Origin of the sequence: Corynebacterium glyciniphilum AJ 3170 (assembly GCF_007673095.1) — a bacterium.
Taxonomy (GTDB): domain Bacteria; phylum Actinomycetota; class Actinomycetes; order Mycobacteriales; family Mycobacteriaceae; genus Corynebacterium.
Window position 1 is genome coordinate 173,015 of record NZ_VDYZ01000003.1, and the last position, 56,307, is coordinate 229,321.

Consider the following 56,307-nt stretch of genomic DNA (forward strand, 5'->3'; position numbering starts at 1 on the left):
GGTTACTCAGCGCCCGCAGGAGACTCCGAACAGCACAGATACCACCACCAGCGCGGCCGGTCGCGCCAGGTTCCGTCGCACCGGGACTGTGGGAGCTGTAGGGGCGTCAGTGGTTCTGGCGATGTCGGTTCTCAGCGCGTGTTCCGACGGAGACAGTTCGACGGACGCGGGCACGACACCGATCGAGGACGCCGGGTCCACCAGTGACTCTGCCGCGGAACCCGCCGACACTGCTGCCGGCACTCCTGCCGACAGTGGTGACAACGCCGGGGACAACGGTAGTAACGGTAGTTCGGGCGGTGAAGACCGCTGTACGACCGACGGTCTCGACATCACACTGGGCCAGAGCCAGGGTGCGGCTGGCAGCCTGCTCCTGGACGTCGACTTCACCAACTCCGCGTCCGAGGACTGCACCCTGTCCGGGTTCCCCGGGATCGCACTCGTCGACGACGCCGGCGATCCGATCGGCGCCCCTGCAGTCCGCGAGGACAACGCCCCCGGCGGAGTTGTGGACCTCCGCCCCGGCGACTCGGCTACCGCAGCCCTCAAGATCAGTCGGGCAGAGAACTACGATGACCAGACCTGTGGCCCGACTCCCGCGGACGGACTGCAGGTCATCGTGCCCGAGGAAACCGACACCACAGTCCTGAACTTCACCGACGGTTCCGGCGACCTCACCCAGGTCACCGCGTGCAGCGACGACTCGGTGGAGCTGCTGTCCGTCCAGCCCCTCACTGCTGGCGCGTGATCCGGGCACTTACTCCCGTCGTCATCACAGTCGCCGTCCTGGTGCTGCGGGGGTGGCAGCTGAGCCAACGAAGCTTCTACTGGGATGACCTGGTCATTCCTGCCCGCTTCCGGGACACCGGTCTGTGGGTCCCCTACGACGGTCATCTCATGCCCGGCTCCGCAGCCGTGCAGATCCTCGCAGACTCCGTGGCCCCCTTGCAGTGGTGGCTACCTGCGGTCGTCACTGTTGCTGCGACCGCTCTGGCAGCGTTCCTCTGGTGGCGTCTGCTCGGTCACCTCACAGACAGGCGGCTGGTCCGCACCGTCGCCTTCACCGCGATAATGTTCTCGCCGTTTCTGGGAACCGCCTCCGGCTGGTGGTCAGCAGGCATCAATGCCCTCGCCTGGCAGGTCACGGCCGCAGGAGTCGGCATCATCGTGCTGTCCACCCCGGCGCGTTCGGGGCTGGGTACGACGACGGTCCGTTCCCTGGCCGCGAGCATCGTGCTGTTCGCTGGTCTGTCCATGACGGAGAAGTCGCTGTCAGTGGTTCCTGCGTTGTTCGTGGTGGCGCTGGTGCTGCGTGCGGGTGGACGACGGAACTCGCTGCCCGTGTTCAGCCTGCCGGGTGTGTTGACCGGTGGATGGGTCGTTGTCTACCTGCTTCTTGTCGACCGGTCTTCGGGGGCGTTCGCTCCTGCTCTCGACGGGATCACCACGGCGCTCGGTTCCTCGGTTCTGCCGGGGGTCCTCGGTGGTCCCTGGAGTTGGGACCGGTGGAACCCGTCTCCCGCGTTCTCGACGACTCCTGGCGCACTCCGGGTCGCGGCCGCACTGGTGGTGGTCGGACTTGTTACGGCCTACCTTGTCCACCTGCGGGGCCGGTTCCTCACCGGCCTTGCCGCCCTGGCGGGTTCTGCGGGCTACCTTGTGGTCATCCTGCTGCTGCTTCGCGAGGGGCGCACCGGTGAAGGATCGACAGACCTGTTGGCCCGTGGCATGCACTACTACGCCGACTGGTGGGCAGTCACCGTCCTCCTTCTTGTTGCGGCGGTGGCCGGGGCTCCGCGCCCGGAGGCCCGCCGTGCTGGCCCCGCGGGGTCCGCTGCCCGGGCGAAACCGCAGACGGCAGCTGCGGGGGTGGTCTGCCTCCTGTTCATCGTGAGCTCGACCGTGTCCACCGTCACATGGGTTTCCGCGTGGTCCGGGGATGAGACCGGCAATTATCTTGCCGGAGTACGCCAGGCGGTGGGTGACGCTGAGTCTTCCGGTGTTCCCTTTCCGGACCAGAACACCCCGCTTGAGGTACTCACCCCGCTGATGTCGCCGTACAACACGGTCGGTGCGGTGGCGGGTCGGCTGCACGGCGGTGGCGGCATCGGCGCAGTCACCACGAATCCGCGGGTCGTGACACCCGACGGCCGGGTCGTGGATGCCGCGGTGCTCGACATCGCCAGAAGCGCTGCGGGAGACGCCCCTGACTGCGGCGTCCGGGTAGAAGCCGGCCAGCCCCAGATCATCACCGTTGATCCCGCGCTCCCCTTCGGGGACTGGACTTGGGAGTTCACCGCGACGGCCGACGAGCCTGTCACCGTGGGGCTGTCCACCCCGAACGGGCTCGAGGAAGAGTCGCAGTGGCGTGCACGGACCGTGGATGTCGAGGTGGGCACTGATCTCGTGACCAGGTGGGTCAATCTGTCCGGCGGCGGCGGGACGATCCTGGCAGAGATCGACGGTCCGCCCGGTTCCCACGTCTGTGTCGGTGCCGGTGCGGTGGGCCCGCTTCTGGCCCGCTAGGCTGGGGGCGAGATCCAGGACACAAACGACCTCGACGAAAGGCACCCACACCATGTACGACATCGTCATCATCGGCGGCCACGGGAAGGTGGCCTTGCTGACGGCACCGATGCTCGTCGAGTCGGGCAGCACCGTGACGTCGGTGATCCGCTCCCGTGACCAGTTCAACGAGGTCAGGGAGACCGGTGCGACCCCGACTGTGGCGGATATCGAATCCATGAGCACCGACGCCATCGCCGAACTCCTTGAGGGGCATGACACCGTCATCTGGGCGGCAGGCGCCGGCGGAGGGGATCCCGAGCGCACCTGGGCGGTGGACCGTGACGCGGCGATCCGCACCATCAACGCCGCCGAAGAGGTGGGTATCAGTCGCTTCATCATGGTGTCGTGGTCGGGTTCCTATCTCGACCACTGCATTCCCGAGGACAGCGACTTCTACCCGTACGCAGAGTCGAAGGCGGCTGCCGACCAGCATCTCCGCGATTCCGAACTCGACTGGACGATCATCGCGCCGAGCAAACTGACCGATGACCGGGATCGCGGTGGGATCGAGATCCTTCCGGAGGGCGACGGACGGACCGACGCCACCGAGGTACCGCGGGAGACCGTGGCCCAGACCATTGTCGCTGCACTGGAGTGCCCGCAGACCTCAGCACGGACGATCAGGTTCAACGAGGGCAATGAAGATCCCCACGAGGCGTTGCGGAGGATCGAGTGGTGACCCCCTCCGACTCAGCACACCTGGAAGCTCCCGATGTCGCCCTCCTTTTCGAGGGCGGGGGAATGCGCAACAGTTACACTGCGGCCTGCGTGTCCGAGCTCATCGAGCGGCAGATCCGTTTCGGCTGGGTCGGCGGAATCTCCGCCGGCGCATCACACACGGTGAACTTCCTGTCCCACGACGCAGAGCGTGCCAGGCAGAGTTTCGTGGAATTCGGCGCGGCCCCGGGCACAGGCGGTATCAGCTCTTTCCTCCGTGGCGACGGCTACTTCAACGCCGAATTCATCTATGAGACTTCAGGGCTGCCGGGCAACGAGTTTCCTTTCGACTGGGAGGAGTTCTCCGCTGACCCGACACCGTTCCGCATCGGCGCCATGCATGCCCGGACCGGTGAAACGGTCTACTGGGGCCGGGACGACATCCCGGACCTGCAGTCGTTGATGAAGAGAGTCAGGGCGTCGTCGACGATGCCCGTACTGATGAAGACGCCTGAGGTCGACGGCGAGCCCTATGTCGACGGAGCCCTGGGGTCCTCCGGCGGAATTCTGCTGGAGGCGGCCGAGGACGATGGCTTCGAGAAATTCCTGGTCATCTGTACCCGCCCACGCGATTACGTTAAACCCGAGGTCAAGTACCCCGGGGCGGTGCGCCGGGTGCTCAGGGACACTCCTGCTGTCGCCGAGGCCGTCATCACCCGCCCTGCCCGCTACAACGCCACCAAGCGCCGTCTCCTCGAGTTGGAGGCCCAGGGCCGTGCACTGCTGTTCTTCCCTGACCATATGCGTATCGCGAACACCGAGCGCAAGATCGACAAGTTGCGGGCGTCCTACGAGGACGGAGCGGCACAGACCAGTGCCGACTGGTCCCGGTGGATGGAGTTCCTCACGGCGTAGTCCGTAGTCGCTGACCGGCGGCCGGCTTCCCTGTACAGTTCGATCCATGGACGCCAGGCCCCGCGGAGACGGGCTCCTCCGCCCCTCCGATCTGCCCGAGGTCATCGCGCACCGACGCGCTCTCCTCCGGCGCAGCCGTGTCTCCCCTGCTGAGTTCGCCGCCTCCACGGACGATCTCCGGCGCATCGACAGGATGATCACCGCGAATGAGGACAAGGCACAGTCCCCGGCGTCCGCCGTGGCATGGACCGTGGTGGTCACAGCCATTGCGGGGCTGCTCATATTCGGTGGGTTCCGACTCATCACCGCTGTCACTGAACCGCAGGTCTGGAACGTCGCTGTGACGGCCGGAGGCCTGCTTATGGTCCTCGGCGGTTCCTTCAGCGGCGTACTGTGCCTGGTCTATCTGTGGGCAGGGGTCGCACTGCGCCGTCGGTGCATCCGGCAGGACCGCGCATTCCGGTCCTCCGTGAGCGCATTGTTGTCCGAGGTCGACGAAGGGGCTGCAGTCACCGGTTCCAGTCGTGCCTGGTTGGTTGATCAGCTCAACGCTGTCGGGGAAGAAGAGAGGCGGTAGCGGGTAACGTTCCCGCAGCGTAGTCGATTGTTTCTTTGAGTGAACCACTATCGGACTTTCTCACCATCCTGGAAGTGATGCACCATGTCATCCTCACGCTCTTTCCCTCGGCGACTCCTCGCCGGGGTCGCCGCTCTGGCCGCCTCCACAGCGCTGGCGGTCGGGATCGCCAGCCCCGCACAGGGCCAGGAGGGCCGACCGTTGGCCGTCTACCAGATCCCGGCGCTCGGGCTCCACGTCAGCGGGCTTGTCGTTCCCGGCCCTTACTTCGCCTCCGTCGTGGCCCGAACCACCGGGGCTCCTGGTGAGGTGAACATTTCTGCCCCGGCGGACCCGACCATCTGTTCCGGAAGCGCAGCCAGCTCACACGTCACCGTCAACTACCTGAACCTCTCGACGGGAAAAGCCGGTGAAGTCACAGTGAAACCATGCCCGACCTATCTCGACCCGACTCCGCTGAACGTCGCTGAGAGAACCGGCAGCGGACAGGTCGCGGTGTCCATCCGGGTGACGAACTCCCCGATGTTCCCGGATTCCGGTCAGCCGTCGTTGCCCGGGGCAGGGACATTCCGCGTTCCGTGACGGTCCACACACCGGCCGGGCCCACGATGTCCTAGGATGGGGAACCTCTCCCCCATTCTCTGACCTCTACGGAGTACACCATGGCCGGTGGCCTGATCGCACTGCTCGACGATGTCACCCTCATCGCCAGGAAAGCCGCCGCCAGCAGTCGTGATATCGCGCAGGCGGCCGCGACCACCAGCACGAAAGCCGCCGCGGTCGTTGTCGATGACGCCGCCGTGACCCCCAGCTTCGTTCAGGGTGTCAGTCCTGCCCGTGAGCTTCCGATCATCTGGAGGATCACGAAAGGCTCACTGGTCAACAAGATCGTCATCATCCTGCCGGTGATACTTCTTCTCAGCTGGCTGGCACCGTGGGCGCTGACGCCCATCCTCATGGTCGGCGGCACCTATCTGGCGTTCGAGGGGGCGGAGAAGATCTGGCACGCTGTAACCCACGGCGGCCCCGACGACAGCACCACCGATACCCCGGATGACGAGGATTCACTGGTGAAAGGGGCAGTGCGGACCGACTTCATCCTGTCCGCCGAGATCATGGTCCTGTCACTCAACGAGCTGACAGGACGGGGGTTGCCCGAGCGCGCGGCGATCCTCGTCGGCGTCGCGCTTTTGATCACCTTCGTCGTCTACGGGGTGGTCGGGCTGTTGGTCAAGATGGATGATGTCGGGCTGGCCCTCGCCGATCCCGGCCGGGAACGGACAGAGACCGTCCGTCGTCTGGGGCGTGGACTGGTGGCACTGATGCCCCGCATCTTGACCACACTGTCGGTGGTCGGCACGGCTGCGATGCTCTGGGTCGGCGGGCATATTCTCCTGGTGGGTACCGACGACCTGGGCTGGCATGCGCCGTACGCCGCCGTCCATCACCTTGAGGAGCAGGTCGCTTCCGCCGGTGGCGCCGTGCAGTGGCTGGTGGAGACCGGCTGCTCGGCGTTGATCGGGCTCCTCGTCGGTTCTGTTGTCGTCGCAGTTGTCACGGCTGTCCGTCGCGTGGTCGTTCGCTCGCGGTGATGTACTCGCCACGCTCGTAGTCGTAGTCCACGGGGTTCCCGTCCTCGTCCGTCCGCGTGTACCAGTCCGTGACTTCGGCCGCGCGGGAATTGAAGTCACCACCGGTGGCGTAGTCACTGTCGGCGTCGGTCTCTTCGACGGCAATCGCGAAGTTGTCGCCGTGGTCACGGACACCGTGCACCACCGCATTCGACAAGGCCTGCTCCTGGAAGTCGTCCCGGATCGTGTACGGGTCGGTACGGAGTTCCCGGAGCAGCGCTACCGCCATCAGCACCAGGACGACGGCGAACGGCAACGCGGTGACCGTGATGAAGTTCTGCAGCCCCTGGAGGGCGTTCTCACCTCCAGCGAGAAGAATGACCACGGCGATACCTGACATGCACAGCGCCCAGAACACGGTCACTCCCTTCCGGGGGTCCGGGTTGCCGCGCTGCGACAGCTGGGAGTTCACCAGTGATGCAGAGTCCGCCGTGGTGATGAAGAACACGGCGAGCATCACGATAACCACCGGTGCCACGATGCCGGCACCGGGCAGATGGTCCAGCACCGAGAAGAAGATCTCCTCGGCGGCGGGCATACCGGACGGGTCATCACCCGGCGCGATGTCCCCGGACTGTCGCTGAATCCAGATCGAGGTGCCCCCGAGGATCGTGAAGGCCAGCACGATGATCGTCGACGGAATGAAAAGGACACCGAGGATGAACTGGCGGATCGTGCGTCCCCGGGAGATCTTGGCCACGAAGACCCCGACGAACGGTGACCAGGAGACCCACCATGCCCAGTAGAATGTGGTCCACCCGGAGAGGAACGCCTGCATCTCCTCACCTTCGCCCATGTTCGCCGACAGCATCTCCGGCATCGACCCGACGTAGTCGACGATCACCGCAGGGATCATGTTGGCGAGAAACGCCGTGGGCCCGACGATGAAGAAGAACAGTGCCAGTCCGATGGCGAGCACCATGTTGATGTTCGACAGCCACCGGATGCCCTTGGCCACACCTGAGACCGCAGACAGGATGGTTCCGATGGTCAGGACCATGATGATCACGAGTGCGAAGGTGTTTCCCGCCGGCGACCAGCCGGACACCACTTCCACGCCCTTGGCGATCTGCAGTGCACCGATCCCTAGCGATGCCGCGGTACCGAAGAGCGTCGCGACGATGGCCATTCCGTCGATGAGACGCGCGGGGAGGGTGTCGGTGGATTTCACCGAGAACAGCGGCATCAGGATCGAACTCATCAGAGGGACCCTGCCTCTGCGGTAGGACACGTAGGCGACGGCGAGTCCGACGACTGCGTAGATGGCCCAGGCGTTGATGCCCCAGTGCATGGCCGACTGGGACATCGCACCCTTGACCGCTTCCTGGGTGGCTGCGTCATATCCGCCGGGGCGTGGGTCGAGGTAGTGGCTCATCGGTTCATACGGGCCGAAGAAGATGATGCCGATACCGATACCTGCGGCGAACAGCATGGCCGTCCACGACACCGTGGAGTACTCGGCCTTCTCGCCGTCCAGGCCCAGCGGTATCTTCCCGTACCTGCTGAAGGCCAGGATGAGCAGGAAGAACATCAGCCCGGTCGCGAGAGCGGTGAACACCCAACCCATGTTCTCCATGACCCAGGCCAGTGCTGCCGACGAGGTGTCAAACACCTGTTGGGGGTCAACCACGCCCCACGCGATGAAAGCGACGATCAGGCCACCGACCACGCTCACGATGCGCCAGTCGACGGAGTACCTGATGCGTTGGTCCTCCACAGAAACCCCCGGCACCAGGGCCGGATGGATACTGTGCGGGTAGGTCACTTCCCGGATGAAGCTCTTCGCGGATTCCTTGCGGGTGGGTCTGCTCTGCTCGCGTTTCTCTCCAGGTTCTGAGGGGTCCACGATTGTTTTCTCCGTTATCTTCTCTTGTGGTTCGTCACTGCCAACCCTTACAACGGTAGAGAAAAACTTCCTGCGCTGCAGGAACCGTCACGCTGGTCCCCCGAGAACCCGTCCACGACATGTGGAGAACCGGGTACGGGCGCCCTGCATCGTCCAGGTCGTCCCGGCCGATGACGGTGAAACCGCGTCGACGGTAGAAGGCCACCGCCTGCACGTTCTGCTCATTGACGTCACCCCGGCGTGCGCCTCAGGAGCCGATGATCCAATGGAGTACCCCAGACACTAGGAGTCCCACGAGGAGTGCATTTGCTGCGCTGACGAGTACGGCAGACACGAGTACCACCGACCGGCGGATCCCCGAGGCGCGCATGATGAACGCAGTGATCGGGACACTGAACAGAAGTCCGCTGACGAGCATGGCGACGGGAGACCCCCAGTCCCCGACACGGCGCATCACCCGGTGATGTTTCCACCTGCCCTCCTGACGACGGCCTACAGTGCCCGCTACCCCTACCGCACACACGGTGACCACGACGGTCCCTGCAGTCCCGAACAAGACTGTCGGAAGCCAGTGCATACCTGAGAGGACACCGACGAGCGCAGCCACATCGCCCTCGAGAAGCGGCACCACCCCGATCACGAAGACCGCTGTCAGCTGCAGCGGGCCAGGAAGGGTGTCGACATACTGCTGCAGTGAGATGATCCAGTCCTGAATCTGTTCCACGTGGGGTTCCTCCCTCGAGTACATGCGTCTGATTCGCCGTCGACCATCCTGCCCGGACCGGGATCAGCTCCGGCACCGGCGCACGGTCAGGCGATGTCGTGACACAGCGTCACTGGCGGACGCCCCGTCGAGCTGATGCAATGGACCCGTGACTTATCAGCCGTTCCAACACGCTCCAGGCATCCAGGAGATGGTACGGACTCGACGTGCACGGTCAGTACTGCTCTCTGTCGGGGTCACCGTCGTCCTGGGAATCGCGAATGCCACGAGCTGGAGCGACCTCGTCGCTGTTGGCCCGAGTCTGGTGCTCACTGCGATCCTGATGTTACGTCTGGGCGACGAACCCAACCGTGCACTCCTGGCCGTCGCCACCTGTGTCGGTGCCTTGACGCTGCTGTGGTCTGCCCTGTCCGAGTCGAACCCGGTCGGTTCTGCGGGCGTCGCCGCAGCGTTGGCAGTCGTCATCGACGCCAGGTCATCCCGCCCCGGGATCTGGGGAGTAGTCGGATTCTGCACGATCGTGGCGGTCAACGCGCTGGTGTTCACCACCGGATCCCCGAACGCGTTGGGGATGTTCCTCAAGCTTACGGTCGTCGCGGGTGTGTGGATGGTGGCCATCATCGACAACGGCGCCGAAGCTCGACTGCTCACCTTGTTCGAACAGGCCAAGGACAATGAACGCGAGCTCTCCGTCCTCGATGAGAGACGGCGCTTCGCTGCAGACCTGCATGATATCCAAGGGCACTCGCTGCACGTCATCAAGTTGAAGGCAGCTGTGGCTGCCCGGGTTCGGACCACTGATCCGGACCGGACTGACCGGGAACTCGAAGCCATCCAGGGCCTCGCGGCCGATTCCATCAGAACGGCCCGGGAGCTGGCTGAAGACACCCACCTGATGAACTTCACCAGTGAGTTGTCGTCGGTCACAGGCCTGATGACTGCCGCCGGCATTGAAACGACAGTCGACCGTCCCGCCGGCACGCCTAGTGCGTTGCACGATGCTCTTCTGGCCCGCGTGCTGCGCGAGGCCACCACGAACATTCTCCGACACTCCCGGGCCGAACAGGTATCGGTCTCCGTCATGCGATCCACCCTCACCGTGACCAATGACGGGGCCACCGGACTCCCTTCCCCCGAGGACTTCCGGGGACTGGCAGCACTCCGACAGGCACTCCACGCCCGGGGCGGCGACGTGACGTTGAAGTACCATGACGGGGCAGTCGTCCTCACGGCACATGCGGGAGCAGGAAACCAATGACGAGGGAACAACCGGTACAGGTCATGCTCGCTGACGATGAGCGGCTCATCCGTACGGCGTTGGCGACGTTGCTTCCGTTAGACGGAACGATCGTCATTTCCAGCGAGGTAAGCGATGGCCTCTCCGCCGTCGACGAGTTCACCCGTCTACGCCCCGACGTCGTCGTCCTCGACCTTGATATGCCTGGGCTCGACGGTCTACATGCTGCCATGCAGATGCTTCAGATCGTTCCTGATCAGGCACTTCTCCTTCTCACCCGCCACGCGCGCCCCGGAGTGCTACGGACCGCCCTGGAGAACGGCATCCGCGGATTCCTCGGCAAAGATGCTGATCCTGACGAGATCACCGCCGCGGTACTCAGACTCGCCAACGGCGGCCGCGTCATCGACCCGTCCGTGGCAGCGAAAGCCGTCACCGATGAATCGCCACTGACGGAGAGGGAGAAGGACGTGCTCCGTGTCACCGGCGAAGGCTACAGTGTCCGTGACATCGCGAAGATCCTGCACCTGTCCCCTGGGACGGTACGCAACTACATCTCCTTCGCGATACAGAAGACCGGCCACACCACCCGACATGACGCGGCCCGTCACGCGAGGAACAACGACTGGCTCTGACCCCTCGCCCCGGGATCTCACATCCATTTGCTGCGACGGAAGAAGACGTAGAGCAGGACGGCCACCCCGAGCATCATGCTCAGCGCCATGGGATACCCGAAGGCCCAGTGCAGTTCCGGCATGTCGTCGAAGTTCATCCCGTAGATCGCGCCGACCAACGTCGGGGCGAAGAGGATGGCGGCCCAGCCGGAGATCTTCTTCATGTCCTCATTCTGGCGCTGTGCGACGAGGGTGGCGTTCACGTTGAGGATCTGGGCCAGGGCCTCCCGATGGTCCGCAGCCAGGGTGCCTGCGCGTGTCAGGTGATCGGCGACGTCATCGAGGTAGGAGCGGAGTTCCTCGGGGATGTCGTACTTCACGAACCCCGCCCGGAGCGCGTCGAGCACCTCTGTCATCGACGCTATGGCCTGCTGGACGTCGATGACCTCCTGGCTCAACCGGTAGATACGTTCCGCAACCGCCGCATCACCGCTGAACACCTGCCGCTCGATCTGTTCCTTGTCGATCGCAATGCCCCGGAGGACGGGAGGGTACCCGTCGACGATCGCATCCAGGATGCGGTAGACCACGGCCTCCGGCCCCAACCGCAGGACGTCCCGATCCGCCAACAGCGTCCGTTCGCGGGGGTCGCTTCCGCCCGACGCGGCAAACCCGGCGCTGTCCGTCCCGTCGACCCACCGTCCGTCCTGGCACAGCACGGCAACGGAACCGTCGCGGACGAGGATGTGGAACTCGGAGAACGCGACATCCTCGGCCGCGTCATTGTACCGGGCAGACCTGGCGACGATGAACAGCACGTCACCGTACCGTTCGAGCTTCGGGCGTTGGTGGGCATTCACCAGATCCTCGACGAGCAAGGGGTGCAGGTCCCATGCGTCAGCGAGTTCCCCGATGCCCTCTCTGCCCGACGTCGGGTACAGCAGCACCACCATGCGTTCCGGACGATCGACGGCGGACGCTGTCGCCTCTGCCACCGTGGTGTCGTCCGGGACCGGTTGTGCGCTGCCGTCGTCAACATAGGTCAGGACGGGCGGCGTCTCGGTCGAGGTCGGCTCCTGCCCTCCGACCCGCTGCTTCCCCCGGGTGAACCTACTTGCCCTGCCGTCGTTGATCCTGCGGTTGCCCATACGTGTTCCCTCTCGGCCCGAGGTCTGCTCTGTTGTCCGTGAGTTACCCTAGCCCCCGACAGGCCGGGCAGGTAACTCCGGACGTGTCTCAGGCGGTCGCGACGGGTTGCAGGCCGCGGCGGGCGGCGACGAAGCCGTCCCGGCGCTGATCCCCCGAGGTCTGGACGAGAATCGGCAGGTGGTCGGAGCGGCCCTGGGGCAGGACGTCGACCTGAGACTGCCTGAAACCACGCGAGAGTGCGAAATCGTAGTTGCCCCGCAGTACGCCGTAGCGGGAATACGTCGCTCCGGCGCTCCTGGCCATCTCGAAGCCGTGAGCGTCGACGTGCCGCCGCAGACCACTCTGGAACAACGGGTAGTTGAAGTCTCCGACCATGACGGACGGCACCCCGGCGCCGATCTGGCCGAGCGCCTCGAAAGAGGTACGGATCTGCTGACGACGGAGCGCGTTCGTCGCTGTCAAAGGGGCAGCGTGGAAAGACGCGATGACGACGTCGCGGTCATGCTTGACGTCATGGGCCCTGACCATCACCAGCCGCTCGGACGCAGGCTTCATGACACGGTCATGAAAAGACTTCTCCAGCGCGGTCACCTGCAGATCCTTCACATCGAACCGGTCGGCGCGCAGGTAGACGGCCAGTCCGAGACGGTTCTCCGTGGTCGCGTGGACGAGTTCCAGGCTACCGAGACGGCTCGGCAACCGGCGGGTGTCCGCCTCCTGGACGCAGACGGCATCCGGGACATGGGTACCCGCGAGCGGGAGAAGCTCGGTGACAGCGTTATGTTTATGCAGGTTATAGCTAATCAGCTTCATTGGTGCACAAGCATAGTCCATCCGGGGCCTCAGTAGATGAGTGAATCCAGTGAGGTCAGTACCGTATTCCACAGGAAACCAGGTGAGCGGGACTTTCTTCCACGGCACGCGCGCCGCCCTGACGGTCGGCGACCTGCTGTGTGCCCGGTATTCTCACTCCACCTCGCCATCAAGGTAGAACCACTGTCCGTGCTCGCGGACGAACCGGGAGCGTTCCTGCATCACCCCGATACCGCCGGTGTCGGCGATATAGGTGGCCCGGAACTCCACGACACCGGTGTCGTCGTCCACTCCCCCGGCGACCGTGTCGATGATCTGCACCCCGCGCCAGACAGGGTTGTCCGACAGGTCCACCTGGGCTGGTCTCGTCGTCGGATGCCAAGTCTGCAGCAGCCAGTCCTCATCCGCCCGTCGAAAGGCGTCGAACCGCGACCTCATCAGCGCCTCGGCGGTGGTTGGCTCCTGCGAAGCATCACCGCCGCGCTCCACTACTGCAGCTCCTCGCCCGCCCAGGCGGCACTGTAGAAGTCCTGCGAACGCGATTCGAGCAACTGCTTGTAGATGTCCGGGTCCAGGTCCTGCGCAGAGTCGGTGGGGATCTTGTTCGAGAATGCTGACACACCGAGCCCTGCCTGCCGGTCCTCCATCTCGATGCCGGCGGCTTCCAGGATCGTCGGCATCATGCTCAGTTGATCGACACCCCCACGCATCGTCGAGGTCCTCTTCTCGTCGCCGGGAACCCAGACGCGGTTGAAGATGGTGCGGTTCGGGTGGTCACCGAGTTCTTCAGCGAAGGCGTTGCTGGACCCCATGTGCTTGAGGTGGTCACCCATGAGCACGACGGCGGTGTCCTCCAGGTACCCCTGCTTCTCCATATAGCTCACGAAGTCCGCGACCTGGGTCATGGAGCACGCGAACATGGAGGTGACTTCACTTTCGGTGTCCACATCGCAGTAGTCGTAGATATGCACCGGTTCGTGGGTGTCCACCGTCAGCATCGAGAGGTTGAACGGCGTGCCTGTCTTCGTCGACTCCTCGTGCAGGGCGTCGACGTGTTCCTTCGCATTCGCCATGAGCCGCTTGTCACTCAGGCCCCAGTCGTCACGGAACTGGTCGCTCGGCTCACCTTTCGCCCGCCAGTCATCCAGGTCGTACTGCTCGTCGTAACCGTGGGTGGTGAGGAACTGGTCTTTCGCGGCGAACGAACCGTTCGCGCCACCCATGAAGACGTTCCGGTACCCCTTGTCCTTGAGGATGTCGCCGACACAGGTCAGGCCACCGAGGTAGTTTCCGACGTCACCACCGAGCGAGTTGAGCCCGGATTGCCCCGTGATCAGGCCATTGCCCTTCAGCGGCACACCGCACTGTGTTCCGGTGATGCCCGACATGGTCCAGCCGCCGCCTTCGTACTGCTGGAAGTTGTCGACGCTGTTCCAGCCGTCCTCCTCCCGGGTGACGTCCTTGAGCGGCACGAACGGATCTTTCTCGAACAGCGTGGTGTCAGACAGCGTCTCCTCACCCGACTCGAGGTAGATCATCACGACGTTGCGCGCGTTCTCGGCCGAGTCGACCTCGGGTTCCCTGTAGTACTGGTCGATGGTGTAGTCGGAATTCGCTGCCTTGATGTAGGCACCGACATGGACCGACGTCCCGAACATCGCCGTGCCGCTGACGACCACAGCGGCAACCAACACGATGGAGACCGTACGCTTCACCCATGTCCGACCGACCGGTCGTTCCTCGTCCTGGTTGGCCTGGTTGGCACGGTGCTTACGAACGCGCCGGTGGTGCCAGAAAGCGATGCCGAGGGTCAGCACTACCGGCAGGACACCGAAGGCGAGGATACCCAGCCAGACGAGATCACCGCCGCCACCGTCAGCCTGCATGGAGACCAGGTTCATCATCATCTGGTCAACCGTGATCGAGCCCCAGAACATGTGGATCCCGATACCGACGATGAACAATGTGAGGGCCAGCCAGATCAGCAGGTATACAGCCAGGTGCCCTACAATGGAACCGACCCGTTTGGCCGAGATTTTGACGGGTCCAGACACTGGGACATCTCACCTTTCCGACGCAATGCGCATGACGCGCGGGTCGCTCCGTCCTGCCGTCATACACGAGGTCGGCAGAAGATTCATCCGATTAATATCTGGGATTCAACCACAGTTCACCGCCTCAACGCGAGAACCGGCGTGTACCCGGAGCGCACCAGGCACCGGTGAATCTGATGAACTTCTCCCCGTATTGCCTGTTCAGAAATGATACATAACGTGGTTTTGCTTGATGCCGACAGGGACACGTCCCTGCCCGCTCCCGCAGGACTGGTCGGCTATCGCCTGCAGAACCGTAAGCATCGCAGAGCGCTCAGACGTTGAACTTGAACTCCACCGAGTTACGTAGCTCCGTAACCTCACTGAACAGTGAACTCTCCCTTGCACCTCTCTCGGGAGGGTGATATCGTGAGTACTATCACGATCACCGTGATGAGTAGCCCCCTCGGCCGGACGTCCTGCTCCGACCAAGGGTTTTCTGCAGCAGGACAGCCTCGCCGGGACCCGGGCTCCACGACGAGGTGCTCGATCCAATGGCGGTACCCGGGGACCTCGCTCACGGCCGTAGTCACCGGCACCGTGAGGGGACAACGGCCGACGGTGACCACCAGGAGTGAGGTCAGCTACCTGGATTACGGGCACTGAGCACCGACCCGGGATCACGACGCGCGTGGACGTCCCCGGTGATGAGGTCACCGCGCACCGGCCCCGGACCGGCAACCCGGGTGACGAGATCCGGATGACCGACATTGTGCCGCTACTCCTTATTCAGGCTTATGCCTGGTGAGGAGCAGTTTCTGATGTCCGCATCACTGACACTGCGGCAGGCGGCCGATACCGCCGGCATGTCCCCCGTGACCATCCGCCGCCACCTCCGGGACGGCGACCTTCCCTCGACACGCGACCGTCGTGGACACTACCGGGTTGACTCGGACGACCTGGCCCTGTGGCTGGCGGGGCGATCGATCGACGAGGCTATCGCGCAGGTCGTGGCTGCAGCCCCGGCCCTGTCCGATGTACAGCGGTCACGTCTGACTGGCATCCTGCAGGGGGTGGCCTGAGATGAGCACAGCAAAAAACCCCGAGGCGGGCAACCTCGAGGCCAATTCCAACACCACCACTGATGAGGACAATGTCCAGGTTACAGGCTTGTCTGACACGGTGTCAAGCCCCGATGTCGATATCAATATCGATTTCAGTGATGGCGTGGTGTACGAGGAAGACCTCCCCGACGAGTTCTACAGCGATGACCTGGCCGGTTTCCCTGATGAGCCGCAGATCGATCCGCCGGACGACGTCGACGCTGTCTACGAGGTGCAGCAGCTTGAAGAAGCTGAAGCCGCTGAGGAGCAGGCACAGGCCGCCGTGGAGCGTGTGGTCGAGGGTCACTTCCCCACCGTGGACGTCCGTGACCTGGTGGACATCGATGTTCACAGGTGGGAGCCGATCCAGACGCTGGGTGCGACTGCCATGACCAGCTGGGTTGCCCGTATGCGTGCGACCGGGTTCTCCGACGCGCGGTTGATGGACGTGACGGCGGTCAGGCGTGAGGTGCCTCGCATTCTCACGGACATCGCTTCGCGGTTCAATGCTGCGGTCAAGGCTGCAGGCAGTGACGCCGACTTCGTTGCACCGCCGAAGATGGTGGCACCGAAGACCATCCCCACGGAGGTCGCCGTAGCCTCGTTTATCGCCATCTACCAGCCGGTTTACGCGGATGGTGTGGTCGTAGCCCACTACGATCCTGATCCGATGTCGGCCAGCTACGGGTGCCACGTCGTGACAGCCACTCACCTGCAGGGATGGGTGATCGGCATGACCGGTCACCCCCTGACACGTAACGAGACAGACGGCTACCTCGAGGGCATCGCACGGACGACACCGAAGGTCGCCAGTGAGGTGGGTGGTCGGATGATTGCCCTGAACAACGGCATCTTCGACTACCAGGAGAAGGTGTTCACGCCGTTCAGCCGGGACATCGTGGTCATGTCCAAGTCCAGTGTGAACTGGAACGCCAACGCCGTGTCCCCGGTCATTGATCTGGGACAGGGTCGTGAAGAGGTTGAGGGTATCGGGCCTGAGGCCGGCACCTGGGAGGTCATGCACTGGCTGCGTGACCTGGCCGATGATCAGAGGGACATCTTCGAGCTGCTGTGCCAGGTCATCCATGCGGTCCTGCGACCGACGCATAAGTGGGCGAAAATGCTGGTCTTGTATTCACCCACAGGCAACAACGGAAAGGGAACGTTTCTCAGTCTCTTGCGCGGCATTGTGGGTCAGGAGAATGCTGTCACCATTCCCCTGGAGAATCTCGGTGGTACCCACGATCTGGAGCAGTTGCTGCCGGTCGGAGGACGTGTTCCTCAGCTGATTGCGTCGGACGAGAGTGATGCCACGTACCTCGACAAGATGGCGACGCTGAACGCCCTGGTGACGCAGAACGAAGTGCTGGTCAACCCCAAGAACAGGAGCACCACCACGCTGCGGTGGCGTGGCCTGATCGTGCAGTGTATGAATACGCTGCCCAAGGTCAAGGCCGTCGGCGGCCCGACTGAGCGTCGCTGGCTCATCGTTCCGTTCGTGAAGAATTTCGGCGCTGGTAACGATAAGATTCCTGAGATTCCCGAGATCGCGGAGGATTTCATTAGTCGTACGGAGGTGCTGGAGTTCCTGGTCCGGTTTGCACTGGTCGACCTGCCTGAGTTCGGGCGCTTCACTGTCCCGGAGGCATCGGTGGAGCTGAGCCATGAGCAGCAGCTGGACAGTAACGCAGCCCTCGCGTTCTGGGAGGAGTTCTCCGAACAGTTCAGGTGGTTCCACCTCCCCAGCCAGTGGCTGTACGACCTGTACAAGAAGTGGACGGTCTCTGTAAATCCGTCTGGCTCGGCGCTGTCGATGCGGAAGTTCCTTGACCAGCTGGAACCCGTCGCCGCAGCGGACGGGTGGGTTACTGGACGGTTTAGTGGTACCTCCCTGTGCGAACGTGAGCCGCTGACTTTGCAGTACGGCCTCATGTTTGACTGGGGTAGTCCAGAGGCCCACAGCGATAACGGCAGGGCAAAAGTCCCCGAGGCAGTGAAGCAGGCGCGGTTCAGGGGGTTCGTCTGGAAGGGACTCTCGAGTGCTTCGCAGCCCAGTGATGCAGACCATCGCGATCGTTAGTGCAAGGGGTCGCAGGGAATAGAGGGGGGGGCTCGACCCACAGTGCTGGCCACATGGCCACAGTGCTGCCCACAGTGGCCAGCACTGTGGCCATCACGTTTCCGCAGGTCACAGTGCGAAAAGTTACTCTTTTGCCCACATGGCCACAGTAAAGTGAAACTATATCGAGGAAGTTGCTACCCCCGTTATGGGGTAGTGTTACCCCCCTGTTGAGGGTAACCTCCCTACCCCCTTTTCATCTTGTCCCTAGAGATAAAAGTGCAATCACTGTGGCCATGTGGGCAATAACGTCCAAAAACCTGTTCTGACCAGCAATAATGCCATGGCCACAGTGCCGGCCACTGTGGCCCACTGTGGCCAGTACTGTGGCCAGCACTGTATCTAGAGGTCTCGTTACAGCAGAAAACGTAGCTTGAGCTGCAATAACGCCATGGCCACAGTGTTACAGCGTCACAACTCCCCTGTTGCACCCTCCATCACCTTTTCTCTTTGACCCCCGTATCTGGCGGGCGTCAGCCCGTGCGGCGGCAGCCGCCCCACCCTGCCGTGGGAGCCGACCGGCGTCAGCCGGACGGTGACCGGCACACATCACCCTTCACCCGTTGCCCATGCGGCGCAGCCGCTGGGGCTTGCTCCGATGCCAGTGGACACGGGTCTATACAACCGGGCGTATACAACGTATACATCGTTGTATACGTTGTATACGTTGTATAGAACACGGTTGTTCGAAGCTGGTTTCTAGTAGCGAAACCTTGCGCTACCAGCTCCGATGATATATAATAGAGGTGTACAAACGTTCGAACTTTTAGCGATTGGAGGGACCAGATGCCCTACGACAAAGACAGGTGCTGGATCTGTGGAGCTGTTTCAACGGCGATCATCGACACTTACACTGACGACACTCCTACGTGCGATGCGTGCGAGGGCCCGACCTTGACGCAGTTCCAGCGCTCCGGCGTCACCGTCTGGGGTGTGCGCCGTCTCACCGATCCGGCCTTCCGAGGCATTACACCACGTAAGCGAGGACTCTTCTGATGGCTACATCACCGATCGACAACGAGCAGGAACACCTCGACCATGACAGGGTCGACAAGATGCGGCAGGCATTGTCTGCCGGTGGAATGGATGAGGTGAAGCGCCGCCTCGGTCAGGATGCCGGTGGTCCCGAGCTTGCTGAAGCCCAGCGACAGCAGCGCCAGGCCCGTGACCGGCATCGTCGTCAGCGTGCTGAGCTGGCAGCCCGTGGCCACGATGACTCTGGCACGGGTGACCGTGGTACCGGTCAGTCGAAGCAGGCTCAGGAACGTCAGCGCCAGCAGCAGCAGCGTTCTCAGGCATCACAGCAGGCCACACCGCAGAAGGCGACCGAGTCGAAGCCGATGACCGCTGGTCAGAAGGCGCAGATGCAGGTTCGACAGCGTTTGGCTGCCCAGCGTGAACGTCAGCAGGAGGCTGGCCTCTCCCGGTGACACAATAGAGACAGTTACGAGACAGATAGAAGACAGATACCGGCACCTTGTGTGCCGGTTTTTCTGTGTCCGGCGGTTCTGTCTCCTCAGAGACAGTTACGAGACACAATCGGGACAGGTAGAAGACAGATCGCTATCTGTCTCCTCAGAGCCACTTAACTGACAGATCATCTGTCTCCTCAGAGACAGTTACGGGACAGATCGTTATCTGTCTGCTCAGAGACAGAAAAAAGACACGTAGGAGACAGATCATCTGTCACCTACGTGTCTTCTACGTGTCCCTATCATGTCAGCAGCTTCATCTGGCTGATGTCGACCAGGTCGACCTTGACGCCCTCGGGCCTGACCCCGGGTCCGGTGTCACCAGGACGCTTCCCACGCAGCAGCCTGCCTTCATCGACCGACCGGGGCCTCAGTGATGTCGCTGATACCGACCCTGTCTTCTGAGTGGTGAGGCTCTGCCTGCCTGCGTGATCGACCGTGGAGGAAACGGACGGGGATTCTCCGGCCCATTTGGCAGCCCGTTCCAACATTTCTTCTTCCGGTGCTCCGACGAGCAAAAGGACGGTGGGGAACACATCCCTCAGCTCGGTCATCCCGTCATGGCCGAAACGCCTGCTGAACTGGCTCGTTCCCTGCACGGCGACCAGGAGGTTGATACCCATGGCTCGGGATTCGGTGACCACAATCGGGAGTTTCTGCCATGGCAACGTGTTACACAACTCATCGACCACAAACAGGATTCTCGGGAGCTGTTTCGCCTCTGTCTGGTTTTTCCTCCAGCGCTTGCTGATCGTGTCGACCAGGCCGACAGCGGCACCTGCGGCGAGGCCGTCGGCGGGGGCGACCATGAACAGGCTGGAGTTGCGGGATCGTAGCAGGTCAGGGGTGAAGACGAGCTCGTCGCCTCGACCTCGGACAGCACCGTGAAGCCAGGGCCCGAGGGCCGTGTCCATGGTGATCAAGACGGAGCTGCGTTGTTTCTCGTCGAGGTGAAGGGCCGAGCGAAGCTTCCGTGCCAGCATGTGCTCACCCCGGTCGACCAGCCGCTGGACGGCGGTGGTCCATGACGGCACCGGTTCACCGTCCTCTTCCTCGGCATCGACCAGACCGACAGCTTCAACTGCCCACTTGATACCGTCCTGACCTGCGGCGTAGAGGATCGCGGCCAGGGGCGGCGTGGCCAAGTTGTCCCAGAACGCATCACCACCACCACCGCTCTGACCACCGCCGGCCTTCGACGCCTGGATGAGGATCGTCGACATCTCCAAAGCATCGGTCGGAGACTTGAGCAGGGCGACGGGGTCGACAACGCAGCGGGTGGCCCCGCGGAGCTGTTCGTCGGGAACATCGCCACTGAGGTCGATGACGTAGGTTTTAGCCCCCTGACGTGCTCGTTTGGTGGGCAGACACAGCTTGATGAGGTCGGGCTTTGAGCTGATTGCCACGACCGGTCCCTGCCACAGCAGGATCCCGGGACCGAGGACACGACGTGATTTACCGGTACCGGTGGGGCCGCTGACCAGGACATGGGGACCCGGGACGGCCTGTTTGCCGTCGATGAGACCGGCGTAGGGCGTTTCGATCAGGTGTGGGTCAGTCATTGCCAGCGTCCTTCTTCCCCCACCGGGACCGCATCGCTTCCCGGCCTACAGCGGCACGCCGGTCAGTCTCCTCCTGCAGGGCATCCTGCAGGGCGGCGGCAGTCGCCTCGTCCTTGGTCTCCACCCTGCTCAGGGCGTCCTCCAGCAGTGCCCTGATGACGATGCTCACCGGAAAGCCCAGGTCAGCGGCCAGATGCTTGAGCTCGGTGACCTGCTCGGTGGGGAGGGTGATGGCGAGACGCTTAGTGCTGCTCATGGTGTGGGCCTGGGCCTTTCTGATCTTCTGCTGGGTCCGGGCGGCGACTGCGGCCCGTCGGTCGTTAGCACTGTAACAGGTGCTACTTCGCTGTGGTGTGTCGGGTACGTTTTCCATCTCTGACCTGCACTTTCTGTAAAGGTGTTGCATGTGTTATGCCTCTATAGTATCGTAACGGGTGTAACACCACAAGACATCAACAGGAAAGGGCGGTGGCGACGATGAAGACACTGAAGACGGTGGCGGTGATTACGACACTCGCAGTGGTCGTGATCGGTGCGCTGGCACTGGTCATGGCAGGTCGTGGGTGGTGGAACGCGGGCTCGGGTACCGAGGAGTCCGCGACACCGACCACGGTGACGGTGACGGCAGAGCCGGACACGGAGACTGAGGTCACTGAGACCGAGACGGAGGAACCGGAGGTCACCGAGTCAGAGGCCACTGAGACCGAGGAGCCGGAGAGCACTGAGGCTGCAGAACCGGAAGACACCGGAGATCTCGCACTCAAGCGGGACAAGGAGACGGTGGAGTCCCTGTCAGGTCAGGAGCGCACTGCGGTACGAGGCGTTCTGCGTGACTGCATGAACGAGATCGGGCCGATTCATTACGTCAGCCAGATCAAGAAGTGCCTGGCCGGTGACGTCACTGAGTGGTCAGAGGACAGTGCCCGACGATCAGGAGAGACGGCGTACTGACATGGACATCAAGAAGCTCATGAGCCATCCCCACGCGCAGGTCAGGGGCATCCACGTACGCAATCAGGCCGGTACCTCGCTCGGTGCCCGGCGACGTGGTGAGGTGCTTCTCGCGGCCGCAAAGGCCGACCACAAGGCCTCCATCGGTGCTGTTGCTGAGGCCTCCGGTGAGGTCGTCACACCTCGTCTGACGGCACGTCTGATCCGTGGCGTCGAGGGCGCCAAGGCGACCGTCGGTCGCCTGCTGGCCGTCCTCGTCATCGGTGGTCTGGTCCTGGTGTTCACCTGGCCGGCATTGATCCTGGGCTACATCATCTACGGGATTTGGGTGCAGCTGCACTCGCGTCTGACCCCTCGCACCTGGATCGCTGCGGTGGCTGCTGTGGTGACTTTGGTGGCCGGTTGGATGGTGTGGTCACTGGTTGGTCATGCCACCAACGGTGACGCGGTCAAGGCGCTCTGGTGGGCACTGCAGCCGGGTCTGGGACTGGCGTACACGGCATGGCTGGTACGTGCCTGGGGCTGGTCTGCAGTGGTCACGGAGACAGCGGTGGTCACACCGATGACGGGCTTCGTACCTGTCCCGGATGAGCTGGCTGATGTTGTCGAGGTGCCTGTGAAGACACGGGACGAAACCACTGATCCGGAGACGAAACCACTGCCCCCGGTTACCGGATTCGTTCCCTTCCCCGATGACCCTGAGGTCGTTGCTGAGGAGTCCGAAGAGTCCAGTAATGAGGTCCCGGATGACTTCGTTGAAGAGCCACCTGCTCCGGAACCTCCGGATGACGCGGTCACCACTGCCGACGATATCTCGCTGTTCGGTGATGACGATGATGACGACGATGACGATGAGTACGACGACTACAACGCCGCTTTCGGCACCAACAACCTCGAAGGAGAAGAACGATGAGCACTACACCCCAGGTAACCGTAAACGTCGAGTCCGGCATCGGTCGCGTACTCAATGTCGTCGGCACGATCCTGCTCTGCGGGGCAGTCGGCCTGGTTGCGTACAGCCTTGCACAGCGGGGCTGGCTGGAGATCGCGGCGACACTGCTGACCGCGTTCGTTTTCCAGCTCACACGGATGCTGCTTGACGCCGGTTTGATCGATCCTGCAGCTTTCGCCCGTAAGGGCGGGGACACGTCCCAGCCGTCCGGTGCGTTCGCTGGAACGCGCGGTCTCCTGCGACAGGCGCGGGCGGACTGGCGGATGGCCTTGGCCGAATCACCGCTGTGGCGACTGGGTCTGATCGCAGTCGGGTACGCCATCCTGTTTATGGCTTTCAGGGCCGGTGCGTCGGTCGCGTTGACGGTCTTCAGCAACATGTGGATCGCCATGGCATCTGCTGCGTTGCTCGGTGCAATCATCATCGCCCCGGGACAGATCATGGACCTGCTGCGTGCATTCCGGGTGAGTAAGACAGCACCGTCTGAGGCACCTGTTACCGAGAAGGAGGACGCCTGATGAGGTGTCTGTGCGCGGGATGCCGGGGCCCGTGATGACAGCCCGGAACGCCAAGCTTTTTCACACACCACGAGTCCTAAGGAGGACACCAATGCTTTACCCTGTCCCTGCCAACGCCCCCACCAGTCCGAGCGATGTGGTACCCGACGGGACTCCCGATCGGTACGACGAGATGGCCACGTCCATCATCGACCGGTTGCCCGACACCGCGCATCTGTCAACGCTGAGGATCAAGCCGGGTGAGTGCACTGTATGCGGTACTAACACGCGGATGAGCGTTCTTGTGAACAGCGATCGTATGCCTGAAAGTGGCGGACCGATCTACGCCGAGGCGTGTGATTACTGCCTCGGTCGGGTGTGCATGAAGCTCACCCACGCAGGCATCGAGGTGTCAGGCCTTGGTGCTGATGATCACGACGACCACGACGTGTTCACACCCCCTGTCGTGACCACTATCATCGACCGACTGCCCGACACCGCGTTCCTGATCACCGACATGCACCCGTTGTCGGGTGACCCGGAGAACGGCGCAGAACCTGTCCAGTGCGGGATCTGCGATCACGTCGCAACTCCCGACATGATGGCCGTTCTTGTCGACGACAACCACATGCCTGATAGTGGCGGACCGACCTACGCCGAGGCGTGCAACGACTGCATCGACTGGCTGTGCGGGAAGCTCGCCGACGCCGGTATCGGTGTGGACGTTGAAGACTAACAACTGACCAACAACACGTCCAAGGAGGACAACATGACCACCAAGAAGAGCCGCATCGAAGCACTCATCGATGACGGAATGACGCGCATCGAAGCGGAATTCCAGGTCGCAAAGCAGGACCTTGAGGAACAGGAAAAGCGCATCGAGACAGCCGCCATCGACGTCATCAAGACCGACTTTCCTGACACCTGGGAGGCCGCTCTTGCGGTCGCACGGGAGTCTGTTCTTAAGCCGAAGCGGCGTCGCAAGACGGCGAAGAAGACTGACACCGAGGACGCCGTCATGGTGACCGACAGTGTCACTGAGAGTGTCACGGAGAACAACGGTTACTCCGGTTTCTGACACTCGAAGTCAACCCCCATCGGACTTGTTCCGGTGGGGGTTTTCTCGTGCCCGGGCCCAGTCCTCTCAGCCTGATTCAGGTGATCTGAGGTGATCTGGACCGGGCTACGACCGATACCCCCTCTGACCTGGCCAGTCCTCTCAGTCCAGGATTCAGGCACCCTCTGAACTGGGGGTTTACACCCCCAGTCCTCTCAGGAATTTCGTGTCAGAGGGTCAGATGAGGGGGTATCGGTGTCTTTTCGGACGGCTCGGTCACGAGACGGCACCGGAGCAGGCACGGAGTGTCTGCGCAGGTCAGTGGGTGGTTCCATAGGAGGGCGGAGCCCTCCTTGGCCAGCCGAACGGAGTGAGGGTACTGGCCTATCTGGGAGGCCCGACGAAGTCGTGTCCGGACAGATAGGCAGCTGGCCTATCTTCCTTCGTAGCGATACACTGGTGTAGGACAGGGACAGGGCCCCCAGGCCCTGACGGCGGACGGAGCCGGTGGGTCGATACGAAGGGTGGCTGACGATGACTGCGAAGCAGGCACGAGGGAGTGCGCAGAGGGGCCACACGGAACGACGGAGTCGGTCTGTGGAGGTGCGCATGAGTGATGCCGAGTTGGAGCTGTTGACCCGTGTGGCGGGTCGATTTGGAACCACCAGGTCGGGTGCCATTCGGGCGGCGGTGGACGCGTATGACGCGGCCACTGACGGCCGTCGGGTCAGGCGTGAAACGCTTGGCCCGGAGACGCGTGCTGTACTCACGCGGCTGACATCGGAGATGAATCGGGTTGGCGTCAACGTCAACCAAATCAGTAGGTCACTGAACGGTGCGCGTTCGCACCGAGCTGACCGACTTCTTTACACTGACTCCAGCCCCGTGCTGGGTCAGACAATGACGGGTAACGACGTCCGTGATCGTGCCACAGCACGTGAAAAACGTCGTATGGGTGAGCTTGAGATCATGATCACCGAGTTCCGTCAGTTGCGTGAAGAGCTGGCTCAGATGACAGCGATGATCAACGACATGCGTACGTCTGAGACAGAGTCGGAGGACGCGTCATGAGTGTTCTTGTCGGTAGTCATGTAGGTAAGGGTGGCGCTATCGGATGGGGCCGCTATTGCCTGCGCCTGGACCTCAGTGAAGTGGCGCGGCGGAAAGCCGTGCCTGTGGTCATCAGTGATCTCGGAGACGATCCTTACGAGATCGGAATGAACGCCGAGTTGTTGATCGAGGGCACGACGCGGAAGAACGTCGGTGAGTCACTTGTGTTGTCTTTTCCCGCGCATGAGATGAACATCGACGATCCCGAGCATCAGCGTTGGGTCGCTGAGATGGCGTACGAGCTGGCGAAGAGAGCGGCACCCAATGCACCGGTCGTGGTGGCAGTCCACACGGACAGTGAGGGTGGGAAACTGCACGCCCACATCCTCGTCGTGAACCATGATTTGTCGACCGGTTTGAGCAACCAGGCGAGGATGGACATCAAGCACTTGAGGCGCATCAACGACCGGCTCATGCGTGAGGAAGGACTTGAGGTCTGCAACCAGAACGACAAGTCCAAGGGTCGCACTTGGCAGGAAGTGATGCAGGACCGTAAGGATGCGGAGAAGGCGACTGCGGAGCTCCTGGAGGCCAACCCGGACGCCACGCCGGAGACGTCACGACTGACGATTGACGACGTCAAAGAGAAGCCGACGAGGAAGACGTCGCGCGAGTTTTTCCGTCAGGAAATCGATGAGGCGGTTGTCGATGCGGCGGCCCGTGAGGTCCCCGGAGACAAGCCCTCTGCGTCGCTGGAGACGCTGAAGGAGACGCTGTCGGAACGCAACATCTCGATGAAGATCCTGCCCGACAATGGACATGGTGAGACGGTCACTTTCGGTGCTGTCGATGACGACGGGATGCCTGTCACGGTGTCACGGAAGAGCAAGTCCAAGACGAAACCGACGAAGACATCGCCGGTCGCTGCGAAGGACAACCAGCTCGGTGCGGCGTACACAGCTGACGCACTGCGGGAGCGTATGCAGGAGGTCGTACGGCAGCGGATGCTGGCGGACCACCTGCGTGCGGAGATCGACGAAAGCATCGAAGGTGCGGGTCTCAGGATGCTTGATGAGCCGTACAAGGATCCCATCGTTCATCTGCAGACCGAACTGCGTGAGCGCGGTGAGGCGGCTATGGATATCGGTGGCGGTGGTCGCGTCTCGGTGCACGACTCCCGTGAGGACACCCCGCTGTGGGCGCCCACTAGTACCGACAACTACGTCGCTGTCGAAGATCTCGACACTGACGGTGAGAACGAGTACTCCGCTGACCGACTCCGTGAACGGGTGGAGGGAGCTTACCGTGGCGTCGCTCCGGCACCACGACCGCAGGGTGGCTCCCCGGCACCACGACCGCAGGGTGGCTCCCCGGCACCACGACCGCAGGGTGGTGGTCTCGGTACTGATCCGAAGCCGAATGGCGGCGGTCTGACGGAGGGTCAGAAGGCGAAGGCTGCCGACCGAGCGTTCCTCAAGAAGCAGAGCGAGGCGGCGAAGACGAAGACGAAGACATCAGATATCGACTTCGGTGACTGACTGAGACATGACAAACCCCCGGCACCAACGGTGTCGGGGGTTGTTGTTGATGTCAGCGTGTCAGCGTCAGCGGTCCCACTTCGGAAGGTCGATGAGCCAGCCGGCGACGTCCCGGTCATCCTTGGTTGTGAATGTGATCGCTATGTGGCCTGCTTTTTTGATCACTATGTGTCGTACTGACCTGGTCAGTGGCCGAGTACCAGGGTGCTGGCGGCAGCTTCAATCACATCGTCGGTGATGGTCTCCAACTCGTTGATCTTCAACACTCGCTTGATCTGTGGGAACAATCGCTCCACCACACGGAAATTGCCGCGGGTCAGCCGCTCGATCGCGGCGATGGCCTGCGCATCCGTGAAATCCTCCGGGTTCAATTCTCTACCCAGGCGCCTCCAGTGCCGGTTCAGCACGAACAGCAGCTCGTCTTCGCCCAGGGCACGGTAGCGATGCGAGAACCCCAGCCGGCTGAACAACTGAGGGTAGTGCCGGAAGCGCTGGTCAATACCGGGCATGCCGATGAACATGATCGCCACACCGTCACGATCGTGGATGTCGCGCAGCATCTCCAGGGCGGTGGGAGGCAGACGTTCTGCCTCATCAATAATGATCAGTTGGGTGAGCTTCTCGCCACTGGATCTGCGCATGTGGAGCCTGTCCCGCTGTCCGGTGGCCATCAGATGCTCCATGATGCAGACGTCGAGTTTGCCCCGGTAAAATTCGATGTCACGGATCAACGTCCGGTACTTCGGTTGCACCTCAGGGGTGTAGAACACGGTGCGCGCCCGATGAGCCGTCGCGTAGATGGCCAGGTCAGATTCACTGCGTGGACCCCAGTCGTCAATGAACGAGCCCAGAGCATCCCAGTGGGCATAGCGTCTGGCGGACTGTGTTTTGCCGACTCCTGCATCACCGTGGCAGATGCCGATGGTGGCGTCTTTGCGGATCGCGTTGGCGAACTCGACGAAGCGGCGGTGCTCTTTGGTGACGATGAAGTCGCGGTTCATGGTGACAGGTCCTCTTCATAGGTCCGCAGGCGAGACGTACGACCACGCGGCCGTGGCGCTTCGGCGCTCACATCGGGGTTCACAGGGGCAAGGTCTGATGGGCGTGGCTCGTGGATGGGGATGCGCTCGTTGATCCCGGCACGTAGTTGACGCCGTCGGCGTCGACGAGCGGCCTGGATATCGGCCAGGCTGTAGCGCTGGTTGGGGTGGTCTTCATCGACAGCGACGCACAGCAACGTGTCGTGGTCGTAGACCCGGATCTCGGAGAGATCCCGCGGGTCGTAGCGGATGGTGACGTCATGGCCGACAAAAGGTGCCAGGGTCGGGCTGATGTAGCGCTGGCCTTGGAAGTGGATGCCGTCTCGCTGGACTCGGCGGTGGGTGGAGACCCGCAGCAGGAGTCCGTCGAGTTCTTCAAGGTTCTCCGGCATTCTGGGGATCCACCCCTGCCCGATCCACGCGGCTTTCGGGCTGGTGTTGATTGAAGAATGCGTGCGCTGGTTGTAGCTGCTGATGAACTCGCCGACGGCGGTATCCAGGCTCGTCAGGTCTAGTACGGGGTGTGGGTTGCGGACGCCGGGGGCGAGGTGGCCGGGCAGGGTGGTGAGAAGTTCGGTGTTGACGGTGCTGAAGAACCGCTCGATCTTGCCGCGGCCCTGCGGACGGGCGATGGTCGAGTGGATGATCCGGATCTTCAGTGCTGTCGTGGTGTACGTGATATGGCCACTGGTGAAGTCGGAGCCGTGATCGACGTAGAGGACGTCGGGAATACCGCACATCGCCCAGGTGGGGTCTGTTTTTCGCCAGATCGCCTGGCGTAGTGCCAGGGCGGTGTTCATTGCCGAGGGTGCGGTGGTGGTGACCATGTAGCCGCACACTGCCCGGGAGTAGTCGTCGATGATGATGGTGAGCCAGGGGCGAGTCGGGGTGCCGTCCGGGTTCTGGATGAGGATGTCGAGTTGGGTGTGATCGGCCTGCCAGATGGCGTTGGGGTGTTCAGCCCGGTGCCGGTAGACCAGTTCGTGTCGATCTCGGTAGGACGTCGGGCCCTCCAATGCGAGGGTGACCATCGCCGGGTCAAGGGCTTGGATGATGCTGCGCACGGTGGCGTAGCTGGGTGGTTTCAGCGATAGTTGTTGTGCTCGACAGCTCACGAGGCGATGCAGGGCGGCGATCGATGGGCGTGGCTTGGTGAGACCAAGGTGTTCGATGTAGGCGACGAGTTCCGCGGATATGCGATGGGCTCCGGCGTCGGATCGTGTGGTGTTGCGTAGCCCGCGGATTCCGTCGGCGCGGTATCGGGCTACCCACCGGGATAGGGTTCGGGTGCTGATGTCGGTGGCCTGTGCCAGGTCGGTCAGGGTGATGTCGTCTTCGATGTGGAGCCGGAGGATCTCCCAGCGTTGCATCTCGTCCATCACCGTCACCTCACGCGCTGGTCATTGTGTCCGTGTCAGGCGGGCAGTGCTGACTGTCGTCGTTTGGCGCCCTGCAGATGGCGGTACAGTGTCGCCCGTGACCAGCCGACCATGCTCGCGGCGTCTTCGGCACTGCGGCCTTTGGCTCGTTCCTCGGCGACGATGGCGAGTTTGCGGTCGACCACCTCTGGATCCACAGGTGGTCGGCCGAAGCGGGTGCCGTTGGACTTTGCTGCGGCGATGCCGGCGTTGACGCGTTCGGTGATCAGTTCTCGTTCGTACTCAGCCAGGGTGCCCAGCATGCCGAGCATCAACCGGCCCGAGGAGGTCTCCGGGTCGATGCCGTCGGAGACGGACTTGATTTTCACGTCTCGTTCGCGTAACAGGTTCACCGTGTTGAGTACATCGAGTAGGGACCGGCCCAGCCGGTCGATGCGCCACACCACCACCGTGTCACCGGGTTGAGCGTAGGCGAGGAGCTTCTTCATCCCCGGACGCTCAGTAGCGTTTTTCGCCCCGGAGGTGACATCGCTGAAGACATCACGGTCCTGAACCCCGGCGGTGACCAAGGCGTCGTGTTGAAGAGTCGGATCCTGACCGACGGTGGACACCCGGGTGTAGCCCAACAGTCTCATGACCACCATCATGCCTCACCAAACCCCAGATTGGAAGAAGGTGGAACACATTACGGTGAGACAGGTATACGAGACAGTTTTCGGGTCGATTCTCGCAGGAGCGCCCTGTTTCAGTGCGTTCGCCGTAGATGTCTTGTAAACCTTTAGCTAAATGAGACATGATGAGCGATGCGTCAAAGGGTGCCGTCGTCGCACAATTTCGGGCGCTGAGAACGTCTCGAAAAGTTGCCTCATCGCGCTCTGCCTCACGGGGTCGCGCGACAGGAGTTTGTGAGGCATGCTGATCGGGTGAGGCTTCTCGGGTACACGCGCGTGAGCACCGTCAGTCAGGACGCGCGCCTGCAACTCGACGCCCTGGGCGCGACGGGTGTTGAGGCGAGGGACGTCTTCTCAGACGTGACCTCGGGCAGCCGTGCCGCGGTGCAGCGGCCAGGGATGAAGAGACTTCTGGAGTACGCGGAGCCCGGCGACACGGTGGTCGTCTGGCGCATCGACCGACTCGGGCGCTCCCTCATCGACGTGCTGAACACGGTGAACCTGCTGCGCGAGAAGGACGTGAAGGTTCGATCGATTTCGGATGGCATCGACCCCGAGACCTCGTCCGGGCGGATGATGCTGGGCATGCTCGCGACGCTGGCGGAGTACGAGCGTGAACTGATCACCGAGCGAGTCAACGCCGGCATCGCCGCGGCGAAGCAGGCTGGCACGCGCTTCGGCCGGCCACCCGTGGATCCGGGCGTCGTGAAGGAGAAGCTTGCGATCGTGCGAGACGCGCGCGCGAAGGGACGCACCGCCGAAGACGCAGCCCGACTGGTCGGATGGTCCAGAGCGACGCTCTACCGTCATCAGCACGCCACCGGCACCCCGGCAGCGGTCGGCGACTAGATGTGCCATGGACGCGCTGGCCCGGTGGCGGATCCTGCGTCTCCATGTCGAGGATGACATTCCCCTGGCCACGCTGGTCAGGGAGACCGGAATCGGTCTGCGCACCCTTCAACGCTGGAACCATGACTACGCGGTGGCGGGGATCGACGGGCTGAAACCGAGCGCGCGAGCGGACGCGGGGACCCGGCGCACCGACCCAGACCTGGTCGCGTTCGTTGAGCAGCTCGGACTCACCAAACCGCGTCCCGGGATGGCGGCCTTGCACCGGCTCGCCATGGCCGAGGCCGACCGCATCGGGTGCGCCCGTCCAAGCTATTCGACGGTCCGGTCGATCCTGCACCGCCTTGACCCGGCACTCGTGACCCTCGCGCTGGACGGCCCAGCCGCGTACCGGGACCGACACGAGCTAGTGTTCCGCCGCCGAGCCGAGCGACCGAATGCGATCTGGCAGGCCGATCACACCGAACTCGACATCCTCATCGTCGGCGCCGATGGGAAGCCGGAACGCCCCTGGCTAACGGTCGTGATCGACGACTACTCGCGCGCGATCTGCGGGTACACCGTGTTCACAGGGGCGCCCTCGGCGATCAACACGGCGCTCGCATTGCGGCAGGCGATCTGGCGCAAGACCAACCCGGCTTGGGCGATGTGCGGTCTCCCCGACGTGCTCCACGTCGACCACGGCAGCGACTTCACCAGCAGGCATCTGGAGTACACGGCGGTGGCGTTGAAGATCCGGCTGATCTACTCGACAGTCGGCCGGCCGCAAGGTCGCGGGAAGATCGAGCGATTCTTCGGCACCGTGAACACCGAACTTCTCACGACCCTCCCCGGCCACCTCACCCCTCGGGCACGAGCCCCGAAGCCGCAGCTCAGCCTCGCGGACCTCGATCAGGCCATCGGCCGGTTCGTCACCGAGTACAACGAGCGCCCCCACAGCGAGATCGGCGCCAGCCCGAAGGAGGCCTGGATCGGTGACGGCTGGTTGCCGCGGATGCCCGACAGCCTCGACCAGCTCGACGGGCTGCTGCTGACCCTGCCGAAGAACCGCGTCGTCCAACGCGATGGCATCCACTTCCAAGGCCAGCGGTACCTCTCACCCACACTCGCGCCGTTCGTCGGACGCAGCGTGACAATCAGGTACGACCCGCGCGACGTGTCCGAGATCCGCGTCTACGACCACGACACGCACATCTGCATCGCGATCGACGAAGCACACCCCAACCAGCGACTCTCCCTGCGCGACATCGAGACCGCCCGACGCGCCCGCCGTCGGCGGCTGCGTCAACAGATCAACGAACGCATCCCCCAGACAGCCGTCCGTGACGAGCCGCGAACCGAGCCGCGGACACCACGCCAGGTGAGACTACGCACCTACGAAGAGGACGAGCCATGAGCCGCGACTTCATCGTCACGAAAGAACACCGCCGCTTCATCGAATTCGCCAACGCCGTCCGCAAGGAACGCACGATCGGCATCTGCCACGGCGATGCCGGCGTCGGCAAGACGCAATCCGGCCGCCGATACGCCCACTGGGACACCCTGGAACCCTTCATCACCGAGTGGGGACCGCGGAGCGAGACCGACACAGAGCATTACGCCACCGCGAACCGATCCCGGACCCTGTTCTACACGCCACCGGTCCTCCCCAAGCCGGCGCAGCTCGTCCATGAGATCGACCACCTGCAGACCAGGCTGGGCATCTGCATCGATGAGCACCTGCGCGCCACCGGCAAAGTTACGGGGACTCACGGCCGCTACAACATGGGCAAGCGGGTCGAGCTGCTCATCATCGACGAGGCCGAACGCCTCACGCCCACGGCCCTGGAAGTCCTCCGAGACCGGCACGACCGTGAGCACACCGCGATCATCCTGATCGGCATGCCCGGCATCGACCAACGATTCCGGCACTACCCCCAGCTCTACAGCCGCCTCGGGTTCTCCCACCGCTACCGCAACCTCGGCCGCGACGAACTCCTCTTCGTCCTCGAACGTCGCTGGAAGCGACTGGGCCGCACCCTCGACCCCGACGACTTCACCGACGCGCAAGCCATCGCCGCGATCGAACGCATCACTCGCGGCAACTTCCGCCTCCTCGAACGCCTCTTCCCCCAAATCGCACGAGTGCTCAAGATCAACGAACTCGAGACCATCACCGACGACGTCGTCGAAGCCGCCGCCAGCGTCCTCGTCATCGGATAGCCACCGCCAAACAACAACGCAAGAACACCGCCAAAGAGCGTCAACATTCACACCTGGTCGTCGACGTCGACGAGGCCGCCGAAAACGATCGTTTACGGCTGAGCCCGCAGCTAAGTTGACTTACCATACGTATGGTAGGTATATTTGAAATGTGCCAACCAAAATCGAACTTCTCGATCACGCAGTTGAAGTCCTTCGCCGCGGCGATGCCCTCGCCCTCGATGCAGTCGCTCGCGAGGCGGGGTTGACGAAGCCCGGGGTGGTCCACCATTTCGGCACGAAAGAAGTTCTCACTGTCGCAGTCGTGAACCGCATCATCGACCGCTGGGAAGCGGATCTGCATACTCGGGCCTCGACGGATGCCGAGCCGATCGACAAGCTGCGCGCGTACGTCGACTACGCACTCAATGGCGACTTCGACTCCAGCGATCTCGCCCTGCTCGCGGACGTGAACCTGCGGGAGCGGTTGTCTGCTCTGTGGGCGGAACGCCTCACCCCGTGGCTCGGCAGCGACATCGACACTGACCCGGCGAGCCGCGCATCACTTCGAGCCGCCCGCCTGCTGGCCGACGGCGCATGGTTCAACGCTGCTCTCGGCATCCCCACCGTCCGCGACGACGAACGATCCGTCCTGCGCGCGATCGCCCTGCAACTCGTGAATGAAGGAGACCCCCAGTGACCAACAAAGCCAAAGGCTGGCTGTTCCTCATCGGCGCGATCGCCGCAGAGGTCACCGGCTCACTATCCCTCAAGGGGGCGCTCGACGCACCCGCCCTCTATGCACTCGTCGCAGCCGGCTACATCGGCGCCTTCGTGTTCCTCAGCCTCGTGCTGCGCACCGGCATGGCCCTCGGCGTCGCATACGGCATCTGGGGAGCCTCCGGGGTCGCACTCACGGCGCTCCTCTCCCTCATCATCTTCGGCGAACCGCTCACGCTCTTGATGGGCATCGGCATCGTCGTCGTCATCGCCGGAGTGCTCTGCGTCGAACTCGGCGCACAGGCCGGTCACAAGAAGAAGGCAGAGGTCGCGTGATGGTCTGGCTGTTCCTCATCGGCGCAATCATCTTCGAGGTCGTCGGCACGCTCTCCCTGCGTATGGCCGTCGACAAGAAGCGCTGGTACGTCGGCGTGGCGGTGGGCTACGTCCTCGCATTCACCATGCTCAGCCTCGCCCTCGCCGGCGGCATGGCGCTCGGCGTCGCCTACGGCATCTGGGCCGCATCCGGCGTCGCACTCACCGCCATCCTCAGCAAGTTCCTCTTCAAAGAGCCCTTCACCTGGCTGATGGGCCTCGGCATCGTCCTCATCGTCGGTGGCGTTCTCTGCATTGAACTCGGAGCCGTCCACTAACCCGGCGATCGTTTACAGCGGGGCTACCAAACGTCGGTCGGGTCAGAGATTCGCTGACATGCTCCCTGCCATACCCAGCACCGCAGCTTGTCGCCGTCGATCGTCACCTGGACGCCCACGGCGTCGGCCGTCCAACGTTTCACCTGGACGACGCACCGGACGTTCGTATCCCCGAACTGGAGCCAGGCGTGACCCCATATCGTCATCTGCTCGGGAACGATGGTGAGCGGCTGCGCATGCAATCGAAGCTGGAGGGAATCGAGGGTGCGCAGCGGCCCGCGCTTGCGCGCCTCGCGCAGCTCTCGCTCTTCGCCCCTCTGCGCCGGCAGATGCGGGTAGCGCTTGTTCGTTCCCACTGTGACATCGTTACGGGAACATCAGACGTCGAGCGTGGCTACTTCGCCTCGGGCGTCCCGCAGTTGGGGCATAGGAGGTAGCCGCCGTCCTCGTCGACGAACTCGAACACGTCGCGGCACCGCGCGCAGTTGATCTTGCCCTGGTGCATTCGCCATGCGTCGACGTAAAACCATGTTCCGTCAATGCCCGGGTAATGGCTCAGCTCGCTGTTGGTGGGACGCCGTGCGGGGAGTCCCGTGTTGTGACCGACAACGGTCGCGCCGGACCTGCGGTAGAAGTCCGCGCTATTATTCCGGTCGTCCACGAACCCGTCGAGGTAGCGGCCACCATGAGGAAGAGCCCAGTACGCGGCCTCTGAAAGCAGCTCTCGGCCGATACCGGACCCGCGGGCCTCAGGCAGCACGAAGAGGGCGGCGAGGATTCGGTGTGTTGTTGCGAACTGCCGCGCGGCGTCGGGCTCTTTCGATATCAGCTCGTCGGACACGAACGGCTCGACCACGGCGCCGCCCAGCATCATCCCCCGGTCATCACTCGCACCGATGATGATGCTCGGCTCAGGGTGGGTGTCGTCTCCGAAGATCCTCCGGAGCTGCGCCGCTCTTCGCCGGTCGTCGGCCGCCACCATATGCGGGGGCGCATAGCCGATGATGAGCTGCGCCGCGACGGTCTGCACAATCTGCCTGGCCTGCGGGGTGTCAATCCGTCCTACGCCCATCTGTCCTACTCGCTCTCTACCTGCACGGTTGTCTCTGGCGACACATGGCTGAATGTGCCAGCCGGGGCCTCAAGAATCGCGTCTACGACACCCGGGGACGCCTCACGGGGGCATGGGTCCGTCGAACACGGCTGGAGCGTCACAACGCCCGTCACGCGCCCGTCGCGGATCCACACGACGTCGAGCGGCACACGGGTGTCCTGCATCCACACCTCCGTGCGCTGTGCGTGCTCGAGCGGGAACCACATGCCGGTGCCCTCCGGCACGCTGTCGCGCCCGCTGAGCCCTTGGCGCTGCGCCTCGGTGCTGGTTGCTTGCTCGGCGGTGACCGTCACCCCGTCGATGGTCACGCGCAGCTCGTCGACGCCCGCTGAGCATCCGGCGAGTATCGCTGTGAGAACGGCGGCCGCCGCCGCCGCTCTGAACGTACGGTGCACGGAACTATGCCGCTTGGAAGGTGACCACTCCGCCGGACAGGACGAAGATCAGGCCCGCAGCGATGAAGCCAACGATGCCAATGACGAGGCTTCCCGTCTTGGGTTCCATAACGCTTCTCGTGGCGAAGGAGTAGATGACAAGGATCACGGACGCGACGGCAGCCACGATCGCAACCCACTGGATGATGTTGTTCAGGTTCTCAAACATTGCGGTTCGCTTTCGTCATTCCAGCGGCCGGCCCACGGGGCCGGTGCCGGGGGGCATCAGCTCGAAGTGCTTGCCCCCGTTGAATTCACGCTCCAGGTCCTCGACGAGGCCCATGACGCCGTGCAGCTGCATGTCGGTCATGTTCCGCCAGCGGTACTTATCCCGACCAGCGAAGTACGCGGCGCGGATGCGGCCGCTCTGGTCGCTGTCCGCGTAGTAGGTCATCTTCGGGCGGGTGAGCTTGCTCGCTCCCTCTCCCCCGCTCGGCGTCGATGCTGCCGGCGCTTCCGCAGCCGGGGTCGGTGTCGGCTGCGCTGCCGGCACTGCCTGGGTGTTGACGGGCGTCTGCCCGCTGAGCGCGGACGTGCGGCGTTCGCTTCGCTTCGTGGCCATGTTCTTAGTTCCTTCCGGTGAGCTGGTTGAGGTATCCGTCGTAGATCGCTGCGAGCTCGCGCCAGTCCGGGCCACCCTCGTCGAGCCCGAGCCCTTCCTCAGTCGCATCCGAGATTGACTGCCGCTTTGGAACAGGCGGGGTGAGCAGCGAGAGGCCGCGCGCCTCGGCGGCCGCCTCGATTTCGCTCGCCCAGTGGCCGCCTCCGACCGTGCGGGACTCGTGCTGGTTGAGAACGACGCCGCCAACGCGCAGCCGGGGGTTGTAGCTGTTCTGCACCTGCGTGATGGTGTCGAGAAGCTTGGCGAGCCCGTTCGCGCTCCAGAGCTTCGTCTGCGTAACCTCGACCAGCTCGTCATCAACGCGCTCGCGGCCTGGATGTTCCACAGGTAGAGCCGTGCCGCCTCGACGACGTCTCCCGTGGCCTGCCTGTAGGTCTGGAATCGGGCGGTCGGGATGGCGTGCTCGATCTGCCTGGCGGCACAATATGTCAGCCTGGGCACTGGATACTTGCCTTTCGTTCGGGGGAGCGGTACTGTTTAGCCCATATAGCGGGACAGTACCCGCAGTTACAGGACACCGGCGCTGAGATTAGATCTCAGGGCCGGTTCCTTTTTTGCTTGGCCACAGGGCGGCCACACGAGCATCGAGCTACACGCCCAGGCGACTACCCGTCGTCTACCTTCGTAGCTGGGGTCTGCTCGGGGGAATGCAGTCGACTACCAGGCACTTTGCTCATTGGAGGGCCACGCGCTGTCCCGATGTCTCACCCCGTAGCAACATCGCTCTGATGTGGGTCGGTTCGCAGCATGATTCCTGAGATGCACTGTCCTTAGCCTGCAGAACATGCGCCAGGCGGAGCAACTGCACGCCGAACGTAAACGAAATCGCCGAGTCAGCGGTTCGATTGCTGTGCGATGTCGGGTTTCGCTCTGCCATCTGCTGCTCCCACGGTGCAGGGTACGCGAGGTCGAGCGCATCGCCCTCGATGACGACGTGCTTGACTCCGCGTGCAGACAGGAGGTCATGAAGGGCGAAGGCCACGGTTGATTTTCCTACACCGGATCGCCCGCCGATCAGAAGCATATGCGTGCTGTTCATGGCCTCATGATGACATGTCCCGATGTCGGAGGGCTATCAGCGGCTTGCCCACCGTCGAGGCGCTGATCAACGGTTTCGCCGCCTAGTGATGTCATGACCTTCTCGTGTGTGTGGCAGTAGGCCACTTCGAGTGAGGCAGCGGGTATCGAAAGGTAAACTGCCCGCATGCAGCAGACTCAGCCACACGTCATATGGATCAACGGTGCGTTCGGTTCGGGCAAGACGACGGCAGCGAAGTTGTTGGCACGAAAAGTTCCCGGTGTGGTGATCGTTGACCCTGAAGAGGTCGGGGCTCTTCTAAGGCCTGTTCTTCAGCCGGTGGTGCCCGTCCACGACTTCCAGGAATGGCCCGCATGGAGAAAGCTTGTGGCTACCACGCTCAACGCTGTCCTCCGGGAGTTGCCGGAGGGCAGCCCCGTGACCATCGTTGTTCCCCAGACTGTGATGGTGGAGGACTACTGGTCGGAGATTACGTCCGACCTTGATCCATCGGTCCGACTCACGCCTGTGGTACTGAACATCGATCCAGTAGAACACCGACGCCGCGCAGAAGAGGACACTGAAGAGTCTGGTGCTCTGCGATGGAGGCTGAACAAATTCCCAGTCTTTCAACAGGCAGCATGGCTCCGACGTGCGTTTACCAACATCGACGTTTCCTCGTTGACCCAGGAGCAGACGGTCGCAGCTATCAGGGCGGTGGCGTTCCCTCCCGACCCTGAAGCTGTGTGAGGGGCAGGTCACGATCGGATACAAAACCTTATGTCCCTCTGTGTAACGTGACCCGGTTTGAGACGACAGCTTTAGGTGCGGAGTTGGGCCCTGCACGCCACAGAGCGACCACAGAATCACGCCATATATCGATCACATTCACAGTCAATGTGTACCAACAGGATTGCAAATAGGTCTGTGTTACACTATGTAACGTAGGGTCTAGAGATTGATGGAACAGATTGGTGATAATGACGGTGAGCAGCGGGCAGCGGGTGGCCTACATCAGGGTGAGCACGACCGACCAGAACCTCGATCGACAGATCGAGAGTGTGGGTGAGGTCGACAGGGTCTTCCAGGACAAGATTTCAGGGAAGAGCACAGCGGGTCGTGAAGGTCTCGCCGCCGCGCTTGACTACATCAGGGACGGTGACACGCTGGTCGTCTCGTCCATCGACCGTCTGGCCAGGTCCATGACGGACCTCCGGCAGATCGTGGACCGGGTGGTGGAGAAGGGAGCCGCCGTGGAGTTCGTGCATGAGCACCTTGTTTTCTCTAAGGATGGTACGGACCCAAGGTCGACACTGATGCTGGGGATTCTCGGCAGCTTTGCCGAGTTCGAGCGCTCGATCATCCGTGAGCGGCAGATGGAGGGGATCGCCGAGGCGAAGAAGAGGGGCGCGTACAAGGGCGGAACACCGAAACTGACCGCCGACCAGGTCGCGGAGGTGAGGGCCAGGGCCGCAGCCCGGGAGCCGAAGACCGAGATCGCACGGTCGATGGGGGTCAGTAGGCAGACGGTGTACAGAGCGCTCAGCCACCACCGGTGACGTAGGTCGGCCCCCCGGATCCACTCAGCCGCCCCGTGGGGGAGGAATGACGGCTACATGGAATATGCCGCCACCGTGCCAACGATCGAACACAGCCCAACGATGGTGCCGGGGATACCTGACAGCGTTACGACGCCGGTAGACATACCACGCTGCTTCTATGAGCCGGCCCTGTCCAAAAAAAAACTGTGGCTGCCTTGAAAGTACCGAACTCCTGAACACTATCCGCCCTCCGACTAGACACTGCTGCGAAATTAAATATCACGCTAATTAAGTACCGTCTCCCTGAGAATATATCCTCTCGGACAATGCCCACAGAATTTCTAAAGTCCTTTAATCCAGTCGTTCATATTCACCCGTACAAAATTCCCCGTATATACCTTACCCAGCCCACCCAACGACTCAGGACAGAGAAGTTTCTGATTGACCTCATTCAGGTTCTGCTGAAATATCGAACCAATAAAGATAGGATTCGCAGCCCCTCGTCCGGCCTCGTGCGCCAAGTGCGAAGCCCGATTGACGACATCGCCCATGTAGACCACCTCGTTAATCCTACTACCACTAAACCCTGCTTTGACCATCAACACTCGTCCATAGTCAACACCAATTCCAATCTTGATAGGATCGATTCCTTTCCTTTCGTAGTGGTGATTCAGCAACTTCAACAGGGTATTCGCCTGAGATACAATTCCGAAAACACCGTCGATGTCGGCCTTTTTCGGCGTCTTGTAGACCCCCCATACGCAATCACCGACGATGTTCACTTCCCTCACGTTCTCGTGCGAGTTAAGCACCGAAACCATCTCGGAAATGAAGGCTCGATAGATCTTCGCCAACGTCGGCCGCTGATTCTTATCAGTTAGCCCAGATGAATCTCGTATGTCGACAAAGACCGCCGAGCACCATCCGTAGAACCCATTGTTATAAGTCAGCCGGTCGCGGTCAGGTAGCGCTTCTACTTCGTCGAACTGGCCCGAAGGCTGTTCCAGAATCTCCTTGATGCGGTCCGAGCTAGCTTCGTAGTCATATGCCTTGTAATTGCCGTCCATCGTACCTTCCCAGTATTTACGTCTCTGTAATGTTGATGATCAGTGCCAGCACGGCAACCGCCACACCAGAGGCGACCGCAGCGAGGATCGCCCACATCGCGAATTTAGTCTTGAGGGTCGCGACCAGCGCGTTTGCGTGAACTTGGTCGGCGATCTGTTCAGTCAGCCGAACGGGATCAGAGGACAGCGCCGCCAGCTCGGACCTGTAGCCTCGACGGTCCTCAGCAAAACCCTGGCTGATGTGGGCGAAGAACAGCAGGCCCCTCGCCTCCGCATCACTACTCTTGTCTTTCACTCGCGGTGTCAGTGTCCATGCGCACATGCCTACCGTCACGGCCAGAAGAACGCACGCCACTGCGGCAGGGATGATGGTCAGACATGACCATCTACTCACGTCTTTCAAGAGGTTGAACGTCAGAGTGCCCATCACGCCCACGAATGCGAGAGTCACACCAGCCTTAGCATCGGAGTGCCGTATCCACTCGTTGACCAAGGACAAAGTCTTCCACGCATGGTCGGGATTAGGACCCGGCAGATCGCCGTCAGCAGGTGCAACAAGATGCTGTGTACGGCGGCGTCGCCACGAACTCACCATGACTCGAAGAGTACCAGCCGTGTATGTCGCGATGTAGCACCACGTAGTCACACGAGACACCTGGCTAATGCCGTTTGACGGTCCCCTCGTTCGGGTCAAAGCGCTCTTGCTCGTGGTGACGGCTGTGGTGAGTATGACCCACGGTAATGAGGACGTGTGGCGTCATGACTCGGTCAGTCGGCACGCCAGCGGATCTCAACGCTGTCCGGTCGGAAGGTCCGCGAACCTCGCACACCGGGATGAAGTGCGACCTCGGCCAGCAGATCAATGATGCGGCGTCGCGTCGCCAGGTCCGCCTTGTCGAAGAGCTTCACCGGATCTGGTCCGCCCAGGATGGCGGCCAGTTCGTCCCCCGCTGTCAGACGGAGCCTCTGAGCGGTCAACTCCTCGATGACAGCGCGGGCGCGGTCCCTGATGCGCTTGAGGTCCGTTGCCTCAATGAGCTCGGCGTCATAGTCGGACTGAGCCCGGGAGATCTTGGCGCGATGATCAGCGATCTCATCGTCGACAGCACTGGTACGTGCCGCGTCTGTGCTCGTCATGACCGACGCGATGTCCGGCCGTGCGAGACGTGCACGGACGACCCTTACGACATAGTCGTCCACCTGTTTCTGAGACCGCAGGACATGCGCGTCCGGACACCTGTACCGGGCTCCATGGGTGCGTACCGGCCTGCCGCACTGGGCGCAAACATAGAGACCCGACCCGAGGTGAGTGCGCGCTGTGGACCCAGTGCGATTGGTCTTCCGCGTCGGATCATCCAGATGCTCTTGCACTCTCCACCACAGGTCGGCGGACACGATCGGCTCCCACATCCCCTTGATGGGCTCCCCGGCTTCATCACGAACAATGGCGTCCCGCCAGCCAGACCATTTCGCCTTGTCTGCACCAGTGCGTTTGCGGTAGACGCTGTAGCCGGCATAGCGGGGGTTCCTCAGGATCGACAGCAATGTGGTTGGTATCCACGGGTAAGGGTCGGTGACCGGCTTCTCCGGCTGTCCTGCGGCACGGCGGCGCTCATTGCGCTCGATGTCGAGAGTGTGGGTGTGTCGTGGCGTCTTGGGAAGCGGTGGCAAGGGGACCTTCGTACCGTTGCGGGCGACCTCGGTGTCACCGTTGAGGGCTCGGCAGACATCACGGAGTGACGTACCCCGGTCCATGGCCTGGTAGATCCCGAGGACGACGGCGGCCTCTGAGGTGATGACGTCACCGGACAGCGCGTAGCCGATCGGTCTGATCCCTTTGGGAGGTCTCCCCTGCTCTGCCCTCTGACGCTGTGCACGCGACTGACGCTCCCCCTTGCGCTCGACCTCGGCCCGAGCGACCGCAGCCTTGATGCGGGCATACATCCGTCCACCGTCGGTACCAAGGTCGGCCTCGCCGTTAGCCGTGGTCAGTAGGAGTCCGTGTTGCTCGGCCCGGTCGATCCAGTCCTCCAGCTGCCTTGGTTGGCGCGTGAGGCGGTCGAGGTCGTAGCAGACGATCGCGTCAAGCAGACCCGCCTCGTAGTCGGCGACCATGCGGTCATAGGCTGGGCGGGTCACATTCCGCTTGGAGGCTGATATCGACTGGTCAACGTATGTTTCGGTGAGTGTCCAGCCCCGTTGTTCGACGATTGCCTCGCAGTCCTGACGCTGCCGGTCGATGGCGAGTCCGTCCATGGCGCGGTCGAGGGAGATGCGCAGGTAGATTGCCGCTCTGGTGGCTCCGTCAGTCATGGTCGCGATGATACGCAGCGAGGTGGGGAGGTTGAATTAGAACACCTGACCTGTGTGTTCTGCTGCCTGCCCAGCGGAGCCGTAGACTACCGCACATGACCAGATCCGAGATCCCTGTGACACTCTTCGATCAATCCGATACAGCTCCCCTGCTCAGCGCCGATAAAGTCATCGACCCGCCCAAGCGTCGATCGGCTGCGCTGCGGTATCCAGGAAGCAAGTGGTCCTTGGCGAGCGAGATCGTCAGCCACTTCGGTGAGCACTACCACTACATCGAGCCGTACTTCGGTTCGGGGGCGGTGTTCTTCACCAAGGATCCGAGCGGGCATGAGCTGGTGAACGACTCACACGGCCTCGTGGTGAACTTCTTCCGGGTTCTACGTGACCGGACTGATGACCTCGTGTTCGCGCTGGAGACCACCCCGTGGAGCCGCGAGGAGTACAACCAGAGCCACCTCGTCACAGGTGACGAGCTGGAGGATGCGAGGCGGTTCGTCACCCGCATCTGGCAAGCGCATGCGTCCGACCTGGCAAAGAAGACGGGGTGGAAAAACCGCGGCTCCCGACAACGCGCTGGCGGCATGTCGCTCAGGTGGGCGAAGGTCCCCGGGGAACTGCAACAACTGGCTGCACGGCTCAAGGATGCAGAGATCGAGTGCCGTCCCGCCATCGAGGTCATCAAGCGGTTTTCGACAGCGGACACCCAGATCTACGCGGACCCGCCGTACCTGATGGAGACCCGCACCCAGAAGATGTATGCCTCCGAGATGTCCGTCGAGGAGCACGTCGAGCTGTTGGACGCACTGATCGCGCACCCGGGTCCGGTGGTCATATCCGGGTACGCGAACCACCTCTATGACGAGAAGCTCGTCGGCTGGGAGAAGATCCTGGTCAAGCCGCCGAAGGTCGAAAAGGCAGCGGAGCGCATGGAGGTGCTCTGGGTCAAGAAGTGATCAGACCTGGTTCTGGTCAGTTTCTGGGTCGTCGATCACAGATCCGACGGGCCACGCCCCAGGCCAGTACTCGTCGACCTTGGCCTTGAGGTCCTTGACCTGGCAGGTCTCCAGCTCGAACGGCTCGGTTTTCCACTCCTCCCACCCGAGGGGCGGGTAGAACTTGAGCTGCCCGCCCGACCTGGCGAACCACTGCCACAGACGATGCGGTTTCTCGATGGACGGGTCGGGATGCTCGATGTAGCCAGCTACTGATGAGGGGTTTCTGGCCGAGCCACCTTCCACCACCCACTCGATGTCACCGGCCAGGTCCGACTCGATCGCGTCAATGTCAAAGCAGGCCATCTGGAACGTCTTCCAGGAGCGATCGTGCGTGATCAGCAGGTATTTGCTGGCGTCGACGTCGTAGAAGTCACGCACCGCGTCGTGCCATGAGCGCACGGTCTCGATCAAGTTGGGGCCAGCCAGTTCAGGTTGGGTGCGCCAGTCGATGCCGAGTTCCTCCTGGGCATCGGTCAGCTTCTTCGCCGAGTTGGAGAGCTCCATGAACCAGGTCTTGTTCTTCACAGGCTGCTTGGCGGTCATCTTGCACGACACACCCCACTGGCTGGCACGTGGACGGGGGACGGCCACATCGAAGATGCCCTTGTCCTCGTTGGTATCGCCGCCAAGTACAGCAGCGGTGACTCGTTCAAAGGCGAGGTAGTCAGGCATATAACCGCCAGCGACCTTCAGCCGTTGTCCCGAGCCGTCACGGAACGTGCTGAGGAGGAGTCGCACCTGCTCCACCTCGTCGGTGGTGAACGGCCGATCTCGAACGGCCTGCATCAGAGGGTTCACCGGATCAGTCACTTCTTGTTCGCAGAGGTTGTATTAAAACGGAACTCCACGACGTCGCCGTCCTGCATCACGTACTCCTTGCCTTCCTGGCGGACCTTGCCGTGGTTACGGGCCTCGGCGACGGAGCCGTACTCGTCCAGATCGGAGAACCCGACGATTTCGGCCTTGATGAAGCCTCGCTCGAAGTCGGTGTGGATCACTCCGGCAGCCTGAGGAGCGGTCGCACCCTGCGGGATCGTCCAGGCGCGTGCCTCCTTCGGTCCGGCCGTGAGGTAGGTCTGCAGGCCGAGCGTGGCGAATCCGGCCTTGGCCAGCGTCTGCAGCCCCGGCTCGTCCTGCCCCACCGAGGCCAGCAGCTCGGCAGCCTCCTCGTCGTCGAGCTCCAGAAGTTCCGCCTCGGTCGCGGCATCCAGGAACACACAGTCCGCCGGGGCCACGAGATCCCGCAGTTCCTTCTGTCGGGACTCGTCGGTCAACACCGCCTCATCGGAGTTGAAGACGTAGAGGAACGGCTTGGCGGTCATCAGGTGAAGCTCACGGACCGCAGCCAGATCAAACTCCCCGGAGACGGAGGCGGAGTACAGCGTCCGTCCGTCCTCCAGGATCCCCTGCGCCTGCTTGGCGGCGGTAGCCTGGTCGGCCTTCTCACGGTCCTTGCGTCCCTCCTTCTCCAGGCGGGGCACGGCCTTCTCCACGGTCTGCAGATCAGCGAGGATGAGTTCGGTCTCGATCACGGAGATGTCGGTCGCAGGATCGACGCGACCGTCGACGTGGATCACGTCGTCATTCGAGAAAGCACGCACAACCTGGCAGATGGCATCTGCTTCACGGATGTTGGCGAGGAAGGCGTTGCCCATCCCCTCACCTTCGGAAGCACCCTTGACGATGCCGGCGATGTCGACGAAGGACACGGTGGCCGGCAGGATCCGCTCGGAAGAGTAGATCTCCGACAGGCGGTCCAGACGCGGATCGGGAAGTTCGACGAGGCCGACGTTCGGCTCGATCGTGGCGAAAGGGTAGTTCGCCGCGAGGACGTCATTGCGGGTCAGGGCATTGAACAACGTGGACTTACCGACATTGGGCAGGCCGACGATTCCGAGAGTTAGGGTCACGGCGCCCATCCTAACCCGTGTCGTCCCCGCCTCGGCGCCCACCCCCGCACGTGCGGGTCCTGACGAAACCGTTCCCTAACTGTCTGTTTCCTGGAAGTCTGGTGGGAATCTAGGATAGATTCGATTTCTTCAGTTCACCTGCCACAACTAGACACCCGGAGGCCCACGCACATGTCTGCAGACTCTCCTTCCGGGCCGCAGGTCGGATCCGACGGCAAGGACGGAAAGGTCACCCGCGACACGTTCAACTCGCGGCTCCTCTTCCTCTTCGCCGCCATCGGTTCCGCCGTCGGCCTCGGCAACATCTGGCGATTCCCCTACGTCGCCTACGAATCAGGGGGCGGTGCCTTCCTCGTCCCCTACATGATCGCCCTGCTCACCGCCGGCATTCCTCTGTTGTGGATGTTCTTCGCTCTCGGCCACCGCTTCCGGGGCTCTGCACCACTGGTCTTCCGTCGCATCCACCCCCGCGCGGAGATCCTCGGGTGGTTCCAGGCCGGGATCTCCTTCTTCATCGCCGTCTACTACGCCGCGATCGTCGGCTGGGCACTGCTCTACACGATGAAGTCCTTCACCAAGGGATGGGGAGAGAATCCCGGTGACTACTTCTCCGGCGAGTTCCTCCAGGCAGACACGGAGACCGTGTTCTCCGGCAGTTTCGTCATGCCCATCCTGATCACGATGATCGTCGTCTGGGTCGTCGTTCTCGCGACTCTGGTTCTGGACGTGAGCAAGGGTATCGGGCGTCTCAACGTCATCTTCATCCCCCTGCTTCTGGTGCTGTTCATCGTCATGGTGGTCCGCGCACTGTTCCTCGACGGTGCCGGCACCGGCCTGGATGCCCTCTTCACCCCGGACTGGAGTGCCCTGACCGACGCCTCCGTCTGGATCGCCGCATACGGACAGATCTTCTTCTCCCTGTCCATCGGCTTCGGCATCATGATCACCTACTCCTCCTACCTGAAGCCCCGCTCGAACCTGACCAGCACCGGTCTGGTCACCGCTTTCGCCAATTCCTCGTTCGAGGTGCTGGCCGGCATCGGCGTGTTCGCCGCACTCGGGTTCATGTCCGCCGCGTCCGGAATCCCGGTCAGCGAAGTCGCCACATCCGGTATCGGGCTGGCGTTCGAAGCATTCCCGACGATCATCAACCAGATGCCCGCCGGGGAGATCTTCGGCATCCTGTTCTTCGCCAGCCTCGCGATCGCAGGTGTCACCTCACTGATCTCCATCGTGGAGGTCGTGGCCTCCGCCGTCCGTGACAAGTTCGACCTGCCTCGCCGCACCGCGGCACTGGCGGTCGGCATCCCGATGGCCGTCCTGTCCATCCTCGCGTTCTCCGCGACCAGTGGACTGGTGACCCTGGACGTCATGGACAAGTTCACCAACAACATCGGTATCGTCCTGGCTGCACTGGTCGCCATTATCGTGGTCGGGGTCCTGACCATGCGGATCAATGAACTGGAGCAGCATCTCAACGCTGTATCGTCCTTCAAGGTCGGCCCGACATGGCGCACATTCCTGATGTACGTGACCTCCGTGATCCTCACTTTCACGCTCCTCAGTGAAGTCTCCACACTCCTGGACGAAGGCTACGGCGGTTACCGGGACAGCCAGGTCTTCACCTGGGGTTGGCTGCTGATCATCGTCATCGCAGTGGGCGGTGTCATCATGCACGCTGTTCCCTACCGCAGGAAGTCCCTCGTCCTGGACGGAACACCGGGGTCTGACTTCGGTGTTCCCCCGGGCGGCCGTGGACGTGGAGTCCCCAACCCACTTGCCGGTGGCCCCACCGCCACCTCCGCACCCAAGGAAGAAGGAGCGACCCGATGAGCACAACAGCAATCGTCATGATGGTCCTGTTCATGGTTTTCCTCTGGGGCGGCCTCGTCCTCGCCGCTGTCAACCTCAGGAATCATTCCGATGAAGAGTCCGGGGACCTCGGCACCGCCCCCGGTACCGACGACGAGACTCTCATCCTGCACGCCACATCCCACCCCGCGGGGTGAGTACCCGGCCCGTCCCGATGACGCACACCGCGTTGTAGGGCACAATGGGTCGGGTGAGCAGTGATTCCAAGAACAACAACGGGTCCTCCGGGCGGAAGAAGTCCGGGGGACCGAACAGCCCCGACCCACGCGATGTCGTCGACGGCCGGGACTTCGCCGATATCCTCATGGGATCCGGCCGTATGGACCCCGAGTCCTCGCTGCCCATCCCCGGAGAGGATTCGACACCGGTGAAGAGTCCTGCCGAGGCGTCCCGGGACTCGATCTTCCTGGAAGACGATCCGGCCATGCAGGAACCGGACGATCAGTCCGCGGTCCTGCAGTCCGACGAGAAGGCCGGGCCGGGAGAAGAACTCCGCGACCGTGCCGAAGTCATCGGCACATCAGCCCGGTGGGCGGCAGGCTGGAGCCTGCGGTTCCTGGTGGTCGCAGCGGCGCTGTGGGTCCTCGGTTTCGCCCTGTCCGGGCTCTGGACGGGCATCCTGCCGGTCATCCTGGCGATCATCGTCTGTACCGTCCTGTGGCCGGTCGTGCGTCTGCTACGCAAGGGGCACGTGCCCAATGCGCTTGCGGTGCTGCTGACCATCATCCTGTTCTTCGCCGTGATCGGCGGCATCATCGCCGCGATCGCCCCGAGCGTGTCCAAGCAGATCCCCCAGCTGGTCGACAGCGGTGCCAGAGGTATCGAGCAGATCCAGGAATGGGTCGCCGGTCCCCCGCTGAATCTCCAGAGTGACCAGATCGACAACATGATCGACCAGGCCACCAGCTGGGTCCAGGACCAGACCGACCAGATCACCCAGACCGCCATCACGGGCGTGTCCGCGGTCACGTCCGGCGCCATCACCCTCTTCGTCATGCTGGTGCTGATCTTCTTCTTCCTGAAGGACGGCGAGAAGTTCCTGCCGATGGTTCGCCGTATCACCGGCCGTCGTGTCGGGTGGCACCTGACCGAGGTGCTGACCCGCTGCTGGAACACACTGGGTGGCTTTATCCGGACCCAGGCCATCGTCAGCTTCGTCGACGCGTTCTTCATCGGCCTCGGCCTCGTTATCATGGGTGTTCCCCTCGCCGGACCGCTGGCGATCATCACCTTCTTCGGTGGTTTCATCCCGATCGTCGGTGCTGTCACCGCCGGCGCACTCTCGGTGCTGATCGCGCTCGTGGCGAACGGGTTCACGACGGCGTTGATCATCCTGGCTGTCGTCCTGGCTGTCCAACAGCTCGAAAGCAATATCCTGCAGCCCGTCCTGCAGTCACGTGCGATGAAGATGCACGCGGTTGTCGTCCTGCTGTCCGTCACGGTCGGCGGCGGTCTCTTCGGCATCATCGGCGCATTCCTCGCCGTCCCGGTGGCCGCGTTGATCACCGAGGTCTTCCGTTACATCGGCGACCTCACAGACCTGGCGACCGGAGAGAAGCACTCCAAGGACATCACCTTCGCCACCACCGCCGGCAAACAGACCGGTGCCCAGCGTGAGCAGGCCGCCCAACGATGGCAGGACTGGAAGAAGTCCCTGACGAGTGACGAGTCCGGCGAGCCCAAGCCGTTCAGCCGGTTCCTCGCACCGCTCCTACCCGACGACAAGGATGACAAGGACGGTAGAGACGACAAGGACGACAAGCCGCGTGACGACTCTGCTTCGAAGCAGTCGTGAGGATCGGGTAACATCAGCGCCCGTGACTTCTGACACCACTGACGAGTCCGCCCCATTGAACCGCAGGGGCCTGATTCCGGTATGGGCCCCTCTCCTCGTGATGGCGGCCGTGGTCCTCACCGGGATCGTGCTCGGCGGGGTCGGAACCGCCTACATCGTGCTCTTCGCCGTCTCGGCGGTCGTATGCACTGCCCTGGTCGAACTTCGTGGACTGTTCCTCACCGTCGTCCTGTTGCCTGCGTACTGGTTCTTCGGCATCACTGGGGCGGGATTGGCCGGAGACACTCCGACGTCGGCGGGGTCCAGCCTCAGGACCACTCTGATCACCGCCGCCTACCCCGCGATCGAGAAGTTCCTCTGGCTGGCCGGCACATTCGTCATCTGCGTGATTATTGCCGTCGTGCGTCAGCGGATCGACGCCGCGGTACTGCAGAGTCAACACCGGCGCGAGCGCTCCCGCCGTCGCCAGATGAGTGATGCAGAACAGAACAACCAGCGTCTGAACGCGCGGGTGCGCGACTACGACCGCACGTCGGATCGGGCACGGAACAACCGTGCCGACCGTCCGGACCGGAACGCGCAGACGACCCGGCCATACCGGACGAGCAGCGACGCCACTGACGCTCGGGAAGAACGCCCCGCGGGCGACTATCCCCGGTATTCTGCGTCTTTCGATGAAAACCGTCCTCCCGCTACCCGGCGGGAAGAGACGGAGAAGTCCGACAGCACCGAAACCCGCACCCGTACGGCCGCAGAGCTCCGGGAAGCGAGTCGTCGCCGTCGGTCACGCAGTCAGGACCGTCCCCTCGACATGGACTAGTACCCCCGGAACCGTCTGACGCGATGATTCCGGGGGTGTAGTCAGCTGGCGTTCCGGGCGGGCCGTAGTTCACGCGGCAGCGAGAAAACCAGGTCCTCAGTGGCGGTGGTGACTTCCTCGATGCTGGAGAATCCGTGCTCTGCGAGCAGGTCCAGCACACCTCGCACGAGCAGTTCCGGGACCGAGGCGCCCGAGGTGACCCCCACCGACGTGACACCGTCGAACCATGCCGGGTCCACCTGTTCCGCGTAGTCGACCAGGTGGGACTCCTTCGTCCCGTGCTGGAGCGCCACCTCGACCAGCCGCTTCGAGTTCGACGAGTTCTGCGACCCCACCACGATCATCAACTCGACCTGCGGGGCAATGGCCTTCACCGCGACCTGCCGGTTCTGGGTCGCATAGCAGATGTCGTCGCTCGGTGGCGTCTCCAGTTGCGGGAACTTCTCATGGAGGAGTTTCACCGTGCGCATCGTCTCGTCGACGCTCAGGGTGGTCTGAGAGAGCCAGATCAACTTGGCGTCCTCGGGGAAGTCGAGCGCATCGACATCCTCCTGCCCGTCGACCAGGTGCACCACGTCCGGCGCTTCGCCGGCGGTCCCCTCGACTTCCTCGTGACCGTGGTGACCGATGAGGATGATCTGGTAGCCCTGCTTGGCGAACCGCTTGACCTCGTTGTGCACCTTCGTCACCAGCGGGCAGGTGGCGTCGAAGGTCTTCAGGTTCAGCTGTTTCGCCTCCAGGTGCACCTGCGGAGAGACCCCGTGGGCGGAGAAGACGACATTTGCACCCTCCGGCACCTCCGTCGTCTGGTCGACGAAGATGACACCGCGTTCCTCTAGTGTCTTGACGACATGCTTGTTGTGCACAATCTCCTTGCGGACGTACAGGGGTGCGCCGTGCTTCTCGAGCGCCTTCTCCACTGTCTCCACGGCTCGGTCGACGCCGGCGCAGTAGCCACGCGGCGCCGCCAGCATCACCCGCTTGCTGTCACGCCTGTCGGCGTCCGGCCTCGGGTTGTCGATGGTGGTCGTCGGGGCAGTTGTGGTGAAGTTATCCACAGGTGAAGCCTCAGTCATGTCCCCCATGCTATCGGACCTCTACAATCAGAGCCATGTCAGATGCCTCGCCACCGTCAGGTTCACCACCGTCACCGACCTCTGCGGAATCACCGTGGCCGGTCCACGTGGTCAACGACAAGGTGAAAGGGTGGATCGAACGTCTCGGCCATCTCTGGGTGGAAGGGCAGATCACCCAGGTCAACATGAAACCGTCCTGGAAGCTCTCCTACATCACCCTGCGTGACGTGGAGAAGGAGCAGTCCATCCCGCTGACCTGCTCGACATCGATGCTGCGTTCCATGCCCACACCGCTGAAGAACGGTGACCGGGTGGTGGTCTACGGCAAACCGGCCTTCTACTCGGGTCGTGGCTCATTCTCCCTGTGGGTCTCACGTGTCCAGCATGTCGGTGTCGGAGAGTTGCTGGCACGGATGGAGCAGCTCAAGCGTGCGCTGGACGCTGAGGGGCTGTTTGACCTCCGCCTCAAGCGCCCTCTTCCGTTCCTTCCCCGCCGGGTCGGTCTGATCACCGGGCGGGGTTCCGCTGCGGAACGGGATGTCCTGGCCGTCGCCCACGATCGGTGGCCCGCAGTCCAGACCGAAGTCATCAACACCGCGGTCCAGGGGCCCCAGGCAGTGCCGCAGGTCCTTGCCGCGCTCCAGCAACTGGAGTCCGATCCACGGGTCGACGTCATCATCGTGGCCCGCGGCGGTGGTTCGGTGGAGGACCTCCTCCCCTTCTCGGAAGAGGCCCTGGTCCGTCAGGTGAGTCGGATGACCACACCGGTGGTCAGCGCCATCGGTCATGAACCCGACAACCCGATTCTCGACAACGTCGCCGACCTCAGGGCAGCCACACCGACGGACGCCGCCAAACGTGTCGTCCCGGACGTCGCCGCTGAAATCGAGCTCGTCACCGAACTCAGGGACCGCGCCGCCGGGGCCCTGCGGTCCTGGGTCGCCAATGAGCAGCGGGGCCTGTCCACCGTCCGCTCCCGGCCTGTCCTGGCCGACCCCCTGCTGCCGATCCGGCGCGAACAGGACCTCGTGTCCGAAGCCCGGGAGCGCAACGACCGCGCATTGGGGATCACCATCCGGGACATGCGCTCCCAGATCACGTCGCTGAAAGCACAGGTCAACGCCCTGGGTCCGTCACAGACCCTGCGCCGCGGATACTCCGTGGTGCAGGTGCTCCCGAGAGACCACACACCACCTCAGGTTGTGACGACAGTTGACGACGTCACACCGGGTTCCCAGTTGAGGATCCGTGTCCTTGACGGATCCGTCACCGCCGCGGCCATGGCGGTACAGCGCGCCGAGGGAACCCCCGCACCAGCCCCGGACGACGCATCCACGTCCTCCAGCCCAGACCGAAACACCGACCGAAAGGACCCCACCACCGATGAGTGACAGCGACGACAAGCAGACATTCCGCCCCCTGGAGGAACTGAGCTACGAGCAGGCCCGTGATGAACTGGTGGAGGTCGTCAAGATCCTCGAGCTCGGGCAGATGAGCCTCGATGAATCACTGCGATTCTGGGAGCGGGGGGAGGAACTCGCCGCCTACTGCGAGCACTACCTCGACGGCGCCTCCGAGCGGGTGGAGGCGGCCCTGCAGAACCGCCGCGACACCGACCCGGAGAACTCCTCCGACGAGGAGAATGGGCCGGAGGAGTCAGAGTAGCCCGGACTAGGTGTGGTTCCCCGTGAGCTCGTCAACCTGATGTCCACAGAGCCCCCTGAGAGGTTTCCGCCGAAATAGTTCTAGCCCCGAGCACACTGCCGGGAAAAATACGTGCCCGAGGCTAGAACTATTTCCGGCGCCGGGTCCTCGGCGTCGTCTGGCTCCCACCTTTAGGACGCGTGCACCTAACCCGTGACGATCGGATCCGTCGACACGACCTTGTCGGCCAAGGTCTCGTAGATCTCACCGGTGGCGGTGCCCGACAACAGCACGGTGGCTTCGCCCAGGTCGGCCGCCCAGATGGTGCGCGCGTCATCGCCGGTGAAAATCCGCCAGGTCACTGTGTCCCCACTGTCCCCACTGTTCCCGGCGGCCCCGAGCGTCTCCGCAGTCTTCCCGGAGGCCGAACTACGGTGCGAGTCGGTCTCCTCACGGTAGTCGTCGTCCACGTCCGCGACAGCGTCCTCGAGTTCGGCGCCGGTCTGGGTCAGGGAGATGTAGTACTTCTCGTCGACGACCCACCCGGCGATCGAGGACGGCTCACCGTCCACGGTCGTCCGACGCCCTGAATTAGGCTCCCAGTTGTCCGGCACGTCCGGATTGCGCACCGGAATGCTCAGACTCCGCGCCTCGGTCCCCAGGATCGAGTCGATGTCCACCTCGTTGACCTGCCCCGTCGTATCGGCCGGGCCAGGGTTGTAGCTGCACAGTCCGGTGAAGCCGACAGAGAAGGCCATCACCAGCCCCAGCACGCCCAGCGAAATCAGCAGGTCGCGGGTGGAGGTGAACATGCGCGGTTTCTCGAGTTTCACGGCATTGATTATTGCAGACAACCGTGCCCAGAGCCCTAACCGTCACCATCGGGCGACCGTGTGGGGACACCTGAGAGGAGTCGTGGAACAATGGAGGGCACCCCCGATGCTCTCCCGATATCAGAAAGCTGGTCTCCCATGACTTCCGGACCCGACTCCGTCCCCACCCCTCCCGAGGCACTGCCTGCCTCCTCCCCGGACCGCAACCTCGCCATGGAGCTCGTCCGCGTCACCGAAGCGGCGGCGCTGGCCTCGGGCAAATGGGTCGGGCGCGGGAAGAAGGAGTCCGGCGACGGGGCCGCCGTCGACGCCATGCGACGGATGATCAACACGGTGCAGATGGACGGCACCGTGATCATCGGCGAAGGCGAGAAGGACGAGGCCCCGATGCTCTTCAACGGAGAACAGGTCGGCACCGGTGAGGGCCCGGCCGTCGACATCGCCGTGGACCCGGTGGACGGGACGACGCTGATGGCCGAGGGCCGCCCCAACGCCATCTCCGTTCTCGCCGCCGCCGAACGCGGGTCAATGTACGACCCTTCCGCCGTGTTCTACATGAAGAAGATCGCCGTCGGTCCGGAAGCTGCCGGCAGCATCGACATCGAGGCCCCCGCCGCGCACAACATCAACGCCGTCGCCAAGGCCAAGGGCGTCCATCCCTCCGACGTCACCGTCATCGTCCTGGACCGTCCGCGCCACACCGACCTGATCGCCGAGATCCGCGCCGCCGGTGCGAAGGTCCGGCTCATCGGGGACGGCGACGTCGCCGGAGCGGTCGCCGCCGCCGGCGAGAGCCACGCCGTCGACCTGATGATGGGTACCGGCGGCACCCCGGAGGGCATCATCACCGCCTGCGCGATGAAGTGCATGGGTGGCGAGATCCAGGGCATCCTGGCCCCCACCGACGACGCCGAACGCCAGAAGGCCCTCGACGCGGGTCTCGCCCTGGACACCGTCCTCGGGACGAATGACCTGGTGTCCTCGGACAACTGCTACTTCGTCGCCACCGGTGTCACCAACGGTGACATGCTCCGCGGCGTGAGCTACCGGGCCGGCGGAGCGACCACCCGGTCACTGGTCATGCGCTCCCGGTCCGGCACGATCCGGAACATCGAGGCCACCCACCAGCTGCAGAAGCTCAAGGACTACTCGGTCCAGGACTACATCTGACGTCCGGCCCCACCCCCGCAGCATCCCGTCACCACTGCGGTGCGGGTACCCTTATATGTCAGTCGACACAATAATCAGGAAGGACACGACAGTTCATTATGAGTGAGCAGGAATTCCGCATCGAGCATGACACCATGGGCGAGGTCAAGGTCCCGGTCAACGCCCTGTGGCGTGCCCAGACCCAGCGTGCCGTGGAGAACTTCCCGATCTCCGACCGTCCGCTGGAGGCCGCACAGATCCGCGCGATGGGCCTGCTGAAGGCAGCCTGTGCCCAGGTCAACAAGGACTCCGGCGCGCTGGACGCCGAGAAGGCCGACGCCATCATCGCCGCCGGTAAGGCCATCGCCGAGGGCACCTACAACGACGAATTCCCGATCGACGTCTTCCAGACCGGCTCAGGCACCTCGTCGAACATGAACACCAACGAGGTCATCGCCTCACTGGCGAAGCAGGACGGGGTGGAGATCCACCCGAATGACGACGTGAACATGGGCCAGTCGTCCAACGATACCTTCCCCACCGCAACACACGTCGCGGCCACCGAGGCCGCCGTCACCGACCTGATCCCCGCACTGAAGGTTCTGCACAACTCCCTGGCCGCCAAGGCCAAGGAGTGGAAGAACGAGGTGAAGTCGGGTCGTACCCACCTCATGGACGCCGTCCCGGTCACCCTGGGCCAGGAGTTCGGCGGCTACGCCCGCCAGATCGAGCTCGGTATCGAGCGTGTCGAAGCCACTCTCCCCCGCCTGGGCGAGCTGGCCATCGGCGGCACCGCCACCGGAACCGGCCTGAACACCTCGGCCGACTTCGGCGCGAAGGTCACCGAGGAGCTCAAGAAGCTCACCGGTGTCGAACAGCTCACCGAGGCCGAGAACCACTTCGAGGCACAGGCCGCGCGTGACGCGCTCGTCGAGTTCTCCGGCGCGATGCGTACCATCGCGGTGTCCCTGAACAAGATCGCCAACGACATCCGCATGATGGGCTCCGGCCCGCTCACCGGATTCGGCGAGATCCACCTGCCGGACCTGCAGCCGGGCTCCTCCATCATGCCGGGCAAGGTCAACCCCGTCCTGTGCGAGACCGCCACCCAGGTCGCCGCCCAGGTCATCGGCAACGACGCCGCCATCGCCTTCGGTGGTGCCCAGGGCCACTTCGAGCTCAACGTGTTCATCCCGATGATGGCCCGTAACGTGCTGGAGTCCACCAAGCTGCTCGCGAACACCTCCCGCGTCTTCGCCGAGCGCCTCGTCGACGGCATCGAGCCGAACAACGAGCGCATGCGTACCCTGGCCGAGTCCTCACCGTCCATCGTGACTCCGCTGAACTCGGCGATCGGCTACGAGGCAGCCGCCAAGGTCGCCAAGACCGCGCTCGCCGAGGGCAAGACCATCCGGCAGACGGTCATCGACCTCGGTTACGTCCCGGACACCCTGTCCGAGGAAGAGCTGGACAAGCGTCTCGACGTGCTGGCAATGGCCAACACCGACCGCGACTGACCCAGGTCGGCCCACCCGCCGGTCCCCGC

Annotated in this window: 63 protein-coding genes (1 of these 63 running past the window's edge); 37 read left to right on the plus strand and 26 right to left on the minus strand. The window is 63.0% G+C overall.

Annotated features, from left to right (window positions below):
* The 7 genes from FS507_RS04335 to FS507_RS04365 all read left to right on the plus strand — a co-directional run.
* Nucleotides 1-748 carry the 3' portion of a DUF4232 domain-containing protein gene (locus tag FS507_RS04335; protein ID WP_186314546.1) on the plus strand. It extends 2 nt beyond the left edge of the window, so the window shows 748 of its 750 coding nt (coding positions 3-750); the start codon is cut by the window's left edge — 1 of its three bases falls inside, at nt 1; the stop codon is at nt 746-748.
* Complete coding sequence (locus FS507_RS04340) at nt 691-2,526, plus strand: hypothetical protein (protein ID WP_145941585.1); 1,836 nt, start codon at nt 691-693, stop codon at nt 2,524-2,526. Before FS507_RS04335 ends, FS507_RS04340 begins: the two co-directional genes overlap by 58 nt.
* A 52-nt stretch (nt 2,527-2,578) precedes the next feature.
* The gene (locus FS507_RS04345; RefSeq protein WP_075813248.1) at nt 2,579-3,247 is read left to right on the plus strand and encodes an SDR family oxidoreductase; all 669 of its coding nucleotides are present in this window, start codon (nt 2,579-2,581) and stop codon (nt 3,245-3,247) included.
* Nucleotides 3,244-4,140, plus strand: a complete 897-nt coding sequence (locus FS507_RS04350; protein WP_260853159.1) for a patatin-like phospholipase family protein — start codon at nt 3,244-3,246, stop codon at nt 4,138-4,140. The genes FS507_RS04345 and FS507_RS04350 overlap by 4 nt, the downstream gene beginning before the upstream one ends.
* A 46-nt stretch (nt 4,141-4,186) precedes the next feature.
* On the plus strand, nt 4,187-4,717 hold the full coding sequence (locus FS507_RS04355; protein WP_145941586.1) for a hypothetical protein: 531 nt from the start codon (nt 4,187-4,189) through the stop codon (nt 4,715-4,717).
* Between the two features lie 84 nt (nt 4,718-4,801).
* Nucleotides 4,802-5,299 carry a hypothetical protein gene (locus FS507_RS04360; protein WP_145941587.1) on the plus strand — a complete coding sequence of 166 codons (498 nt, stop codon included), beginning with the start codon at nt 4,802-4,804 and terminating at the stop codon, nt 5,297-5,299.
* An 80-nt stretch (nt 5,300-5,379) separates the two neighbouring features.
* On the plus strand, nt 5,380-6,309 hold the full coding sequence (locus tag FS507_RS04365; protein WP_145941588.1) for a DUF808 domain-containing protein: 930 nt from the start codon (nt 5,380-5,382) through the stop codon (nt 6,307-6,309).
* Here FS507_RS04365 and FS507_RS04370 read toward each other — a convergent pair.
* From FS507_RS04370 to FS507_RS04380, 3 genes are all read right to left on the minus strand, one after another.
* A complete protein-coding gene (locus FS507_RS04370) occupies nt 6,272-8,113 on the minus strand; it encodes a BCCT family transporter (protein WP_145941648.1) in 1,842 nt (613 codons plus the stop codon). The two genes, FS507_RS04365 and FS507_RS04370, sit on opposite strands and share 38 nt — an antisense overlap.
* Before the next feature lie 115 nt (nt 8,114-8,228).
* Nucleotides 8,229-8,408, minus strand: a complete 180-nt coding sequence (locus tag FS507_RS18415; RefSeq protein ID WP_313958069.1) for a hypothetical protein — start codon at nt 8,406-8,408, stop codon at nt 8,229-8,231.
* Between the two features lie 33 nt (nt 8,409-8,441).
* Nucleotides 8,442-8,918: a hypothetical protein gene (locus FS507_RS04380; RefSeq protein WP_145941589.1), complete on the minus strand. Its 477-nt coding sequence runs from the start codon at nt 8,916-8,918 to the stop codon at nt 8,442-8,444.
* Nucleotides 8,919-9,108: 190 nt separating this feature from the next.
* On the opposite strand from FS507_RS04380, the gene FS507_RS04385 reads away from it, so the two are divergent.
* Nucleotides 9,109-10,176, plus strand: coding sequence for a sensor histidine kinase (locus tag FS507_RS04385; protein WP_186314547.1), 1,068 nt, complete (start codon nt 9,109-9,111; stop codon nt 10,174-10,176).
* Entirely contained in the window at nt 10,173-10,790 is a 618-nt protein-coding gene (locus FS507_RS04390; protein ID WP_145941591.1) for a response regulator transcription factor, read from the plus strand. Before FS507_RS04385 ends, FS507_RS04390 begins: the two co-directional genes overlap by 4 nt.
* A 17-nt stretch (nt 10,791-10,807) precedes the next feature.
* Here FS507_RS04390 and FS507_RS04395 read toward each other — a convergent pair whose 3' ends face one another.
* The 4 genes from FS507_RS04395 to FS507_RS04410 all read right to left on the minus strand — a co-directional run bounded on the left by FS507_RS04395 (nt 10,808) and on the right by FS507_RS04410 (nt 14,785).
* Nucleotides 10,808-11,917: a magnesium and cobalt transport protein CorA gene (locus FS507_RS04395; protein WP_145941592.1), complete on the minus strand. Its 1,110-nt coding sequence runs from the start codon at nt 11,915-11,917 to the stop codon at nt 10,808-10,810.
* 88 nt (nt 11,918-12,005) lie between these two features.
* On the minus strand, nt 12,006-12,731 hold the full coding sequence (locus FS507_RS04400; protein WP_145941593.1) for an endonuclease/exonuclease/phosphatase family protein: 726 nt from the start codon (nt 12,729-12,731) through the stop codon (nt 12,006-12,008).
* Between the two features lie 153 nt (nt 12,732-12,884).
* The gene (locus FS507_RS04405; protein ID WP_260853160.1) at nt 12,885-13,220 is read right to left on the minus strand and encodes a YchJ family protein; all 336 of its coding nucleotides are present in this window, start codon (nt 13,218-13,220) and stop codon (nt 12,885-12,887) included.
* On the minus strand, nt 13,220-14,785 hold the full coding sequence (locus FS507_RS04410) for a sulfatase-like hydrolase/transferase (RefSeq protein WP_145941594.1): 1,566 nt from the start codon (nt 14,783-14,785) through the stop codon (nt 13,220-13,222). Before FS507_RS04410 ends, FS507_RS04405 begins: the two co-directional genes overlap by 1 nt.
* Nucleotides 14,786-15,193: 408 nt before the next feature.
* Here FS507_RS04410 and FS507_RS04415 point away from each other — a divergent pair, with 408 nt between their 5' ends.
* From FS507_RS04415 to FS507_RS04430, 4 genes are all read left to right on the plus strand, one after another.
* A complete protein-coding gene (locus FS507_RS04415) occupies nt 15,194-15,430 on the plus strand; it encodes a hypothetical protein (RefSeq protein ID WP_145941595.1) in 237 nt (78 codons plus the stop codon).
* Nucleotides 15,431-15,585: 155 nt separating this feature from the next.
* The gene (locus FS507_RS04420) at nt 15,586-15,846 is read left to right on the plus strand and encodes a helix-turn-helix domain-containing protein (protein ID WP_186314548.1); all 261 of its coding nucleotides are present in this window, start codon (nt 15,586-15,588) and stop codon (nt 15,844-15,846) included.
* 1 nt (nt 15,847) lies between these two features.
* Entirely contained in the window at nt 15,848-17,947 is a 2,100-nt protein-coding gene (locus FS507_RS04425; protein ID WP_145941597.1) for a phage/plasmid primase, P4 family, read from the plus strand.
* Between the two features lie 1,034 nt (nt 17,948-18,981).
* Entirely contained in the window at nt 18,982-19,416 is a 435-nt protein-coding gene (locus FS507_RS04430) for a hypothetical protein (RefSeq protein ID WP_145941598.1), read from the plus strand.
* A 284-nt stretch (nt 19,417-19,700) separates the two neighbouring features.
* Here the strand turns inward: FS507_RS04430 and FS507_RS04435 are convergent, their stop codons facing one another.
* Nucleotides 19,701-21,020 carry a type IV secretory system conjugative DNA transfer family protein gene (locus tag FS507_RS04435; protein ID WP_145941599.1) on the minus strand — a complete coding sequence of 440 codons (1,320 nt, stop codon included), beginning with the start codon at nt 21,018-21,020 and terminating at the stop codon, nt 19,701-19,703.
* Nucleotides 21,013-21,276 (minus strand): hypothetical protein, encoded by a 264-nt coding sequence (locus FS507_RS04440; RefSeq protein ID WP_145941600.1) that lies wholly within the window; start codon nt 21,274-21,276, stop codon nt 21,013-21,015. Before FS507_RS04440 ends, FS507_RS04435 begins: the two co-directional genes overlap by 8 nt.
* 212 nt (nt 21,277-21,488) lie before the next feature.
* Here FS507_RS04440 and FS507_RS04445 point away from each other — a divergent pair, with 212 nt between their 5' ends.
* The 7 genes from FS507_RS04445 to FS507_RS04475 all read left to right on the plus strand — a co-directional run bounded on the left by FS507_RS04445 (nt 21,489) and on the right by FS507_RS04475 (nt 27,065).
* Nucleotides 21,489-21,971, plus strand: a complete 483-nt coding sequence (locus tag FS507_RS04445) for a hypothetical protein (protein ID WP_145941601.1) — start codon at nt 21,489-21,491, stop codon at nt 21,969-21,971.
* Between the two features lies 1 nt (nt 21,972).
* Nucleotides 21,973-22,884 (plus strand): hypothetical protein, encoded by a 912-nt coding sequence (locus FS507_RS04450; protein WP_145941602.1) that lies wholly within the window; start codon nt 21,973-21,975, stop codon nt 22,882-22,884.
* A complete protein-coding gene (locus FS507_RS04455) occupies nt 22,881-23,441 on the plus strand; it encodes a hypothetical protein (RefSeq protein WP_145941603.1) in 561 nt (186 codons plus the stop codon). The genes FS507_RS04450 and FS507_RS04455 overlap by 4 nt, the downstream gene beginning before the upstream one ends.
* 271 nt (nt 23,442-23,712) lie before the next feature.
* Nucleotides 23,713-24,156, plus strand: a complete 444-nt coding sequence (locus FS507_RS04460; RefSeq protein WP_145941604.1) for a hypothetical protein — start codon at nt 23,713-23,715, stop codon at nt 24,154-24,156.
* Between the two features lie 33 nt (nt 24,157-24,189).
* Complete coding sequence (locus FS507_RS04465) at nt 24,190-24,498, plus strand: hypothetical protein (protein WP_145941605.1); 309 nt, start codon at nt 24,190-24,192, stop codon at nt 24,496-24,498.
* 864 nt (nt 24,499-25,362) lie between these two features.
* Nucleotides 25,363-25,548, plus strand: a complete 186-nt coding sequence (locus FS507_RS18055) for a hypothetical protein (RefSeq protein ID WP_222121388.1) — start codon at nt 25,363-25,365, stop codon at nt 25,546-25,548.
* Nucleotides 25,545-27,065 carry a relaxase/mobilization nuclease domain-containing protein gene (locus FS507_RS04475; protein ID WP_145941607.1) on the plus strand — a complete coding sequence of 507 codons (1,521 nt, stop codon included), beginning with the start codon at nt 25,545-25,547 and terminating at the stop codon, nt 27,063-27,065. Before FS507_RS18055 ends, FS507_RS04475 begins: the two co-directional genes overlap by 4 nt.
* Before the next feature lie 185 nt (nt 27,066-27,250).
* Here the strand turns inward: FS507_RS04475 and FS507_RS04480 are convergent, their stop codons facing one another.
* The 3 genes from FS507_RS04480 to FS507_RS04490 are packed head-to-tail and all read right to left on the minus strand — an operon-like array spanning nt 27,251 to nt 30,131.
* Nucleotides 27,251-28,066 carry an AAA family ATPase gene (locus FS507_RS04480; protein WP_145941608.1) on the minus strand — a complete coding sequence of 272 codons (816 nt, stop codon included), beginning with the start codon at nt 28,064-28,066 and terminating at the stop codon, nt 27,251-27,253.
* Nucleotides 28,063-29,484 (minus strand): Mu transposase C-terminal domain-containing protein, encoded by a 1,422-nt coding sequence (locus FS507_RS04485; protein WP_070434714.1) that lies wholly within the window; start codon nt 29,482-29,484, stop codon nt 28,063-28,065. The genes FS507_RS04480 and FS507_RS04485 overlap by 4 nt, the downstream gene beginning before the upstream one ends.
* Nucleotides 29,485-29,519: 35 nt before the next feature.
* Nucleotides 29,520-30,131 (minus strand): recombinase family protein, encoded by a 612-nt coding sequence (locus FS507_RS04490; protein ID WP_228073766.1) that lies wholly within the window; start codon nt 30,129-30,131, stop codon nt 29,520-29,522.
* A gap of 276 nt (nt 30,132-30,407) precedes the next feature.
* On the opposite strand from FS507_RS04490, the gene FS507_RS04495 reads away from it, so the two are divergent.
* The 6 genes from FS507_RS04495 (at nt 30,408) to FS507_RS04520 (ending at nt 34,558) form a co-directional block, all read left to right on the plus strand.
* Nucleotides 30,408-31,004: a recombinase family protein gene (locus FS507_RS04495; RefSeq protein WP_070434801.1), complete on the plus strand. Its 597-nt coding sequence runs from the start codon at nt 30,408-30,410 to the stop codon at nt 31,002-31,004.
* Between the two features lie 7 nt (nt 31,005-31,011).
* Nucleotides 31,012-32,400, plus strand: a complete 1,389-nt coding sequence (locus FS507_RS04500; RefSeq protein ID WP_070434715.1) for a Mu transposase C-terminal domain-containing protein — start codon at nt 31,012-31,014, stop codon at nt 32,398-32,400.
* Nucleotides 32,397-33,206 (plus strand): AAA family ATPase, encoded by an 810-nt coding sequence (locus FS507_RS04505; RefSeq protein WP_070434716.1) that lies wholly within the window; start codon nt 32,397-32,399, stop codon nt 33,204-33,206. Before FS507_RS04500 ends, FS507_RS04505 begins: the two co-directional genes overlap by 4 nt.
* 151 nt (nt 33,207-33,357) lie before the next feature.
* The gene (locus FS507_RS04510) at nt 33,358-33,885 is read left to right on the plus strand and encodes a TetR/AcrR family transcriptional regulator (RefSeq protein WP_070434717.1); all 528 of its coding nucleotides are present in this window, start codon (nt 33,358-33,360) and stop codon (nt 33,883-33,885) included.
* Nucleotides 33,882-34,241, plus strand: a complete 360-nt coding sequence (locus FS507_RS04515; RefSeq protein ID WP_046746592.1) for a DMT family transporter — start codon at nt 33,882-33,884, stop codon at nt 34,239-34,241. Before FS507_RS04510 ends, FS507_RS04515 begins: the two co-directional genes overlap by 4 nt.
* Nucleotides 34,241-34,558, plus strand: a complete 318-nt coding sequence (locus tag FS507_RS04520) for a DMT family transporter (RefSeq protein WP_046746591.1) — start codon at nt 34,241-34,243, stop codon at nt 34,556-34,558. The genes FS507_RS04515 and FS507_RS04520 overlap by 1 nt, the downstream gene beginning before the upstream one ends.
* Before the next feature lie 23 nt (nt 34,559-34,581).
* Here the strand turns inward: FS507_RS04520 and FS507_RS04525 are convergent, their stop codons facing one another.
* From FS507_RS04525 to FS507_RS18420, 7 genes are all read right to left on the minus strand, one after another.
* Nucleotides 34,582-34,914, minus strand: coding sequence for a hypothetical protein (locus FS507_RS04525; protein WP_046746590.1), 333 nt, complete (start codon nt 34,912-34,914; stop codon nt 34,582-34,584).
* A 38-nt stretch (nt 34,915-34,952) separates the two neighbouring features.
* Nucleotides 34,953-35,630: a GNAT family N-acetyltransferase gene (locus tag FS507_RS04530; RefSeq protein ID WP_070434718.1), complete on the minus strand. Its 678-nt coding sequence runs from the start codon at nt 35,628-35,630 to the stop codon at nt 34,953-34,955.
* A 5-nt stretch (nt 35,631-35,635) separates the two neighbouring features.
* On the minus strand, nt 35,636-36,067 hold the full coding sequence (locus FS507_RS04535; protein ID WP_070434719.1) for a DUF192 domain-containing protein: 432 nt from the start codon (nt 36,065-36,067) through the stop codon (nt 35,636-35,638).
* 4 nt (nt 36,068-36,071) lie between these two features.
* Nucleotides 36,072-36,275 carry a hypothetical protein gene (locus FS507_RS04540; RefSeq protein WP_070434720.1) on the minus strand — a complete coding sequence of 68 codons (204 nt, stop codon included), beginning with the start codon at nt 36,273-36,275 and terminating at the stop codon, nt 36,072-36,074.
* A 15-nt stretch (nt 36,276-36,290) separates the two neighbouring features.
* Complete coding sequence (locus FS507_RS04545; protein WP_070434721.1) at nt 36,291-36,668, minus strand: hypothetical protein; 378 nt, start codon at nt 36,666-36,668, stop codon at nt 36,291-36,293.
* Nucleotides 36,669-36,672: 4 nt separating this feature from the next.
* Complete coding sequence (locus tag FS507_RS04550; RefSeq protein WP_099299344.1) at nt 36,673-37,053, minus strand: ParA family protein; 381 nt, start codon at nt 37,051-37,053, stop codon at nt 36,673-36,675.
* Nucleotides 37,054-37,401: 348 nt separating this feature from the next.
* Nucleotides 37,402-37,767, minus strand: a complete 366-nt coding sequence (locus tag FS507_RS18420) for an adenylyl-sulfate kinase (RefSeq protein ID WP_228073762.1) — start codon at nt 37,765-37,767, stop codon at nt 37,402-37,404.
* Between the two features lie 165 nt (nt 37,768-37,932).
* On the opposite strand from FS507_RS18420, the gene FS507_RS04560 reads away from it, so the two are divergent.
* Together FS507_RS04560 and FS507_RS04565 are read left to right on the plus strand one after the other, a co-directional pair.
* The gene (locus FS507_RS04560; protein WP_070434724.1) at nt 37,933-38,496 is read left to right on the plus strand and encodes an AAA family ATPase; all 564 of its coding nucleotides are present in this window, start codon (nt 37,933-37,935) and stop codon (nt 38,494-38,496) included.
* Nucleotides 38,497-38,726: 230 nt separating this feature from the next.
* On the plus strand, nt 38,727-39,305 hold the full coding sequence (locus FS507_RS04565; RefSeq protein ID WP_145941609.1) for a recombinase family protein: 579 nt from the start codon (nt 38,727-38,729) through the stop codon (nt 39,303-39,305).
* Between the two features lie 323 nt (nt 39,306-39,628).
* On the opposite strand, the gene FS507_RS04570 is transcribed toward FS507_RS04565, so the two are convergent.
* The 3 genes from FS507_RS04570 to FS507_RS04580 all read right to left on the minus strand — a co-directional run bounded on the left by FS507_RS04570 (nt 39,629) and on the right by FS507_RS04580 (nt 42,667).
* Complete coding sequence (locus FS507_RS04570; RefSeq protein ID WP_145941610.1) at nt 39,629-40,354, minus strand: adenylate/guanylate cyclase domain-containing protein; 726 nt, start codon at nt 40,352-40,354, stop codon at nt 39,629-39,631.
* Nucleotides 40,355-40,370: 16 nt separating this feature from the next.
* Entirely contained in the window at nt 40,371-40,949 is a 579-nt protein-coding gene (locus tag FS507_RS04575) for a Pycsar system effector family protein (RefSeq protein ID WP_145941611.1), read from the minus strand.
* Nucleotides 40,950-41,122: 173 nt separating this feature from the next.
* Entirely contained in the window at nt 41,123-42,667 is a 1,545-nt protein-coding gene (locus FS507_RS04580) for a recombinase family protein (RefSeq protein WP_145941612.1), read from the minus strand.
* A 95-nt stretch (nt 42,668-42,762) separates the two neighbouring features.
* Between FS507_RS04580 and FS507_RS04585 the strand changes: the two genes are divergently transcribed.
* Nucleotides 42,763-43,620: a DNA adenine methylase gene (locus FS507_RS04585; protein ID WP_145941613.1), complete on the plus strand. Its 858-nt coding sequence runs from the start codon at nt 42,763-42,765 to the stop codon at nt 43,618-43,620.
* Here the strand turns inward: FS507_RS04585 and FS507_RS04590 are convergent, their stop codons facing one another.
* Complete coding sequence (locus tag FS507_RS04590; RefSeq protein ID WP_145941614.1) at nt 43,621-44,448, minus strand: hypothetical protein; 828 nt, start codon at nt 44,446-44,448, stop codon at nt 43,621-43,623.
* A 20-nt stretch (nt 44,449-44,468) separates the two neighbouring features.
* A complete protein-coding gene (gene ychF / locus FS507_RS04595) occupies nt 44,469-45,572 on the minus strand; it encodes a redox-regulated ATPase YchF (protein WP_145941615.1) in 1,104 nt (367 codons plus the stop codon).
* Nucleotides 45,573-45,743: 171 nt separating this feature from the next.
* Between ychF and FS507_RS04600 the strand changes: the two genes are divergently transcribed.
* From FS507_RS04600 to FS507_RS04615, 4 genes are read left to right on the plus strand one after another with little or no spacing between them, the layout of a single operon-like run.
* Nucleotides 45,744-47,405, plus strand: coding sequence for a sodium-dependent transporter (locus FS507_RS04600; protein WP_145941616.1), 1,662 nt, complete (start codon nt 45,744-45,746; stop codon nt 47,403-47,405).
* Entirely contained in the window at nt 47,402-47,581 is a 180-nt protein-coding gene (gene metS / locus FS507_RS04605; RefSeq protein ID WP_145941617.1) for a methionine/alanine import NSS transporter subunit MetS, read from the plus strand. Before FS507_RS04600 ends, metS begins: the two co-directional genes overlap by 4 nt.
* A 44-nt stretch (nt 47,582-47,625) precedes the next feature.
* On the plus strand, nt 47,626-49,239 hold the full coding sequence (locus FS507_RS04610) for an AI-2E family transporter (protein ID WP_145941618.1): 1,614 nt from the start codon (nt 47,626-47,628) through the stop codon (nt 49,237-49,239).
* A 22-nt stretch (nt 49,240-49,261) separates the two neighbouring features.
* Nucleotides 49,262-50,059 (plus strand): DUF6542 domain-containing protein, encoded by a 798-nt coding sequence (locus FS507_RS04615; protein ID WP_145941619.1) that lies wholly within the window; start codon nt 49,262-49,264, stop codon nt 50,057-50,059.
* A 41-nt stretch (nt 50,060-50,100) separates the two neighbouring features.
* Here FS507_RS04615 and FS507_RS04620 read toward each other — a convergent pair whose 3' ends face one another.
* Nucleotides 50,101-51,135, minus strand: a complete 1,035-nt coding sequence (locus FS507_RS04620; RefSeq protein ID WP_145941620.1) for a 4-hydroxy-3-methylbut-2-enyl diphosphate reductase — start codon at nt 51,133-51,135, stop codon at nt 50,101-50,103.
* Between the two features lie 35 nt (nt 51,136-51,170).
* Here FS507_RS04620 and xseA point away from each other — a divergent pair, with 35 nt between their 5' ends.
* Together xseA and FS507_RS04630 are read left to right on the plus strand one after the other, a co-directional pair.
* Nucleotides 51,171-52,526, plus strand: a complete 1,356-nt coding sequence (gene xseA, locus FS507_RS04625; RefSeq protein WP_145941621.1) for an exodeoxyribonuclease VII large subunit — start codon at nt 51,171-51,173, stop codon at nt 52,524-52,526.
* Nucleotides 52,519-52,800: an exodeoxyribonuclease VII small subunit gene (locus FS507_RS04630; protein ID WP_145941622.1), complete on the plus strand. Its 282-nt coding sequence runs from the start codon at nt 52,519-52,521 to the stop codon at nt 52,798-52,800. Before xseA ends, FS507_RS04630 begins: the two co-directional genes overlap by 8 nt.
* Nucleotides 52,801-52,985: 185 nt before the next feature.
* Here FS507_RS04630 and FS507_RS04635 read toward each other — a convergent pair whose 3' ends face one another.
* The gene (locus FS507_RS04635; RefSeq protein WP_260853161.1) at nt 52,986-53,612 is read right to left on the minus strand and encodes a DUF4245 domain-containing protein; all 627 of its coding nucleotides are present in this window, start codon (nt 53,610-53,612) and stop codon (nt 52,986-52,988) included.
* A 138-nt stretch (nt 53,613-53,750) separates the two neighbouring features.
* Between FS507_RS04635 and glpX the strand changes: the two genes are divergently transcribed.
* Nucleotides 53,751-54,782, plus strand: coding sequence for a class II fructose-bisphosphatase (gene glpX / locus FS507_RS04640; protein ID WP_145941623.1), 1,032 nt, complete (start codon nt 53,751-53,753; stop codon nt 54,780-54,782).
* A gap of 98 nt (nt 54,783-54,880) precedes the next feature.
* Nucleotides 54,881-56,278 carry a class II fumarate hydratase gene (locus FS507_RS04645; protein WP_145941624.1) on the plus strand — a complete coding sequence of 466 codons (1,398 nt, stop codon included), beginning with the start codon at nt 54,881-54,883 and terminating at the stop codon, nt 56,276-56,278.
* Nucleotides 56,279-56,307: the final 29 nt, after the last annotated feature.

Coding starts and splice junctions, on each gene's coding strand:
- FS507_RS04345 (WP_075813248.1), top strand. CDS start 2,579: ATGTACGACATCGTCATCATCGGCGGCCACGGGAAGGTGGCCTTGCTG.
- FS507_RS04355 (WP_145941586.1), top strand. CDS start 4,187: ATGGACGCCAGGCCCCGCGGAGACGGGCTCCTCCGCCCCTCCGATCTG.
- FS507_RS04360 (WP_145941587.1), top strand. CDS start 4,802: ATGTCATCCTCACGCTCTTTCCCTCGGCGACTCCTCGCCGGGGTCGCC.
- FS507_RS04365 (WP_145941588.1), top strand. CDS start 5,380: ATGGCCGGTGGCCTGATCGCACTGCTCGACGATGTCACCCTCATCGCC.
- FS507_RS04385 (WP_186314547.1), top strand. CDS start 9,109: ATGGTACGGACTCGACGTGCACGGTCAGTACTGCTCTCTGTCGGGGTC.
- FS507_RS04390 (WP_145941591.1), top strand. CDS start 10,173: ATGACGAGGGAACAACCGGTACAGGTCATGCTCGCTGACGATGAGCGG.
- FS507_RS04395 (WP_145941592.1), bottom strand. CDS start 11,917: ATGGGCAACCGCAGGATCAACGACGGCAGGGCAAGTAGGTTCACCCGG.
- FS507_RS04400 (WP_145941593.1), bottom strand. CDS start 12,731: ATGAAGCTGATTAGCTATAACCTGCATAAACATAACGCTGTCACCGAG.
- FS507_RS04420 (WP_186314548.1), top strand. CDS start 15,586: ATGTCCGCATCACTGACACTGCGGCAGGCGGCCGATACCGCCGGCATG.
- FS507_RS04425 (WP_145941597.1), top strand. CDS start 15,848: ATGAGCACAGCAAAAAACCCCGAGGCGGGCAACCTCGAGGCCAATTCC.
- FS507_RS04430 (WP_145941598.1), top strand. CDS start 18,982: ATGGCTACATCACCGATCGACAACGAGCAGGAACACCTCGACCATGAC.
- FS507_RS04435 (WP_145941599.1), bottom strand. CDS start 21,020: ATGACTGACCCACACCTGATCGAAACGCCCTACGCCGGTCTCATCGAC.
- FS507_RS04440 (WP_145941600.1), bottom strand. CDS start 21,276: ATGAGCAGCACTAAGCGTCTCGCCATCACCCTCCCCACCGAGCAGGTC.
- FS507_RS04450 (WP_145941602.1), top strand. CDS start 21,973: ATGGACATCAAGAAGCTCATGAGCCATCCCCACGCGCAGGTCAGGGGC.
- FS507_RS04455 (WP_145941603.1), top strand. CDS start 22,881: ATGAGCACTACACCCCAGGTAACCGTAAACGTCGAGTCCGGCATCGGT.
- FS507_RS04460 (WP_145941604.1), top strand. CDS start 23,713: ATGAGCGTTCTTGTGAACAGCGATCGTATGCCTGAAAGTGGCGGACCG.
- FS507_RS04465 (WP_145941605.1), top strand. CDS start 24,190: ATGACCACCAAGAAGAGCCGCATCGAAGCACTCATCGATGACGGAATG.
- FS507_RS04475 (WP_145941607.1), top strand. CDS start 25,545: ATGAGTGTTCTTGTCGGTAGTCATGTAGGTAAGGGTGGCGCTATCGGA.
- FS507_RS04480 (WP_145941608.1), bottom strand. CDS start 28,066: ATGAACCGCGACTTCATCGTCACCAAAGAGCACCGCCGCTTCGTCGAG.
- FS507_RS04485 (WP_070434714.1), bottom strand. CDS start 29,484: ATGGACGAGATGCAACGCTGGGAGATCCTCCGGCTCCACATCGAAGAC.
- FS507_RS04490 (WP_228073766.1), bottom strand. CDS start 30,131: ATGATGGTGGTCATGAGACTGTTGGGCTACACCCGGGTGTCCACCGTC.
- FS507_RS04500 (WP_070434715.1), top strand. CDS start 31,012: ATGGACGCGCTGGCCCGGTGGCGGATCCTGCGTCTCCATGTCGAGGAT.
- FS507_RS04505 (WP_070434716.1), top strand. CDS start 32,397: ATGAGCCGCGACTTCATCGTCACGAAAGAACACCGCCGCTTCATCGAA.
- FS507_RS04520 (WP_046746591.1), top strand. CDS start 34,241: ATGGTCTGGCTGTTCCTCATCGGCGCAATCATCTTCGAGGTCGTCGGC.
- FS507_RS04530 (WP_070434718.1), bottom strand. CDS start 35,630: ATGGGCGTAGGACGGATTGACACCCCGCAGGCCAGGCAGATTGTGCAG.
- FS507_RS04540 (WP_070434720.1), bottom strand. CDS start 36,275: ATGTTTGAGAACCTGAACAACATCATCCAGTGGGTTGCGATCGTGGCT.
- FS507_RS04545 (WP_070434721.1), bottom strand. CDS start 36,668: ATGGCCACGAAGCGAAGCGAACGCCGCACGTCCGCGCTCAGCGGGCAG.
- FS507_RS18420 (WP_228073762.1), bottom strand. CDS start 37,767: ATGAACAGCACGCATATGCTTCTGATCGGCGGGCGATCCGGTGTAGGA.
- FS507_RS04560 (WP_070434724.1), top strand. CDS start 37,933: ATGCAGCAGACTCAGCCACACGTCATATGGATCAACGGTGCGTTCGGT.
- FS507_RS04565 (WP_145941609.1), top strand. CDS start 38,727: ATGACGGTGAGCAGCGGGCAGCGGGTGGCCTACATCAGGGTGAGCACG.
- FS507_RS04570 (WP_145941610.1), bottom strand. CDS start 40,354: ATGGACGGCAATTACAAGGCATATGACTACGAAGCTAGCTCGGACCGC.
- FS507_RS04575 (WP_145941611.1), bottom strand. CDS start 40,949: ATGGTGAGTTCGTGGCGACGCCGCCGTACACAGCATCTTGTTGCACCT.
- FS507_RS04580 (WP_145941612.1), bottom strand. CDS start 42,667: ATGACTGACGGAGCCACCAGAGCGGCAATCTACCTGCGCATCTCCCTC.
- FS507_RS04585 (WP_145941613.1), top strand. CDS start 42,763: ATGACCAGATCCGAGATCCCTGTGACACTCTTCGATCAATCCGATACA.
- FS507_RS04590 (WP_145941614.1), bottom strand. CDS start 44,448: ATGCAGGCCGTTCGAGATCGGCCGTTCACCACCGACGAGGTGGAGCAG.
- FS507_RS04600 (WP_145941616.1), top strand. CDS start 45,744: ATGTCTGCAGACTCTCCTTCCGGGCCGCAGGTCGGATCCGACGGCAAG.
- metS (WP_145941617.1), top strand. CDS start 47,402: ATGAGCACAACAGCAATCGTCATGATGGTCCTGTTCATGGTTTTCCTC.
- FS507_RS04610 (WP_145941618.1), top strand. CDS start 47,626: ATGGGTCGGGTGAGCAGTGATTCCAAGAACAACAACGGGTCCTCCGGG.
- FS507_RS04620 (WP_145941620.1), bottom strand. CDS start 51,135: ATGACTGAGGCTTCACCTGTGGATAACTTCACCACAACTGCCCCGACG.
- xseA (WP_145941621.1), top strand. CDS start 51,171: ATGTCAGATGCCTCGCCACCGTCAGGTTCACCACCGTCACCGACCTCT.
- FS507_RS04630 (WP_145941622.1), top strand. CDS start 52,519: ATGAGTGACAGCGACGACAAGCAGACATTCCGCCCCCTGGAGGAACTG.
- glpX (WP_145941623.1), top strand. CDS start 53,751: ATGACTTCCGGACCCGACTCCGTCCCCACCCCTCCCGAGGCACTGCCT.
- FS507_RS04645 (WP_145941624.1), top strand. CDS start 54,881: ATGAGTGAGCAGGAATTCCGCATCGAGCATGACACCATGGGCGAGGTC.